Source organism: Brevundimonas sp. (assembly GCF_041648615.1).
Taxonomy (GTDB): domain Bacteria; phylum Pseudomonadota; class Alphaproteobacteria; order Caulobacterales; family Caulobacteraceae; genus Brevundimonas.
The window spans coordinates 1-55,848 of record NZ_JBAZOS010000009.1; the positions used below are offsets into that span (position 1 = coordinate 1).

The 55,848-nt window shown below is 69.3% G+C and carries 54 protein-coding genes (1 of these 54 only partly in view); 22 read left to right on the plus strand and 32 right to left on the minus strand.

All coding sequences use genetic code 11. The features are described 5' to 3' along the window. Positions 1-663 precede the first annotated feature (663 nt). Complete coding sequence (locus tag WC555_RS05545) at positions 664-915, minus strand: DpnI domain-containing protein (protein ID WP_373251925.1); 252 nt, start codon at positions 913-915, stop codon at positions 664-666. A gap of 152 nt (positions 916-1,067) precedes the next feature. Here WC555_RS05545 and WC555_RS05550 point away from each other — a divergent pair, with 152 nt between their 5' ends. Together WC555_RS05550 and WC555_RS05555 are read left to right on the plus strand one after the other, a co-directional pair. Next, a complete protein-coding gene (locus tag WC555_RS05550; RefSeq protein ID WP_373251927.1) occupies positions 1,068-1,847 on the plus strand; it encodes a hypothetical protein in 780 nt (259 codons plus the stop codon). Then, positions 1,844-3,310: a hypothetical protein gene (locus WC555_RS05555; RefSeq protein WP_373251928.1), complete on the plus strand. Its 1,467-nt coding sequence runs from the start codon at positions 1,844-1,846 to the stop codon at positions 3,308-3,310. Before WC555_RS05550 ends, WC555_RS05555 begins: the two co-directional genes overlap by 4 nt. A 113-nt stretch (positions 3,311-3,423) precedes the next feature. Here WC555_RS05555 and uvrB read toward each other — a convergent pair whose 3' ends face one another. Continuing rightward, complete coding sequence (gene uvrB / locus WC555_RS05560) at positions 3,424-5,649, minus strand: excinuclease ABC subunit UvrB (protein ID WP_373252042.1); 2,226 nt, start codon at positions 5,647-5,649, stop codon at positions 3,424-3,426. 309 nt (positions 5,650-5,958) lie between these two features. Between uvrB and WC555_RS05565 the strand changes: the two genes are divergently transcribed. After that, positions 5,959-6,747: an isocitrate lyase/phosphoenolpyruvate mutase family protein gene (locus WC555_RS05565; protein ID WP_373251930.1), complete on the plus strand. Its 789-nt coding sequence runs from the start codon at positions 5,959-5,961 to the stop codon at positions 6,745-6,747. Beyond that, positions 6,744-7,265 carry a methylated-DNA--[protein]-cysteine S-methyltransferase gene (locus tag WC555_RS05570; protein ID WP_373251932.1) on the plus strand — a complete coding sequence of 174 codons (522 nt, stop codon included), beginning with the start codon at positions 6,744-6,746 and terminating at the stop codon, positions 7,263-7,265. The genes WC555_RS05565 and WC555_RS05570 overlap by 4 nt, the downstream gene beginning before the upstream one ends. Positions 7,266-7,287: 22 nt before the next feature. Here the strand turns inward: WC555_RS05570 and WC555_RS05575 are convergent, their stop codons facing one another. Then, a complete protein-coding gene (locus WC555_RS05575) occupies positions 7,288-8,163 on the minus strand; it encodes a hypothetical protein (protein ID WP_373251935.1) in 876 nt (291 codons plus the stop codon). 110 nt (positions 8,164-8,273) lie between these two features. Between WC555_RS05575 and WC555_RS05580 the strand changes: the two genes are divergently transcribed. Next, positions 8,274-9,098, plus strand: a complete 825-nt coding sequence (locus WC555_RS05580; protein WP_373251937.1) for a sulfite exporter TauE/SafE family protein — start codon at positions 8,274-8,276, stop codon at positions 9,096-9,098. Between the two features lie 115 nt (positions 9,099-9,213). On the opposite strand, the gene WC555_RS05585 is transcribed toward WC555_RS05580, so the two are convergent. After that, the gene (locus tag WC555_RS05585; RefSeq protein WP_373251939.1) at positions 9,214-9,729 is read right to left on the minus strand and encodes a TIGR02281 family clan AA aspartic protease; all 516 of its coding nucleotides are present in this window, start codon (positions 9,727-9,729) and stop codon (positions 9,214-9,216) included. Positions 9,730-9,836: 107 nt separating this feature from the next. Then, entirely contained in the window at positions 9,837-10,067 is a 231-nt protein-coding gene (locus WC555_RS05590) for a DUF1289 domain-containing protein (RefSeq protein ID WP_373251942.1), read from the minus strand. Positions 10,068-10,221: 154 nt separating this feature from the next. Between WC555_RS05590 and WC555_RS05595 the strand changes: the two genes are divergently transcribed. The 4 genes from WC555_RS05595 to WC555_RS05610 all read left to right on the plus strand — a co-directional run bounded on the left by WC555_RS05595 (position 10,222) and on the right by WC555_RS05610 (position 13,074). After that, positions 10,222-10,377 carry a hypothetical protein gene (locus WC555_RS05595; RefSeq protein WP_200943669.1) on the plus strand — a complete coding sequence of 52 codons (156 nt, stop codon included), beginning with the start codon at positions 10,222-10,224 and terminating at the stop codon, positions 10,375-10,377. Between the two features lie 129 nt (positions 10,378-10,506). Further along, positions 10,507-10,821 (plus strand): hypothetical protein, encoded by a 315-nt coding sequence (locus tag WC555_RS05600; protein WP_373251943.1) that lies wholly within the window; start codon positions 10,507-10,509, stop codon positions 10,819-10,821. Positions 10,822-10,858: 37 nt separating this feature from the next. Continuing rightward, on the plus strand, positions 10,859-11,656 hold the full coding sequence (locus WC555_RS05605; protein ID WP_373251945.1) for a crotonase/enoyl-CoA hydratase family protein: 798 nt from the start codon (positions 10,859-10,861) through the stop codon (positions 11,654-11,656). 110 nt (positions 11,657-11,766) lie between these two features. Next, a complete protein-coding gene (locus WC555_RS05610; RefSeq protein ID WP_373251946.1) occupies positions 11,767-13,074 on the plus strand; it encodes a cation:proton antiporter in 1,308 nt (435 codons plus the stop codon). A 10-nt stretch (positions 13,075-13,084) separates the two neighbouring features. Here WC555_RS05610 and WC555_RS05615 read toward each other — a convergent pair whose 3' ends face one another. From WC555_RS05615 to WC555_RS05625, 3 genes are read right to left on the minus strand one after another with little or no spacing between them, the layout of a single operon-like run. After that, complete coding sequence (locus WC555_RS05615; protein ID WP_373251947.1) at positions 13,085-14,104, minus strand: HlyD family secretion protein; 1,020 nt, start codon at positions 14,102-14,104, stop codon at positions 13,085-13,087. Between the two features lie 20 nt (positions 14,105-14,124). Further along, on the minus strand, positions 14,125-14,880 hold the full coding sequence (locus WC555_RS05620) for an ABC transporter ATP-binding protein (protein ID WP_373251949.1): 756 nt from the start codon (positions 14,878-14,880) through the stop codon (positions 14,125-14,127). Further along, a complete protein-coding gene (locus tag WC555_RS05625) occupies positions 14,877-16,049 on the minus strand; it encodes an ABC transporter permease (protein WP_373251951.1) in 1,173 nt (390 codons plus the stop codon). Before WC555_RS05625 ends, WC555_RS05620 begins: the two co-directional genes overlap by 4 nt. Before the next feature lie 192 nt (positions 16,050-16,241). Here WC555_RS05625 and WC555_RS05630 point away from each other — a divergent pair, with 192 nt between their 5' ends. Together WC555_RS05630 and WC555_RS05635 are read left to right on the plus strand one after the other, a co-directional pair. Next, complete coding sequence (locus WC555_RS05630; protein ID WP_373251953.1) at positions 16,242-18,311, plus strand: S46 family peptidase; 2,070 nt, start codon at positions 16,242-16,244, stop codon at positions 18,309-18,311. 166 nt (positions 18,312-18,477) lie between these two features. After that, complete coding sequence (locus tag WC555_RS05635) at positions 18,478-20,553, plus strand: S46 family peptidase (RefSeq protein WP_373251955.1); 2,076 nt, start codon at positions 18,478-18,480, stop codon at positions 20,551-20,553. Positions 20,554-20,628: 75 nt separating this feature from the next. Here WC555_RS05635 and pgsA read toward each other — a convergent pair whose 3' ends face one another. From pgsA to WC555_RS05660, 5 genes are all read right to left on the minus strand, one after another. Beyond that, positions 20,629-21,264: a CDP-diacylglycerol--glycerol-3-phosphate 3-phosphatidyltransferase gene (gene pgsA, locus WC555_RS05640; protein ID WP_373251956.1), complete on the minus strand. Its 636-nt coding sequence runs from the start codon at positions 21,262-21,264 to the stop codon at positions 20,629-20,631. A 72-nt stretch (positions 21,265-21,336) separates the two neighbouring features. After that, complete coding sequence (locus WC555_RS05645; protein ID WP_373251957.1) at positions 21,337-21,963, minus strand: carbonic anhydrase; 627 nt, start codon at positions 21,961-21,963, stop codon at positions 21,337-21,339. Positions 21,964-22,003: 40 nt separating this feature from the next. Next, on the minus strand, positions 22,004-23,281 hold the full coding sequence (locus WC555_RS05650; RefSeq protein WP_373251958.1) for an NRAMP family divalent metal transporter: 1,278 nt from the start codon (positions 23,279-23,281) through the stop codon (positions 22,004-22,006). Between the two features lie 97 nt (positions 23,282-23,378). Continuing rightward, on the minus strand, positions 23,379-25,268 hold the full coding sequence (uvrC, locus tag WC555_RS05655; RefSeq protein ID WP_373251961.1) for an excinuclease ABC subunit UvrC: 1,890 nt from the start codon (positions 25,266-25,268) through the stop codon (positions 23,379-23,381). 16 nt (positions 25,269-25,284) lie between these two features. Then, on the minus strand, positions 25,285-25,731 hold the full coding sequence (locus WC555_RS05660; RefSeq protein ID WP_373251963.1) for a DMT family transporter: 447 nt from the start codon (positions 25,729-25,731) through the stop codon (positions 25,285-25,287). Between the two features lie 205 nt (positions 25,732-25,936). On the opposite strand from WC555_RS05660, the gene WC555_RS05665 reads away from it, so the two are divergent. From WC555_RS05665 to WC555_RS05690, 6 genes are all read left to right on the plus strand, one after another. Further along, positions 25,937-26,698 carry an SDR family oxidoreductase gene (locus WC555_RS05665; RefSeq protein ID WP_373251964.1) on the plus strand — a complete coding sequence of 254 codons (762 nt, stop codon included), beginning with the start codon at positions 25,937-25,939 and terminating at the stop codon, positions 26,696-26,698. 3 nt (positions 26,699-26,701) lie between these two features. Next, entirely contained in the window at positions 26,702-27,094 is a 393-nt protein-coding gene (gene folB / locus WC555_RS05670) for a dihydroneopterin aldolase (protein WP_373251966.1), read from the plus strand. A 79-nt stretch (positions 27,095-27,173) separates the two neighbouring features. After that, positions 27,174-27,899 (plus strand): hypothetical protein, encoded by a 726-nt coding sequence (locus WC555_RS05675; RefSeq protein ID WP_373251968.1) that lies wholly within the window; start codon positions 27,174-27,176, stop codon positions 27,897-27,899. Positions 27,900-27,913: 14 nt separating this feature from the next. Next, positions 27,914-28,333, plus strand: a complete 420-nt coding sequence (locus WC555_RS05680; protein ID WP_373251969.1) for a hypothetical protein — start codon at positions 27,914-27,916, stop codon at positions 28,331-28,333. A gap of 118 nt (positions 28,334-28,451) precedes the next feature. Then, the gene (locus WC555_RS05685; protein WP_373251971.1) at positions 28,452-28,739 is read left to right on the plus strand and encodes a GNAT family N-acetyltransferase; all 288 of its coding nucleotides are present in this window, start codon (positions 28,452-28,454) and stop codon (positions 28,737-28,739) included. Positions 28,740-28,818: 79 nt separating this feature from the next. Next, entirely contained in the window at positions 28,819-29,445 is a 627-nt protein-coding gene (locus tag WC555_RS05690; protein ID WP_373251972.1) for a DUF4126 domain-containing protein, read from the plus strand. A gap of 16 nt (positions 29,446-29,461) precedes the next feature. Here WC555_RS05690 and dusA read toward each other — a convergent pair whose 3' ends face one another. Both dusA and WC555_RS05700 read right to left on the minus strand, forming a co-directional pair. Then, on the minus strand, positions 29,462-30,466 hold the full coding sequence (gene dusA, locus WC555_RS05695; RefSeq protein ID WP_373251974.1) for a tRNA dihydrouridine(20/20a) synthase DusA: 1,005 nt from the start codon (positions 30,464-30,466) through the stop codon (positions 29,462-29,464). Between the two features lie 40 nt (positions 30,467-30,506). Next, positions 30,507-32,360, minus strand: coding sequence for a monovalent cation:proton antiporter-2 (CPA2) family protein (locus WC555_RS05700; protein WP_373251977.1), 1,854 nt, complete (start codon positions 32,358-32,360; stop codon positions 30,507-30,509). 153 nt (positions 32,361-32,513) lie between these two features. Here WC555_RS05700 and WC555_RS05705 point away from each other — a divergent pair, with 153 nt between their 5' ends. Continuing rightward, positions 32,514-34,346, plus strand: a complete 1,833-nt coding sequence (locus WC555_RS05705; protein WP_373251978.1) for a von Willebrand factor type A domain-containing protein — start codon at positions 32,514-32,516, stop codon at positions 34,344-34,346. A gap of 182 nt (positions 34,347-34,528) precedes the next feature. Then, a complete protein-coding gene (locus WC555_RS05710) occupies positions 34,529-35,719 on the plus strand; it encodes a winged helix-turn-helix domain-containing protein (protein WP_373251980.1) in 1,191 nt (396 codons plus the stop codon). 141 nt (positions 35,720-35,860) lie between these two features. On the opposite strand, the gene WC555_RS05715 is transcribed toward WC555_RS05710, so the two are convergent. Continuing rightward, entirely contained in the window at positions 35,861-37,354 is a 1,494-nt protein-coding gene (locus WC555_RS05715; RefSeq protein WP_373251983.1) for an aldehyde dehydrogenase family protein, read from the minus strand. 98 nt (positions 37,355-37,452) lie between these two features. Then, positions 37,453-37,833 (minus strand): hypothetical protein, encoded by a 381-nt coding sequence (locus WC555_RS05720; protein WP_373251986.1) that lies wholly within the window; start codon positions 37,831-37,833, stop codon positions 37,453-37,455. Between the two features lie 177 nt (positions 37,834-38,010). Here WC555_RS05720 and WC555_RS05725 point away from each other — a divergent pair, with 177 nt between their 5' ends. The 3 genes from WC555_RS05725 to WC555_RS05735 all read left to right on the plus strand — a co-directional run bounded on the left by WC555_RS05725 (position 38,011) and on the right by WC555_RS05735 (position 41,609). Then, positions 38,011-38,421, plus strand: coding sequence for a CBS domain-containing protein (locus tag WC555_RS05725; protein WP_373251988.1), 411 nt, complete (start codon positions 38,011-38,013; stop codon positions 38,419-38,421). Positions 38,422-38,527: 106 nt separating this feature from the next. Then, a complete protein-coding gene (locus WC555_RS05730) occupies positions 38,528-39,106 on the plus strand; it encodes a hypothetical protein (RefSeq protein WP_373251990.1) in 579 nt (192 codons plus the stop codon). 91 nt (positions 39,107-39,197) lie between these two features. Then, positions 39,198-41,609, plus strand: coding sequence for an ATP-binding protein (locus WC555_RS05735; RefSeq protein ID WP_373251992.1), 2,412 nt, complete (start codon positions 39,198-39,200; stop codon positions 41,607-41,609). Positions 41,610-41,615: 6 nt separating this feature from the next. Here WC555_RS05735 and WC555_RS05740 read toward each other — a convergent pair whose 3' ends face one another. From WC555_RS05740 to WC555_RS05810, 15 genes are all read right to left on the minus strand, one after another. Then, positions 41,616-42,128, minus strand: coding sequence for a periplasmic heavy metal sensor (locus WC555_RS05740; RefSeq protein ID WP_373251994.1), 513 nt, complete (start codon positions 42,126-42,128; stop codon positions 41,616-41,618). Further along, entirely contained in the window at positions 42,125-42,553 is a 429-nt protein-coding gene (locus tag WC555_RS05745; protein ID WP_373251996.1) for a hypothetical protein, read from the minus strand. The genes WC555_RS05740 and WC555_RS05745 overlap by 4 nt, the downstream gene beginning before the upstream one ends. A 5-nt stretch (positions 42,554-42,558) precedes the next feature. After that, positions 42,559-43,122: an RNA polymerase sigma factor gene (locus WC555_RS05750; RefSeq protein WP_373251998.1), complete on the minus strand. Its 564-nt coding sequence runs from the start codon at positions 43,120-43,122 to the stop codon at positions 42,559-42,561. Positions 43,123-43,187: 65 nt separating this feature from the next. Continuing rightward, positions 43,188-43,832: an EF-hand domain-containing protein gene (locus WC555_RS05755; RefSeq protein WP_373252000.1), complete on the minus strand. Its 645-nt coding sequence runs from the start codon at positions 43,830-43,832 to the stop codon at positions 43,188-43,190. 68 nt (positions 43,833-43,900) lie between these two features. Then, positions 43,901-46,789 (minus strand): bifunctional [glutamine synthetase] adenylyltransferase/[glutamine synthetase]-adenylyl-L-tyrosine phosphorylase, encoded by a 2,889-nt coding sequence (locus WC555_RS05760; RefSeq protein WP_373252002.1) that lies wholly within the window; start codon positions 46,787-46,789, stop codon positions 43,901-43,903. Beyond that, positions 46,786-48,189, minus strand: coding sequence for a sensor histidine kinase (locus WC555_RS05765; protein WP_373252003.1), 1,404 nt, complete (start codon positions 48,187-48,189; stop codon positions 46,786-46,788). The genes WC555_RS05760 and WC555_RS05765 overlap by 4 nt, the downstream gene beginning before the upstream one ends. Next, positions 48,186-48,590: an endonuclease domain-containing protein gene (locus WC555_RS05770; protein ID WP_373252004.1), complete on the minus strand. Its 405-nt coding sequence runs from the start codon at positions 48,588-48,590 to the stop codon at positions 48,186-48,188. The genes WC555_RS05765 and WC555_RS05770 overlap by 4 nt, the downstream gene beginning before the upstream one ends. Positions 48,591-48,675: 85 nt before the next feature. After that, on the minus strand, positions 48,676-49,347 hold the full coding sequence (locus WC555_RS05775; RefSeq protein ID WP_373252005.1) for a response regulator transcription factor: 672 nt from the start codon (positions 49,345-49,347) through the stop codon (positions 48,676-48,678). Between the two features lie 107 nt (positions 49,348-49,454). Beyond that, on the minus strand, positions 49,455-49,709 hold the full coding sequence (locus WC555_RS05780) for a hypothetical protein (RefSeq protein ID WP_373252006.1): 255 nt from the start codon (positions 49,707-49,709) through the stop codon (positions 49,455-49,457). Between the two features lie 104 nt (positions 49,710-49,813). Next, complete coding sequence (locus tag WC555_RS05785) at positions 49,814-51,394, minus strand: trypsin-like peptidase domain-containing protein (RefSeq protein WP_373252007.1); 1,581 nt, start codon at positions 51,392-51,394, stop codon at positions 49,814-49,816. Positions 51,395-51,501: 107 nt separating this feature from the next. Next, the gene (locus WC555_RS05790; RefSeq protein ID WP_373252010.1) at positions 51,502-51,993 is read right to left on the minus strand and encodes a cytochrome c-type biogenesis protein CcmH; all 492 of its coding nucleotides are present in this window, start codon (positions 51,991-51,993) and stop codon (positions 51,502-51,504) included. Continuing rightward, positions 51,990-53,975 carry a heme lyase CcmF/NrfE family subunit gene (locus WC555_RS05795; RefSeq protein ID WP_373252011.1) on the minus strand — a complete coding sequence of 662 codons (1,986 nt, stop codon included), beginning with the start codon at positions 53,973-53,975 and terminating at the stop codon, positions 51,990-51,992. The genes WC555_RS05790 and WC555_RS05795 overlap by 4 nt, the downstream gene beginning before the upstream one ends. Next, entirely contained in the window at positions 53,972-54,442 is a 471-nt protein-coding gene (gene ccmE, locus WC555_RS05800; protein WP_373252013.1) for a cytochrome c maturation protein CcmE, read from the minus strand. The genes WC555_RS05795 and ccmE overlap by 4 nt, the downstream gene beginning before the upstream one ends. Continuing rightward, a complete protein-coding gene (gene ccmI / locus WC555_RS05805; RefSeq protein ID WP_373252015.1) occupies positions 54,439-55,245 on the minus strand; it encodes a c-type cytochrome biogenesis protein CcmI in 807 nt (268 codons plus the stop codon). The genes ccmE and ccmI overlap by 4 nt, the downstream gene beginning before the upstream one ends. Positions 55,246-55,282: 37 nt before the next feature. Beyond that, on the minus strand, positions 55,283-55,848 hold the end of the coding sequence (locus WC555_RS05810; RefSeq protein ID WP_373252018.1) for a hypothetical protein. The gene runs 790 nt beyond the window's last position; the window shows 566 of its 1,356 coding nt (coding positions 791-1,356); the start codon falls outside the window, past its right edge; its stop codon occupies positions 55,283-55,285.

A 55,848-nucleotide genomic window follows, 5' to 3' on the forward strand; every position in this document is an offset into this window, starting at 1 on the left:
TGGTCGACCGACGCGCCCCGCCGGCGGGATCCGGCGCACAGGCGGGACCCGGCGCCGGCGCGGCCGGGACGCCGCGGGGCGGCGGCAGGGTCTGGGCCAGGGCCAGGCCGGCGGTCATGACGGCGCCGAGCAGGACGAGGGCTCCAACAGAGGTCTTCATCGCAAATCTCCTTCGGGACGGGTTTCGGGAGCGAGGGATGTCAGTCCTCCGTCAGACATTCCGTCCGTCGGGCGCCCGCCCTCGATGGCGGTGGCGATGGACAGGCGGTCGCGGGGTCGGCCGGCACGCACGCAACGGCGATCCAGGGTCAGGACCGTCAGGGTCGCAGGGCCTGTCTGGAGGACCTGAAGGTCGGTCCCGGATCAGGCCTTGACTGGCGGAGCGTTGAAGGCGGTCCCGCCATGGGAGAAGGGGCGGGCGAAGTGGGTCGCCAACCCGTGTGATGTGGTCTGCCTGTGCGGGCGGCTTGTCAATCGCGGGCGGGTGGAGGGGCGTCAGCGTCCCTTCTCCCCTCCGGGGGAGAAGGTGGCCCGGAGGGCCGGATGAGGGGGATGGCGGGCGCGGATCGGGCGCCAGCCGGTCTGGCTCAACCTTACCCCTCATCCGAGCGGCTCCGCCGCCCACCCGTCGGGCGTCGCCCTCCACCCCCAAGGGGAGAAGAGTCAGGTGGAGCGCCCCAGCTTTCCGCGTTTGGCCTTGAGCTCATACTCCTCGCCGCAGGCGTCGCAGCGGAAGTCGGCGACGGGCGAATTGTTCGGCAGCTGCGGCAGGCGGTCGGCGGCGCAATTGGGACAGAAGCCGTGCAGCGCGACCCAGGCCTCGGCAGCCGACCGCGCGGTCCGGGTCGGCCCCTTGAAGACGACGGCCGGTTCGGCGAAGCCGAACTGGCGCCCGGGATTGTCGTCCTGCCCCATGCGGCCACCGTAGCGGGTGGGTAGTAAGAGGGTGAGTCTTGCCTCTGGACGCAGATGGAGGTCGCTTGATCACCGAGCCCGCGTGCCGGAGGATTCGGTTGCAACTCGCTCCTTTGCCAACATAGGGTTCTCCCAAAGCCCCGGAGGCGGCCTTGAATTTCAACCAATTTCTGCAGCGCAATTCGGTCGCTTTCGCTGGAGCGTTACCAGTCGTCCACACGACAGCTTCTTACAACATATCCCAGATTTGGGAAGGAAATACTCTTTCGACTTCGGAGTGCGATGTTTTCACGAAAGAAGAGCTGCTCTACTTCTTCGTAGGACGACCATCGTACAAGATCGCTAATTCTACCGGCTCCGCCAACACATGGCAGCTTCCTTGTTGTTTTATATTCGAGTTTGACGCCATACCTCGCGCAAAACGAGTTTTTCCTTTCGACTCAGGCGCATTTGCGAGAAGCAGAACTCCCGACTATATATCCATGATGCCGCTAGAGAACTTCGATGCTGCGAGTGTTCCTAATGCATCTGAGCGGATTATTGGCGCATACTTTGGCGATGCAACGAGATATTTCAATCTCGTCCCCAAAGGAGAAAATGAGTTCTTGTCAGAATTTTCGGTAGGAGTGCTCGACGCTGAAGCGCACGCTGTCCACAAACTGATCTCTGCGGACAAGGATAACAAGGTAGATGACCGAAGGGCGTGTATCGAGCTTCAGGTTGATCAAGAAATAGATTTACAAGTACGGAAGCCTCTTGCTGTCATTGCACCTTCTCCCTACTTTGATGTTAAAGAATTCCGGAATCATGTCGTCAACAATTGGAACGCAAGAGCAATTCCTTATCCGATTTCTCCGTTGAACACGGATAGCTACTATTCTGATATCTACAACAGGGTGAAGTGTCTTTACGAAGAGCTTGGCTTACTATGACCGCCTACAGACTCTCGGAGTTGATCGATGTTGGATTTGGCAATCCATCGGTTTTGATCCCATGCTTCGTAACGGATGGATCGAACGGTTGCTTTGTACAACAAGTCACTGCAGACGGCACCGTCGAATATATGAAGGAGATTGTTGGACAGCCATACCCGCGCGTGGTTTCGGGCTTTCCTGCTCTCGGCATCAACCTTCGCGGGCAAGCGTTATTCGCCGTTCGCTGGATCGATCTGACGCTGAAGATCGGCACAATCAATGAGATGAAGAGCCTTTCATGGAGTCACACGGACCTTGAACACTGGCCGTTCTTCGCCTTGGATTCGGCTATAGTGTTTGGCGGTGATGAGAACACGGCCCTAGCGCGAGCGGCGGCAACGCTTGGGGACCAAGGGAGTTCGTGGCTTAAGATCGAGAAATCTGCCCGGCGATCCATGAAACGAGATCAGGCTCTCGACACCACGCCAGATGAGCTACTTGCCGCTTTACAGGATTTGGACAAACTAGAGGTCGGACCGTGGGCTCGCCGATGGACACACATGTGGGGCAAGTATCGAGGCCACCCAGTGTTGGCCAAGTACGCCTTTGATTGGATTTCGACGAGCACTTACCATTCACCTAAGCACGCTCTTATACTAGGAATTCTTCTTAAGAGTACGGATTCCAAACTATCAAGGACTGCTCTTGAAATAGGCCGAAATTGGCTCGCGAAGCGATCTTGGAAGCGGGGAACTTGGGCCCGCGTTTGGCTCAAGATTATTCCATTCGAGCCCGATGACTCTTCTCTTATCGAACTGGCTTTTCAGTATCTGGAGGACATGGCTCTCCCTGGAGCCGATGTCGCCTTTCCGGGTGATTGGCCTCGGCTCTGGCGTTGGTTGTGGGACGAGGAACTTGATCAGGATATCCTCTATCAGCTTGCTCTAACCGCCTTGGGAAGAGGCGGTCGGTCACGTCGCTTCTTCAAGAGTGTAACTACGGCCCTGTTGGCATCGGACGCCCCGCGCGTTCGTCAGATTGTATTCGAGTGGATGGTTTCTAGCCCCAATTTTGGGCCAGGTTGGGCAGATACCTGCGAATATTTTCTAACTGATCCAGATCGTCGGGATCAAGCCATGCCGCTGGCCATAGATTACCTCTTTAATTTTGATAATAAAGACACTCGAGGATGGCCAAATTTATGGCTTGCTGTGGTTGAAAAAAATGGCGGAACTGATGAACTGTTATTGATATCTGATCGGTGGATAACTCAGGCCGCTCAAAAATTGGCCCGCTGGCCGGATATACTTCATCGGCGACTCCAACTTGGCGAGATAGACGACCATGTTCGGATGATCGCGCTACAATGGATCGACGACCACAATCATCACCCCTATGCGAACATGATTGCGAACGAACTATCCACCGAACATGCTGCCGCCAGGGGGAAGTCTGACCCTCTACCACTGGTTAAGCTGTGACCTTGGCCTAGCTCCCCACCATTCTCTGGCTTTACATCCACCGGCCTCATTTGCTTGATATGATCATCGCAATGCGGTCCTCCTCCGTCGCCCTCCGGCATAAGTTCGCCCCCTCACCGCCCCTTCCGGAACGCCTCCGCCTTCTCCGCCGCCGCATCGGCCCGCCACCGCTTCGGCGCGGACTTGTCGACCGTCTCCCCCTCGGCGGTCAGCACCTCATTGGCGAACTCCAGGTCCATCAGCTTCATGCGCTTGATCTCGTCGCGCAGGCGGGCGGCTTCCTCGAACTCGAGGTTGGCGGCGGCGTTGCGCATGCGGCCCTCGATGTCCTTGAGGGCGGCCTGGAAGTTGGAGCCGGTGAAGGGTCTGGACTCCTCCTTCATCCCCGGCGCGGTCAGCTTGTCGAGGGCGCGGGACTCATAGGGGCTGGCGAGGATTTCGCGGATGTCGCGCTTGACCGATTCCGGGGTGATGCCGTGTTCGGCGTTGTAGGCCTCCTGCTTCTCGCGGCGGCGGTTGGTCTCGGCGATGGCGCGCTCCATCGAGCCGGTGATGCGGTCGGCGTAGAGGATGACGCGGCCGTCGACGTTGCGGGCGGCGCGGCCGATGGTCTGGATCAGACTGGTCTCGGAGCGCAGGAAGCCCTCCTTGTCGGCGTCGAGGATGGCGACCAGGCCGCACTCGGGGATGTCGAGCCCCTCGCGCAGCAGGTTGATGCCGATCAGGACGTCGAAGGCGCCCATGCGCAGGTCGCGCAGGATCTCGATCCGCTCCATGGTGTCGACGTCGGAGTGCATGTAGCGGACGCGGACGCCCTGTTCGTGCATGTATTCGGTCAGGTCCTCGGCCATCTTCTTGGTCAGGACGGTGACCAGGGAGCGGTAGCCCTGGCGGGCGACGGCCTTGACCTCGTCGATGACGTCGTCGACCTGGTTGCGGGTCTGGCCGCTGACCGGGCGGATCTCGACCGGGGGGTCGATCAGGCCGGTGGGGCGGATGACCTGTTCGGTGAAGACGCCGCCGGTGCGCTCCATCTCCCACGGGCCGGGGGTGGCGGTGACGAAGACGGTCTGGGGCCGCATGGCGTCCCATTCGTCGAACTTGAGCGGGCGGTTGTCGATGCAGCTGGGCAGGCGGAAGCCGTATTCGGCCAGGGTCGATTTGCGGCGGTAGTCGCCGCGGTACATGCCGCTGATCTGGCCGACGGTGACGTGGCTCTCGTCGACGAACAGCAGGGCGTTGTCGGGGATGTATTCGAAGAAGGTGGGCGGCGGCTCGCCCGGGGCGCGGCCGGTCAGCCAGCGGCTGTAGTTCTCGATGCCGGCGCAGGAGCCGGTGGCCTCCATCATCTCCAGATCGAAGCGCACGCGTTGCTCGAGGCGCTGGGCCTCCAGCAGCTTGCCGTTCTCGACCATCCAGTCGAGCGTCTCCTTCAGCTCGGCCTTGATGCCGGTGACGGCCTGGTTGAGCGAGGGGCGCGGGGTGACGTAGTGGCTGGCGGCGTAGACGGTGACCTCTTCCAGGTCGGCGGTCTTCCGGCCGGTCAGGGGGTCGAACTCCTGGATGGACTCGAGCTCGTCGCCGAACAGCTGGATGCGCCAGGCGCGGTCTTCCATGTGGACGGGGAAAATCTCGACGACGTCGCCGCGCTTGCGGAACATGCCGCGCTCGAAGGCGGCGTCGTTGCGCTTGTACTGCAGGGCGATCAGGTCGGCGCGCAGCTTGGACTCGTCGATCTGGTCGCCGACCTTCAGGGTGAAGGTCATGGCGGTATAGGTCTCGACCGAGCCGATGCCGTAGATGCAGCTGACGCTGGCCACCACGATCACGTCGTCCCGTTCCAGGATCGCCCGCGTCGCGGAGTGGCGCATGCGGTCGATCTGCTCGTTTATGGACGAGTCCTTCTCGATGTAAGTATCTGATTTCGGGACGTAGGCTTCCGGCTGGTAGTAGTCGTAGTAGCTGACGAAATACTCGACGGCGTTGTCGGGGAAGAAGCTCTTGAACTCGGAATAGAGCTGGGCCGCCAAGGTCTTGTTGGGGGCGAGGATCAGGGCCGGGCGCTGGGTCTGTTCGATGACCTTGGCCATGGTGAAGGTCTTGCCCGAGCCGGTGACGCCCAGCAGGACCTGGTCGCGCTCGCCGGTCTTGGCCGTGGCGACGAGCTCGGCGATGGCCGAGGGCTGGTCGCCGGCGGGGGTGTATTTCGTCTCCAGCCGGAAGGGGATGTGCTTGCGGCCGGCGGGACGGTCGGGGCGGTGCGGGGTCCAGTCGGCGGGCTTGCCGGGGGCCTCTTCCGGCGTCAGGCGCGGGCCGGTGACGGGGGCGAACATCGGCATGTGCGGCGTCTTCGCCGGCATGCGGGGCGCCTGGCCGGCGTCGTCGCGCAGGAAGGCGGCGGGCGCCTCGGCGAACTGGCCCGGGACGTGGACCGGCTTTGTGATGCGGGGCGCGGAGCCCTTGGGGGGCGAACTGGAACGGTTCATGAACAGCAATCTAGGACGAGGGGGGCCTGTTCGCCAGTCAACGCGCGGCGGCGCGGGAGGCTGCTGACAGCGGGTGTCAGCAGGGCGGGTGAGACGGTCCGAAAACCGCGAGACGCCGCGGGACCCGCGCGGCAGTATCGCGGCCCAGACGGAGACCCTCCCATGACCGCCTTCCACGACCTGCACCGTTCCGGCCTGCTGATCCTGCCCAACGCCTGGGACGGGGGATCGGCGGCGCTGATGCGGGCCAAGGGGGCGAAGGCCATCGCCACCACCAGCGCCGGCGTGGCCTGGGCGCTGGGCTGGCCGGACGGGGACGCCCTGCCCGTGGAGCGGGTGGTGCAGGTCACGCGCGACGTCGTGCGCGCGGCGCAAGGGCTGCCGGTGTCGATCGATTTCGAGGGCGGCTATGCCGACGATCCGGCCGAGGTGGCGGCGCAGGCGGCGAACCTGGTCGAGGCCGGGGCCGCGGGGATCAATATCGAGGACGGCGGCGGCGCGCCCGAGGTCCTAGCGGCCAAGATCGCGGCGATCCGCGCGGCGGTCGGGCCGGAGCTGTTCATCAACGCCCGCTGCGACGTGTGGCTGAGGGGCGTCGGCGAGCCGGGGACGCGGGTGGCCGAGGCGGCGCGGCGCGCGGCCATCTATGCGACGGCGGGGGCGGACGGGCTGTTCACGCCGGGGCTGACGGACGTGGGCGACATCGCGGCCATGGTGGCGGCGACGCCCCTGCCGCTGAACCTGCTGGCCTTCCCGGGCCTTCCGGACGCGAGGACGCTGGAGGGGCTGGGCGTGCGGCGGCTGAGCGCGGGCTCCGGCATCGTCGGGGCGACCTGGGGCCGGGCGGCGGCGCTGACCGAAGGCTTTCTGGCCGACGGCCGGTCGGAGCCGCTGGGCGACGGCGCCCTGGGCTGGGCTGAGGTGAATGCGCTGATGCCGGCGGCGGGATGAGCCCGCCGGATCGCCTGATCCTGTCCCGGGTCGAAAGCCCGATCGGGCCGCTCGCGCTGGCTTGCGACGCGGCCGGCGTGGTGCGCGGCGTGTCGTTCGGGGACGGGCTGATCAAGGCGATGCGGCGGGAGTATCCGGCCGCTTCGCTGTCGGATGGCGAGACGCCGGCCGCCGTGGCGCGGGCGCTGGCGGCCTATTTCGACGGCGACCGGGAGGCCCTGGATCGCGTCGCCTGGTCGCTCGACGGGGCGGCGTGCGGAGACGGCTTTCAGCCGCGCGTGTGGAAGGCGCTGGCGGACGTGCCGGCGGGCGTGACCATCAGCTATGGCGAGATGGCGAAGCGGGCGGGAGAGCCCGGGGCGGCCCAGGCGGCGGGCACGGCCCTGAACCGCAATCCGATCCCGCTGATCCTCGCCTGCCATCGCGTCGTCGGGGCGGACGGGTCTCTGACCGGCTTCGGCGGCGGGCTCGAGCGCAAGGGCTGGCTGCTGCGGCACGAGGGGGCGCTGCTCATCTGAGCGGCGCCCCCGGCCCTGCAGCCTAGCGTCGCGCCTGTTCGACGCGGGTTTCCAGTTCGGCCCAGCGGCGCGTCAGGTCGCGGAGTTCCTGGCGCAGGCTGGCGGCCTCGGTGCGGCTGATCGCGCCGCTGCGCTCGCCGGCGACGATGCGGGCCTCGATCCGGGCGGCGCGCGCGTCGGAGCCGTAGTCGTCGCCAGAGTTGTAACCGTCATCATAGTTGTCGCCGACGCGGCGGTTCAGGTCGGCCCAGCGGCTTTCCAGATCCTGACGCTCGCGCGCGTCGATGCCGTTGCGGTCATAGCTGGTCTCCAGCCGGACGAGGGCGTCGAAGTCCGTCGACAGACGGTTGGCCTGTGAGCGGGTCAGGGTGCGGTTGCGCACGCCGGCGTCGAGACGCGCGTTGAACGAGGTGCGGCTCTCGGCCAGCGGACGCCAGCTGTCGTAGCCGTCTTCATATCCGCTCTGGCCGCCGGCCTGATAGCGGGTGGAGAAGGCGCGATAGCGTTCGGTCAGATCGGCGCGCTCCTGGGTCGTGACCCGGCCGTCGGCGGTGTAGCGGGCCTCGAGCGTGACCAGATCGCCGTATTCGGCGCTCAGGCTGCGGGCCGCCGAAGACGAAATGGCGCCGGAGCGCACGTCGGCGTCCAGTCGGCTTTCGAACTGGGCGCGCTGGGTGTTGAGCGGGCGGCGTCCACGCGACCATTCGCTGTCCAGGGTCGTCGAGACGCCGAGCCGGTCGCCGAACAGGGCGCCGAGAATGGCCCCGATCGGGTCGGACTGGGTCTGGGTCTGACCATAGGGCTGGGTCTGGCCGTAAGGCGTCTGGGCCGAGGCCGCGCCTGCGGCCAGGGCGAGGGCGGCGGCCGAGGCGGCGGCGAGAAGTTTCATCGATGTCATGGGGTGTCTTTCCGGGCGGGGTGCGTCCCTGTGCGGGAAGAACGAAGTTCGACGGTGAAGGTTGCGGAGCCGCCGCTCATCTTCACCGCGATTCAGACTAGACAGAGCGCATGACCGCCCTCCCCCTCCCTGACCTCCTCCTGCTGCTCGCCGCCCTGGTCGCGGCGGGACTGGCGGGCGGGATCGTGGCGGGGCTGTTCGGCGTGGGCGGAGGCACGGTGATCGTGCCGGCGGTGTTCTACGCCTTCGAGGTGCTGGGGGTCGGGGGCGAGGGCAATCTGCACACGGCGATCGGGACGTCGCTGCTGACCATCGTGGCGACCAGCTGGCGCTCGCTGAAGGCGCACCGGTCGCACGGGGCGGTGGACGAGGACGTCCTGCGGACCTGGACGCCATGGGTCGGGGTCGGGGCCCTGATCGGGGCGGCGGTGGCGGGCGTCACCTCGATGGAGGGGCTGGCCATCGTCTACGGCGTCTGCCTGGCCGTGATCGCGGCGCAGCTGGGGCTGATGCCCGAGCGCTTCACCGTCGCGACGGACCTGCCGACGGGCTGGGCGCGACGCGGGCTGGGGAGCCTGATCGGCGGGCTGTCGGCGATGATGGGGATCGGCGGCGGCAGTTTCGGCGGGATGATGATGACCCTGTGCGGACGGCCCATCCATCAGGCCGTGGCCACGGCGTCGGGCTTCGGCGTGGCCATCGGAGCGGCGGCGACGCTGGGCTTCGTGGCGTTCGGCTGGGACGCCGCGGGACGGCCGCCGTTGTCGCTGGGCTACGTCAATGTGCCCGGAGCGATCGTGATGGCGGTGCTGACCACGGCCGTGGCGCCGTGGGGCGCCAAGCTGGCGCACTCGCTGGACAGGCGGGTGCTGCGCAAGGCCTTCGCGGTCTATCTGCTGGCGACGGCGTTGTCGGTGGTGGTGAAGGCTTTGTAGTGATTAGTGACTAGTGACTAGTGACTAGTGATTAGTCATCAGGCCCGGCCAACTGAAAACACTGTCGGGCGCGCCTGCGCAGTCTCACTACTCACTAGTCACTAATCACTAGCCACTACGGCTGCAGCGTCAGGCCGACCGGGGTCGCGGTGAAGGCCGATAGGCGGCCGAGGTAGCTCATGCCCAGCAGGCTGTGCGGCAGGCCGCGCTCGACCACCAGGGCCTGGACGCGTTCGACGCGGGCGCCGGCGACGGCCACGGCCTGAAGCTCAACCGGAGCGGCGCGGACCGGGCCCGAGGCGGTGATCAATGTGCCGGAGAAGTCTTCAGCGGTGAGTTTCAGACCCAGACGGGCGGCGTCGTTGCGGGTCAGGGCGACCACGCTGGCGCCAGTGTCGACCATGACGCGGACGGCGCGGCCCTCGATCAGGGCGTCAGCCCAGTAGTGGCCGTCGAGGCCTTTCAGCACCCGCCCGGGAGCGCCGTGGGCCGGCAGGGAAGCGTAGGCGGCCGGAAAGGTCGCGGCCTCGGCCTGACCGCGAAGGCCAGCCTGGTCCATCCACCAGACGGTGGTCAGGGCCGAGGCGACGGCGGCGGCCGTGATGCCGATGGAGGAAAGGTCGAAACGCATGCGTGACTCGTCCTGAAGCGCGTCGCTTCTGCGACAGCTCCCGTATCGCACGCGCCCGTTTGGATGCCGTGAAGGGGGATGGTTTGCGGGGGCTTAACGCGGCGACGTCACGCCGGGCCCAGCAGGGCCGGATCGATCCGGTTCCGGCGCAGGGGCAGGTCGGCGATGACGGCGGCGCGTTCCGCGTCGGTCAGGCCGCTCCAGCCGCCGATCTCGGACAGGGTGCGGAAACAGCCCAGGCACAGGCTGGAGGCGCCATCGACGACGCACACCTTGATGCAGGGCGTGACGACGGCGCGTGGCGGGGTCTGTGGGCTTTGGGCGACAGTCGATGACATGAATGCGAAATATGGTCCGATGCCGGAGTAAAAACTATTGCGTTTTTCGCCGGCCGCGGTTAGGTTGACGATGACGCGAAACGACTATGACGGTGAGATTCCCGAAAAGCACGACGCGTCTCTTTTCATCGTTCCATCGAAAGGAGACGCCAGGATGAACGACAGAGACCGCAACCTCCAGCACGCCATGATGTCATTCGCCCTCTGGGGCGGGATGCTGGTCAATACGAAGAACAACAACGGGGCGGGCGACCGCGTGATCAGCCACCCGTCGAACTTCGTGCCGATCAAGATCGAGAAGCGCCGCTAGGGCGTCGTCCGATCAACTGAAAAAGCCCCGGCCCGAAAGGTCCGGGGCTTTTTCAATTCTCATGTCGCACACGGGATACAGGCGCCGCGAAGAAATCCGTGTCAGTCTTCGACCGTAAGGGGCGAGCATATGCTGAAGCTTGAGGCGACGCTGGTCGCGACGACAACCGCGCGGCCGTGGCGAGGCGGCTGGTCGCCGGATCGCGGCGTAGACTTCATCGTCGGGGCGCCGCTGCGGGAATCGGTCGCCGCGGCGCCGGCGAACGCGGAGCGTATCGTGGCGGGCGAGCCTGTCAGTTTCCTTGACGCCGACGATATCCTGGCTCCAGGAATGGCGGTCATCCGGCGCTACGTCAGCCTCGCCGCCCAGGCGGCTGACGCCTCTGCAGACCCTCCCCTGACGCGGGCCTGGTCGTCCGTGGCGCGCAAGGTTCCCGGGTCCTGACGTTGCGGCGCGGCGTCGCTTGCGGCACAGCGAAGCCATGACCCTGATCCGCCGAGAACGCCGCGCACATATCGAAATCTGGACGCTGGACCGGCCCGACCGGCTGAACGCCCTGCCCGACCTCGAGGACGGCGCGGCCTTCGCCGCCGCCTGCGAGGCGGTGAACGCCGACCCGGAGGTGCGCTGCGTCGTCCTGACCGGGGCGGGCCGCGCCTTCTCGGCGGGCGGCGACCTGAAGGCGATGAAGGACCGGCGCGACCTGTTCGCCGGATCGGGCGCCGACATCCGCGAAGGCTATCGCCGGGTGGTGCACCGGATCGTGCGCTCCCTGTACGGGCTGGAGGTTCCGCTGGTGGCGGCGGTGAACGGGCCGGCCATGGGCCTGGGCTGCGACATCGCCGGGCTGGCCGACATCCGCATCGCCTCGGAGACGGCCAGCTTCGGCGTGCCCTTCCTGAAGCTGGGCATTTTGCCGGGCGACGGCGGGGCCTGGCTGATGCCGCGCAACATCGGCTATGCGCGGGCCGCCGAGATGCTGTTCACCGCCCGGGTGCTGGATGCGCGGACGGCCATGGAGTGGGGGCTGGTCAGCCGGGTGGTCGCGCCCGAACGGCTGATGGACGAGGCCCTGGAGATCGCGGAGGACATCGCCGCGCGCGCGCCCCAGGCCCTGCGCATGACCAAGGCCCTGCTGCGTCAGGGCCGCGATGCGACCTTCGACCAGATCCTGGAGATGACGGCCTCCATGCAGGCGCTGGCGCACCTGGGCGACGACCATCTGGAAGGCGTGACGGCGGCGCTGGAGAAGCGGCCGGCGGATTTCACCGGCCGGTAGAGCCGGGCTGGCGCGCCAGGCGTCACGGTTCGTGATTTCGACGGATCAGGGAAGCATGGTTCCTGAAGGCAGGGGCGGCGGTCGGGGGACGGCCGCGTGGGAGACGATGGATGACAACGGCGCAACTCAGCGTGGCCTTCTTTCTGCAGATGGCGATCATCATCGCGACCTGCCGCATCGTGGGCTGGGCGGCGAAGAAGTATATGGGTCAGCCCCAGGTCGTCGGCGAGATGATCGCCGGCGTGATCCTGGGTCCGTCGCTGTTCGGCCTGCTGGCGCCCGATCTGCAGGCCGCCCTGTTCCCCGCGGATTCGAAGGATGTGCTGTTCGTCGGGGCCCAGCTGGGCGTCGGCCTGTACATGTTCCTGGTGGGCCTGGGCTTCCAGACGGAGCATTTCCGCAGCAACGCCCGCAGCGCGGCGGCCGTGTCCCTGTCGGGCATGGCGGCGCCCTTCCTGATCGCGATCCTGATCACGCCCTGGCTTGTGGGCCAGAACCTGTTCGGCGAAGGGGTCAACCTGACCCAGGCGTCACTGTTCATGGGGGCGGCGATCTCGATCACCGCCTTCCCCATGCTGGCGCGCATCATCCATGAGCGGGGACTGAGCGGCACGCCGCTGGGGACGCTGTCGCTGTCGGCCGGGGCCATCGACGACGCGGGCGCCTGGATCGTGCTGGCCATCGTGCTGGCCACCTTCGGCGGCGGGCCCGCGGTGGCGGTGACGGCGATCGCCGGCGCGGCGGCCTTCGGCGTCTTCATGCTGACGCTGGGACCGCGCCTGCTCGCTCCCCTGGGCCGGGTGGCGGAGCGCGAACAGCGCGTCAGCCCGGCCCTGCTGGGCATCGTGCTGGTGCTGTTCATGCTGTGCGCCTGGGCCATGGATGCGATCGGCATCCATGCGGTCTTCGGCGGTTTCATCCTCGGCGTCGTCATGCCACGCGGCGTGCTGAGCCGCGAGATCAAGCGCCAGCTGGAGCCGTTCGCGGTCGTCGTCCTGCTGCCGATGTTCTTCACCTTCAGCGGCCTGCACACCCAGCTGAGCATGGTCAACAATCCCGCGCTGCTGATGACGGCGCTGGCCATCCTCGCCGGCTCGGTTCTGGCCAAGGGCGGGGCCTGCTGGGCGGCGGCGCGGCTGACGGGTCAGGACAATGCGACGGCCATGGGCATCGGCGCCCTGATGAACGCGCGGGGCCTGATGGAGCTGATCATCATCAACATCGGGCTGCAGCGCGGCGTCATCGGCCCCGCCCTGTTCTCGATGCTGGTGCTGATGGCGATCATCACCACCCTGATGGCCTCGCCCCTGTTCGAGGCGGTCTATGGACGCAAGGCGAGGCAGCGCGGCGAACTGGAGGCGCTGAACGATATCGACGACGACGCGCCCCGGCCCGCCCCCGCCGACTCCCGGGTCTGACAGGCGGGCGTCAGCCCGCCTTGGCCGGGGCCTGCATGGCGCGACTGGCGGGAACCCCGGCGGCGACGGCGCGGGGGGCGCCGGCCGTCTGGCCCGGCTTCATGAATTTCACCAGCACGCGCTGGCCGATCAGAAGCGGGGCGTCGCCGGCGGTCACGACGACCTCGACGACCCGTTCGTCGGAGCGCTGCGAGGGATCGTCCGAGGCCAGCTTGCGGGCGCCGAAGACGGCGGCGCGGCGCAGGACGGCCCCGACATAGACCTTGGACGGATCGCCCTCGGGCGTGATCTCGACGGCCTGGCCGGGCGTGATGTTGGGGATGTCGCTCTCGACGATCTCGGCGCGGGCGATGCGCGGGGCGTCGGGCTCGAGGTCGAACATGTTGGACACGTTCAGGGTCGAGGCGCCGGCGCCGGGATTGGCGTAGCGGCGCACGATGCGGCCGTTCTGGGGGGCGCGGATGACGGTCAGCTCGACATTGTAGGCGGCCTGGTCGCGACGGGCGCGGGCGGTCTGGACGGCGGCCTGCTGCGAGGCGAGCCGGGCCTGGGCCTGGGCGATGGCGTCGCGCGCCTGGTCCATGCGCTGGGCGGCGACGAAGTTGGTGGCGACCAGCTTCTCGAGGCGGTCGTATTCGCGCTGGGCCGTGCGAATGTCGACCTGGATGAGGCGCAGCTGGCTCTCGGCCTGGGCGACGTCGGCGCTGGCGCTCTGCAGGGCCAGGCGAGGTTCGTCGTCCTCCTGCCGGGCGAGGATCTGGCCGGCGACGACGCGGTCGCCTTCCTGGACCAGGACCGAGCGGACCACGCCGCCGCGGCGGGCCGCGATCTGGATGATGCCGCCCTCGATATCGACCTTGCCGTTGGCGATGGCGGCGTAGGGGCTTTCGACCTTCTTCTGGGCATTGGCCTTTTCCTCCTCGGCCTTCTTCGCCCGGCCGGCGCCCTGCATGACGTTGAAGCCGACGACGAGGGCGATGATCAGCACCAGGCCGATCCAGAGCCATTTGTTCTTGAGGAAGGCGGGCATGTCGATGGTCCTTGGGGTCGTCAGTGCGAGGCCAGGGTGGCGTCGGGATTGGGGATGCGGCGCTGGTCGTCGATGATGACGCCGTCTTCGATCTTGATGACGCGGTCGGCCCATTCCTCGAGGCGCGGGTCGTGGGTCACGCAGATCACGGCGGCGCCGTGTTCGGTGGCGGCGCGGCGCAGCAGGCGGATGACGATCTGGCCGTTCTCGCCGTCGAGGGCCGAGGTCGGTTCGTCGGCGAACAGGATCTGCGGATTCTTGGCCAGACAGCGGGCGATGGCGACGCGCTGTTTCTCGCCGCCCGACAGGGCCGAGGGCCGCTGGTTGAGACGGGCGCCCAGGCCGACCTCCTTGAGGGTCGCGGTCGCCTGCCGTTTGGCGTCGCCCTTGGACAGGCCCTGGAATTTCAGCACCACCTCGACCTGCTGCAGGGCGGTCAGGGCGGGGAAGAGGTTGAAGCCCTGGAAGATGAAGCCGCAGTTGTCGAGGCGGAAGCGGTCGATCTTGCCGGACGACAGCTTCCACAGGTCGTCGATGTCGAGGGTGTCGACCCGGCCTTCTTCGGGCCGCAGCAGGCCGGACAGGGCGGCGATCAGGGTCGACTTGCCGGAGCCGGACGGGCCCATGACCATGGTCAGGTCGCCGTGGCGGGCGTCAAAGTCCACGCCCTTCAGCACCTCGACGAAGTTTCTGCCGGACTTGAAGCGCTTCACCAGCCCCTTGGCCTCGATCGCGAAGTCGCCGTGTTTTCCGTGAGCCCTGGTGTGAGCGGTCATCGCAGCAGGTCCGCGGGCTGGCTGTTCTTGAGGATGCCGAGGGACAGCAGGCCCGACAGCATGGCGATGACGACGAGGCCGCCGCCGACGACGATCAGCAGGATCGGCGGCAGGGCGATGATCACGGCGTTGGCGAGGGCCAGCATCTGCACCAGCAGGGTCAGGCCGATGGCGGCGGCGACGCCGACCAGGCCGACCCAGAAGCTGAGCTCCATGACGATCCGGTTCAGCGAACCCATGCCGACGCCCAGGGCCCGCAACGAGGCGAACTCCTTGATGTTGGCCATGATGGCGCCGCGCAGGGTCTGCCAGGTGATGGCCACGCCGATGATGGTGCCCAGCACCACGCAACCGCCGATGATGATGACCAGGATGCCTTCCTCGAACATGGCCGAGGCGTTGGCGTCGGCCAGCTCCTGACGGGTCCAGGCCTTCCACTGGCCGTCGCCCAGGGCGTTCAGCTCGGCGGCGACGCGCTCGGCCTGGGCCGGGTCGCGCAGCTTGATCATCAGGGGGCCGACGCGGGGGCCGGTGTCCGCCTGGCCCAGCATGCGCAGGGTGTCGCGGGACATGACGATGTTGGCCTGCATCATGTTGGGATAGCCGCGGGTGATGCCGACGACGGTCACGGTCTGGCCGTTGTACAGGGCCTTGTCGCCCAGCTTGACGCCCAGCTTGGCCACGGCCGTCTCATCGATGGCGACGGTGTAGGGTTGGCGCAGGGCGTCGACCAACTCCTGGGAATAGTCGGTGGGAATGGTCACCGCGCCGGGCGTGGTGTCGATGATGCTGGCCTGGACGAACTGCTGGCGCGGCGCGCCCATCTTGGCCCGATCGGCCTGGGACATGGTCGGGTCGACGTTCTTGACCGACTGGAACGAGCCGCCGGCGCCGTCGAGCGGCTGGACCTCGACCACCGCCGGGTTGCGGTAGGCCAGGGGAATGAACCGGCGCGGCACGCCCGACGGACCGCCCATCAGGCTCTTGGCGCCTGGCTGCATGATGATGATGTCAGCGCTGGAGCGCTCGATGGTGGCGGTGAAGCCCTTGCCGATGCCGATGAAGACGCCGGTCATGGCCAGCACCAGCAGACCCGACAGGGCGAGGGCCATCACGGCGGCCATATAGCGCCGCCACTCATACAGCAGCGTGGATAGTGCGAGCGACATTGGTAAGGACAGACCCCCGAAGCGTTATCGCTATGTGACGACGCCGGACGCCGGAACCAAGTTAAATCGGGGTAAGGCGACCGACGTTACGCTTTCGTGAGAAGGCCCCGGGGCGATGGACGGGATCGGTTCATCGGGTCTAGGTAAACGCAACAGTCGGCGATCAACGCCGAACCTGGGAGATTACGCAGAATGCAGCTTCGTTCGCTTCGCGCCGCCGTCTCGGCGACCGCATCGCTCGCCGCAGTCGCCGGCTTCATGGCCGTGATGGCCGCCCCCTCGCCGGCCCGCGCCGATGAAGGCATGTGGACGTTCGACAACTTCCCGATCCAGACGGTGAACGACAAGTACGGCACCCGGATCGACCAGGCCTGGCTGGACCGGGTCCGCAACGCCGCCGTCCGCATCCAGGGCTGCTCGGCCTCCTTCGTCTCGGACGAGGGGTTGATCCTGACCAACTGGCACTGCGTCGTCGGCTGCGCGCAGGAGCTGTCCTCGCCCGAGCAGGACTATGTGAAGAACGGCTTCCTGACCGCGAACCGCGAGGAAGAAAAGCGCTGCCCCGGCCAGACCGCCGAGGTGCTGGTCGACATCGTCGACGTGACCGACCGGGTGCTGGGCGCCGGCGCCGGCCTGGAAGGCGCGGCGTTCAACGCCGCCCGCACGGCCGAGACCAACACGATCCAGACCGAGGCCTGCGCCGGCGACGCGAAATTCAGCTGCCAGGTGATCAGCTTCTACCGTGGCGGCCGCTACGCCATGTACAAGTTCCGCAAATACGATGACGTGCGGCTGGTGTTCGCGCCCGAGAACCAGGCGGCCTTCTTCGGCGGGGACCCGGACAATTTCAACTTCCCGCGCTACGCCCTCGATGCCGGCTTCCTGCGCGCCTATGAGGACGGCCAGCCGGTCTCGAGCCCCAATTTCCTGAAGTGGAATCCGAACCCGCCCAAGGAAGGCGACGTCACCTTCGTGGCCGGCAACCCCGGCTCGACCTCGCGCCTGCTGACCATGAGCCAGCTGGAGCGGCTGCGCGACCAGCAGCTGCCGGTGACGCTGATCCAGAACTCGGAACTGCGCGGCCGCCTGCTGGAATATTCGCTGACCGGCGACGAGGCCAAGCGGCTGTCGTTCGATCCCATCTTCGGCCTGGAGAACAGCTTCAAGGTCTACTACGGCCAGCAGGGCGCCCTGACCGACCCGGCCTTCATGAACACCAAGCGCGAGGCCGAGACCGAGCTTCGCGCCCGCGTCGCGGCGGACCCGTCGCTGGTGCAGCAGATCGGCGATCCGTGGAGCGAGCTTGAGCGCGTGCAGGCGACCGCGCGGGACCTGTTCCTGCCGGTGCGTCAGCTGGAGCAGGCCGCCGGCGGCGGTTCGCAACTCTACGCCATGGCCCGGACCCTCGTGCGGGCGTCCAAGAACACGACCATGACCGACGCCCAGCGGGCCCGGCTTGTGACGGCGATCGGCGCCGAAACGCCGATCGCTACGGACATGGAAGAAATCCGCCTGCGCTACTGGCTGTCCAAGACCCGCGAGTACCTGACGGTCGACAATCCGCAGGTGAAGGCCATGCTGGGCCGCGAAAGCCCCGAGGGTCTGGCCGACCGGCTGATCTCGAACACGCGGATGGGCGACGCCGCCTTCCGCGCCCAGGCCGCGACGATGACCACGGCGCAACTGGCCGAGGCCGATCCGCTGCTGGCCTTCGTCATCGCCAATGACGACGCCGCCAAGGCGATCGGCGACCGCTGGGCCGCCGAGGTCAACGCCCCGACCGCCCGCGCCGCCGAAAAGGTCGCCCAGGCCCGGTTCGCGGTCTACGGGACCAACCTGTACCCCGACGCCACCTTCTCGCTGCGCCTGTCGTACGGCCAGGTCGCGGGCTGGACCTATCGTGGCGTGACCGTGCCGCCGTTCACCTACATGGGCGGCCTGTACGAGCGGGCCACGGGCGCCGAGCCGTTCAACGCGGCGCAGGCCTTCATCGACAACGAAAGCCGGGTCAACAAGGACACAGTCTTCGACTTCACCTCGACCAACGACATCATCGGCGGCAACTCGGGCTCGCCCGTGATCAACGCCGACGGCGAGGTGATCGGCGCGGCCTTCGACGGCAACATCCACTCGCTGGGCGGGTCGTTCGGCTATGACGGCGCGCTGAACCGCACGGTGACGGTGTCGACGGCGGCCATCACCGAGGCGCTGCGCAACATCTATCCGCAGCCCCGCCTGCTGGAAGAACTGGGCGTCGAGTAACTTTCCTTCTCCCCTCCGGGGGAGAAGTGGCCGCCGGAGGCGGTCGGATGAGGGGGCTCTGTCCGCGCGCGATATCGCGGACGGAGTTCTCGTCCGGCAGCCCCCTCATCCGTCATGCTCCGCATGACACCTTCTCCCCCGAGGGGAGAAGGACAGGAGTATTCTGATGCGCCTCACCCCTGCCCTCGCCGCCGCCCTTCTGACCCTCGCCGCCGGCGTCGCCCGCGCGGAAGAGGGCATGTGGACCTTCGACAACTTCCCCATCGCCCGCGCCAATGCGACGCTGGGGACGAACATCGACCAGGCCTTCCTCGACAAGGTGCGACTGAGTTCGGTCAAGTTCGGCGGGTGTTCGGCGGGGATCGTCTCGGGCGAGGGCCTGGTGATGACCAACAACCACTGCGTCGCCACCTGCGTGGCCAATCTGTCGACCCAGGCGGTCAACTACGCCGAGACGGGCTTCACCCCGCGCAGCCGGGAGGAAGAGCTGAAATGCCCCGGCGGCACGGCCGAGATCCTGACCGACATCAGCGATGTCACGGAGCGGATGCACGCGGCCGGCGCGGGGCTGGAAGGCCAGGCCTTCACCCGGGCGCGCGACGCCGAGGCCGGACGGATCGAGCAGGAGGCCTGCGGCGACGCGACCGACAAACGCTGTCAGGTCGTGAGCCTGTACCGCGGCGGGCAGTTCAAGCTCTACACCTACAAGAAGTATTCGGACGTGCGGCTGGCCTGGGCGCCGGAGGACCGGGCGGCGACGTTCGGCGGGGACCTCGACAATTTCAGCTTCCCCCGCTTCGCCATCGATGCGGCCTTCATCCGCCTGTACGAGAACGGCGCCCCCGCGGCGACGCCGACGCATTTCAAATGGAACGCCGACAAGCCGGTCGAGGGCACGCCGGTGTTCGTCTCGGGCAGCCCGGGCGCGACGCAGCGCCTGCTGACCCAGGAGCAGCTGTTCACCATCCGCGACGTGGTCCTGCCGATGGATCAGCTGCTGGCCTCCGAGCTGCGCGGGCGGCTGATCCGGTTCTCCGAGGAGAGCGAGGAGAACGCCTTCATCGCCATGGACCCGATCGTCGGTCTGGAGAACACCTACAAGCGCGGTCTGGGGCGGATGCGGGCGCTGGTCGATCCGGCTTTCATGGCGACGCGGGCGGCCAATGAGGCGGACTTCCGCGCGCGTTATGCGGCGCGGCCGGACGCCACGGGGGCGGATCCCTGGGCCGAGCTGGCCGCCGTCCAGCCGATCATGCGCGAGACCTATGCCGCAATGGCCCTGCTGGAAGGCGGGACCGGCGCCGGCACGACGCCGGTGGCCGGCGGATCGCAGCTGTTCCTGTGGGCGCGGACCATCGTGCGCGGGGCGCAGGAGCGCGAGAAGCCTTCGGCCGAACGCCTGCCCGAGTTCGCCGACAGCCGGCTGTCAGGCGTGCAATCCGGCCTGTTCGCCGAGCGCCCGGTCTATCCGGCGCTGGATCAGGTGCGCATGGAGTGGTGGCTGTCCAAGACGCGGGAGTGGCTGACGGTCGACAATCCCGCGGTGCGCGGCCTGCTGGGCCAGGAGTCGCCGGAAGCCCTGTCCGCCCGTCTGGTCGGCGGCACCAAACTGGCCGATCCGGCCGTGCGGCGGGCGCTGTGGGAGGGCGGCCTGGCCGCCGTCGAGGCCTCGGACGATCCGATGATCCGTTATCTGCTGTCGATCCAGGACGAGACCCGCGCCGCGCGCTCGGACTGGGAGGCCCGCGTTCAGGCCCCGACCGACCGGGCCTCGGAACGGCTGGCCGCCGCGCGGTTCGCCGCCTATGGCGACGCCGTCTATCCGGACGCCACGGGGACGCTGCGGCTGACCTACGGCAGGATCGAGGGCACGGACGTTCCGGGCCAGCGGTTCGGCGCCTTCACCACCTTCGACGGCCTGTGGGACCGGGCGACGGGCGCGGCGCCGTTCGACGTGGCGCCGAAGCTGCTGGCCGCGAAAGATCGCATAGACGGCGACACGGTGCTGAACATGGCGGTGTCGTCGGACACCATCGGCGGCTCGTCGGGCTCGCCCGTGGTGACGGCGGCGGGCGAGATCGTGGGGGCCAATTTCGACTCCACCGTCCTGACCCAGCGCAACGCCTATGGCTATGACCGCAACGTCAACCGGTCGGTGATCGTGACCACCGGCGCGGTGACGACGGCGCTGCGGGATGTCTACGGGATGGAGCGGCTGGTGGCGGAGCTGGGGGTCGAATAGGGATTAGGGATTAGGGATTAGGGTCGATCAGATCTGCGCACTCGTCCCCAGCCCCTAACGCCTACCCCCTAATCCCTACAGCTGGCTCATCTTCTGCTGGGCCTTGGCGAAATACTGCCAGCCGGTCCAGAGGGTGACGATGGCGGCCAGCCAGATCAGGACGTAGGCGAAGGTCTGGAAATGCGGCTGCCATTCCAGCGGCAGGCCGAAGCCGTCCCACAGCAGCACCATCTGCAGCGCGCCGAGCGCCACCATCTGCAGGGTGGTCTTCCACTTGGCCAGCAGGGTGACCGGCAGCTTGACCTTGCCGGCGACGGTCTCGCGCAGGGCCGAGACGGCGAACTCGCGGAACAGGATCAGGCCGCAGGGAATGGCGATCTGCGGCAGGGCGCCCCAGGCCAGGACGCCGAGAATGGCGCCGGTGACCAGGATCTTGTCGGCGATGGGGTCGAGGATGGCCCCCCAGCGCGTCGTGGCGTGCCAGCGGCGGGCCAGATAGCCGTCGACCCAGTCGGTCGAGGCGGCGACCACGAAGATGACGAAGGCGGTGCGGCCGAAGCGGAACTGATCGTCGGGGCTGAGGTATTCGGACATGAACGGAATGCCCTGCGGCGCCGCCCCGGCCAGGATCAGGAACATGATGACCCCCGCGATCAGGCGCAGGCCGGTCAGGATGTTCGGAATGGGATTGGCGTGGGGATTGGGTGTCATAAGGGCGCTCCGATACCTCAACGCGATCTGCCACGCTTCGCTGCATGAAGCGAGATGGTTGGCTGTGCGAACCTAGTCCAGGGCCTCGAACCGGCCCGGTCCGCGCAGGGAGCGCAGCACGCCGTCGGCGATGCCGAAATGGACGCCGCTGAGCGCCAGCGTCCCCGCCGCCTCGCGTTCGGCGATCCACGGGAAGGTGCGCAGATTGTCCAGCGACAGGCGGACCACCGCCTCTTCGGCGAGTTGCTCGGCCTCCTCCGGCGCGCAGCCCTCGCAGATGCGGCGCACGACCGGAGCCCCCTGCGCCACCCAGGGGGCGACGAAGTCCTGGCAGTCGGCGGGGGCGCCGCGGATCATGGCGTTGACCCCGCCGCAGTGGGCGTGGCCCATGACCATGATGCGCGAAACGTTCAGCACCTTGACCCCGAACTCGAGCGCCGCCGAGACGCCGTGCAGATGGCCGTCGGGCTCATAGGGCGGGACCAGGTTGGCGACGTTGCGGACGACGAACAGCTGGCCGGGCGCGGTGTCGAAGATCAGGGCGGGGTCGGCGCGGCTGTCGGAACAGGCCACGACCAGGGTGTGCGGCTTCTGGCCGTCGGCGGCGAGCCCCTCATACTCGGCCCGGGCCTCGGGCCAGTGATCTTCGCGGAAGCGGCGGTAGCCGGAGAGCAGGGCGTCGCGGGATTCGTCGGTCATGAGGTCGGTATAGGCAATCTGCGCTCATTGGGGGAGAGGGTCACCCCCAGCTCATGGCGAACATCGTCACCGCCGCGGCGCCCATGCAGGCGGTGGCGAACCATCCGATGAGGCGCAGTGGGAGCGGGGCGACAAAGGCGCCCATCTCGTCGCGACGCGAGGCGACGATCATCATCGCCGCCATCAGCGGCACCGCGATCACGCCGTTGACCACGGCGCTCCAGAACAGGGCCTTGATCGGGTCCAGCGGCGAATAATCGATCGCCACCCCCACCAGCACCGCCAGGCCGATCACCGTGTAGAAGCCGATCGCGTCGCGAGGCTTGTGCTCGAGCCCGACCGGCCAGCCGCGCGATTCACAGACGGCATAGGCGGCCGATCCCGCCAGCACCGGCACCGCCAGCAGGCCGGTGCCGATGACGCCCAGGCTGAACAGCGCATAGGCGAGGTCGCCGGCGATCGGACGCAGCGCCTGGGCGGCCTCGGCGGAGGTCTGGATGTCGGTCACGCCGGCGGCGTGCAGGGTCACGGCCGTGGTCAGGATGATGAAGAAGGCGGCCAGATTGGCGAAGCCCATGCCGAAATAGGTGTCCCAGCGGATGCGGCTGAGCTGGGCCGGCCCCTGCTCGGGATGGTCGATCAGCGGGTCGGTGGTCGGATCGGCCTCGTCGTCCTCGACTTCCTCGGACGCCTGCCAGAACAGCAGGTAGGGACTGATCGTGGTGCCGAACAGCGCCACGATCATCGTCACCGCCGCCCCGGTGAGCGCGAGTTGCGGCATGACCGTGCGCCGCGCGACTTCGGCCCAGTCGATATGCACCGTCAGCGCGACCGCAAAATACGCCAACAGCGCCAGCGTCAGCCATTTGAGGAAGCGGACATAGCGGTGATAGGGCACCAGGATCTGAAGCGTCAGGGATACGCCCGCGAAGATCAGGGTGAAGGCGTGACGCCCCCAGCCCAGCACCAGCTCCGCCGCCGCGCCCATGGCGGCGAGGTCCGCGCCGATGTTGATCGTATTGGCGATGAACAACAGCCCGACCAGGCCGGTCACCACGGGCTGGGGAAACACCCGCCGCAGATTGGCGGCGAGCCCGTGTCCGGTGACGCGGCCGATCCGGGCGCTGATCAGCTGGATCGAGGACACCAGCGGATACAGGAACACCATGGCCCAGAGCATGTTGAGGCCAAATTGCGCGCCAGCCTGGGAATAGGTGGCGATGCCGCTCGGATCGTCGTCAGCCGCCCCCGTTATCACCCCCGGACCCAGCCGCTTGAGCATCGCCGCGCGGCGCAGCCTGCCGGATGTGGGTTTCATCATATGATCCAGTCCGACCGGCGCTCAGGGGCGCTTCCCGATACAGCCGCGCGCACCGTACCCGATAACTGGGGGCGCTGCATAAACACAGGCTGACTCAGCGCTGCGCCGCCGGATGGAAGAACGCGTGAATGCGTTCGGCCATGGGCTGGTTGATGCCTTCGACCTTCACCAGATCGACCACCGAGGCGCGGCCGACGCCCTTGGCCGAGCCGAAGGCGTGCAGCAGGGCCTTCTTGCGGCCCGGGCCGACGCCCTCGATCTCGTCGAGCGGGTTCTTCTTGATGTCCATCGAGCGGCGGGTGCGGTGGGCGCCGTTGGCGAATCGGTGCGCCTCGTCGCGCAGACGCTGGATGTAGTAGAGGGCCGGCGATTTCAGCGGCAGCATGAAGGGGGGCCGGCCCGGCATGAAGAACCGCTCCATGCCCGCGTCGCGGTCCGGCCCCTTGGCCACGCCGACGGCGGTGATGTCGTCCAGACCCAGATCAGCCAGCACGGCCAGCACTTCGGCCAGCTGGCCGGCGCCGCCGTCGATCAGCAGCAGGTCGGGGCGGACCACCTCCTCGCCCGCGTCCTCGTCCTTGACCAGACGCGAGAAGCGGCGGCGCATGACCTCGCGCATCATGCCGTAGTCGTCGCCGGGGGTCAGGTCCTCGCCGCGGATGTTGAACTTGCGGTACTGCGACTTCTGGAAGCCCTCGGGTCCGGCCACGACCATGCCGCCGACGGCGTTGGTCCCCTGGATGTGGGCGTTGTCGTAGATCTCGATCCGCTCGGGCCGGCTGTCCAGACCGAAGGCCTCGCAGACCTCGTCGAGGATTTTGCCCTGGGCCGAACCCTCGGCCATCTTGCGGCCCAGGGCCTCGCGGGCGTTGGTCAGGGCGTGATCGACGAGGCTGAGCTTGTCGCCGCGCAGGGGGCGGGCGATCTCGACCTTTCGTTCCGCCTTCATCGAGAAGGCCTCTTCCAGCAGCTCCAGCTCATGCGGCCGGACGTTGGACAGGATCAGGCGCGGGATCGGCTTGTCCTCATAGAACTGGCCGAGGAAGGCGGCGAGGATTTCCGGGTCCGTGTCGGTCTTGTCGACGCGCGGGAAATAGGCCCGGCCGCCCCAGTTCTGGCCGCCGCGATAGAAGAAGACCTGGACGCAGGCCTGACCGCCCTCGGAGAACAGGGCGAAGACGTCGGCCTCGGCGACACCGTCGGCGCTGACCGAATTCTCCATCGAGATGGCCGACAGGGCGCGGATGCGGTCGCGGACGCGGGCGGCCTGTTCATAGTCCATCGCCTCGGCGGCGGCGCTCATTTCGTCGGACAGGCGGGCGATGACGGCGCGCGACTTGCCCTTCAGGAAGGCCGAGGCCTCGTCGACCAGGCCGGCGTAGTCCTCGAGCGAGATCAGGCCGGTGCAGGGGGCCGAACAGCGCTTGATCTGATGCAGCATGCAGGGCCGGGTGCGGGTCTCGTAGACGCTGTCGGAACAGGAGCGCAGCAGGAAGGCCTTCTGCAGGGTGTTGAGCGTCCGGTTGACCGCCCAGGTCGAGGCGAAGGGGCCGAAATAGTCGCCGGGCGTGGTGTGGGCCCCGCGATGCTTGCGGACCTGGGGCGCGCGGTGGTCCTTGCGGATCATCAGCTCGGCGAACGATTTGTCGTCGCGCAGCACCACGTTAAAGCGCGGCTTCAGCTGTTTGATGAAGCTGGATTCGAGCAGCAGGGCCTCGGTCTCGGAGGCGGTGATGACCAGCTCCATCGAGCGGGTCAGGGAGACCATCAGGCCGATGCGCTGGGTGTGGAACCGGCCCTGGGCGTACTGGAGGATGCGCTTCCTGATCGAGCGCGCCTTGCCGACATAGAGGCAGGTCCCGTCCTCGCCGTACATGCGGTAGACGCCCGGCTTGTCGGGCGCCCGCCGCGCCTCGTCGCGGATCAGGTCGGCCGCGACCAGGGCGGTCGGCGGCGAATCGGCTGGCAGGGTCTCCTCGGTCATCGGGACCGATATAGGCCTAGAAGCGGCGGACCATAAGGACGCCGGCCAGAACCAGGGCGACGCCGGCGGCGCGGCCGAGGCTGATCGGCGCTTTCGGCACGCCGAAGGCGCCGAAATGGTCGAGCAGCAGGCCGACCAGCAGCTGTCCGGCGACCATCAGGGTGATGGTCAGGGCGACGCCCAGACGCGGCACGCCCCAGGCAGCGGCGACGACGAAGATCGCGCCGTACAGGCCGCCGACCCAGGCGTACCAGGGCAGGGCGCGGGCGGCCGCGACATCGGGTTTCGCCTGCAGGATCATGGCGACGATCCCGAGCGCCGCCGTTCCGACGGCGAAGGAGATGAGGGCGGCGTTCACCGGCGAGCCGGCGGCGCCCATCAGCCTGGCGTTGGTCGGGGCCTGAAGGGCGGTCGCGCCGCCGGCGAGAACGACGGCGATCATGGAGAAGAGGGCGGGGTTCATGCCGCGCCTGTACCATCCCGTCGCACACGCCGCATCGGGGAAGATTTGAGGCCCGCGCAACGATCAGGCCGCCGCCGTCCTTGAACAGCGGGGCGGGGCGCTTTATTGCGGGCGGCGTTCAAGGAGCTTTCCATGCTGGCCCTCTACATCATCCTCGGTTTCGTCGCGGTTCTGGCCGCCATCAACTTCATCGAGTTCGGCCGGGTTGACTGACCGGCCGGCCCGTTCCGGCGCCGCGCTCGTCACGGGCGGCGGCAAGCGGATCGGGCGCGCGATCGCCCTTGAGCTGGCGCGAGCCGGCTTTGACGTCGTCATCCACTATCGCGCGTCGGAAACGGCGGCCGAAGCGGTCGCCGACGAGGTACGCGCGCTGGGCCGCAAGGCCGCGACGGTAAAGGCGGATCTGGCCGTCGAGGCGCAGGTGAAGTCGCTGGTCGCCGCCTCGGTCGAGGCCATCGGCGGACCGCTGGCCGTGCTGGTCAACAACGCCTCGGTATTCGAGGACGACCGGGTCGGCTCGCTGGGCCGCGAGACCTGGGACGCCCATATCGAGACCAATCTGCGGGCGCCGATCGTGCTGGCCGAGGCCTTCGCCGGGCAGGCGCCGGACGGGTCCGCGATCGTCAACCTGCTGGACCAGCGGGTGCTGAAGCCCGATCCGAGATTCATCTCCTACGCCCTGTCGCGGAACGGCCTGTGGTGGGCGACGCGGACCCTGGCCCAGGCGCTGGCGCCGCGCATCCGCGTCAACGGCGTCGGTCCGGGACCGACCCTGCCGTCCGTGCACCAGAGCCCGGCCGATTTCGAGGCCGAGGCCCGGGCCACCTTGCTGCAACGGGCCGGCAGTCCCGACGCCGTGGCCGCCGCCGTGCGCTGGCTGGTGGACGCGGAGCTGGTGACGGGCCAGATGATCGCCGTCGACGGGGGCCAGCATCTGGCCTGGCGCACCCCGGACATCGTGGAGTAGGCCGTGAGCGTAACCCCCCTGCCCTTTACCGGCGCCGACGCCCCCCGACTGGAGGGTCTGACGGTGTTCGTGCGCGGACTGACGCTCGAGGCCGGGATCGGCATCCACGGCCATGAGCTGGGCCGGCTGCAGCGGCTGGTCATCGATGTGACGCTGGCGCTGGCGCCGGCGCCGGTCGAGCGGCTGGGCGACACGGTCAACTATGAGACCGTCGCCGCCGCCGCGCGGGCGATCGTCGCCGAGGGCCATGTCGGGCTGGTCGAGACCTTCGCCCAGCGGCTGGCCACGGCCTGTCTGGGCGATCCGCGCGTGCGGCGCTGCGCCGTGCGGATCGAGAAGCCGGGCGCGCTGGACGGCGCGGCGGCGGCGGGGTGCGAGGTCGTGCTCTCGCGCTGAACCCCTGTGGGCGCCCCGAGGCGGTTGCGCGGCGCGCGAGGGGCCGTCATACCTTGGGCCAGACGACAAGGACCCCTTGATGGCCGAACCCGGCGATCCCTCCAATGCTGACGATCACGACGACCTGATCGGCTTCGCCTCGCCGGCGTCGCTGCAGGGCCGCACGCGCGAGCCGGCGGAAACCCCGGAGCCCGCCGCCGCCGAATCCGACCCGGCGGCGCCAGCGCCCGAGCCAGAGCCAGCGCCCGAGCCCGAGCCTGAAGTCGCGCCCGAGCCCGATCTGTTTACGACACGGACCGTATGGACCTCGGCGCCCGCGGACCCCGAGCCGGTCGCGGCGGCGCCTGAACCGATCCCCGTCGTCGCCCCGCCTGAACCCGCCCCGGAACCCGTCAAGGCGGCGTCCGTCTTCGAGCGATCCCCGGACGCGCCGGCGCGCCGGCGTCGGCGCGATCCCGGCGCCGACCTGCCCAACGGCGGGATGGGGCTGTACGCCGTCTACGCCCTGATCCTGTTCGCCGTGCCGACCCTGGGCGTGTCGGCGGCGATCGGCCTGCTGGCCGTGACCGGCCGTTCCGGACCCGATGACGCGTTGTCGCGCTCGCACTTCGTCTATCAGCAACGCACCCTGTGGACCGGCGCCGTCGCGGCGATGGCGGGGTTGATATTGCTGGCCGCGCCGTTCGCCCTGGGCGTGCCGATCCTGTTCCTTCTGGCCTTGTGGCTGGTGCTTCGCGGCGCTTCAGGCGTCTGGGCCCTGAAATCCGGCCGGCCGATCGCTGATCCGCGCGGCTGGTGGATCTGACGGAGAGACGACCGATGGCCGATGCGACGTCCCCCGCGGGCAAGGCGATAGAACCGCGACCGGGCCATGAGTCCGAGGGCAAGCCGGCGGCCCTGATCGCCTGGGGCCTGTACATCCTGTCCCTGCCCAGCGCCAACCTGCTGGTCATCGTCGGCCTGATCGTCGCCTATGCGGCCCGGGGGACCGCGACCGGTCTGGCGCGGAGCCATCTCGACGCGCAGATCGGCCTGTTCTGGTCGGTGTTCTGGTGGACCATCCTGCTGTGGATCCTGATCGCCATCTGCGTTCTCAGCGTGGTGGCGGCGCCGCTGACAGGCATCGTGGTGGTCCCCGCGGCGATCGTCGTCGGACTGGGCCTGCTGTTGCTGACGGTGTGGTTCACGGTGAAGAGCATCATCGGCATGGCCAATCTGCTGGGCGACAAGGCTCCCTGACGCCGGAGCGCGGTCGCGTCGGCGAGCCAGGCGCGCATTTCGCCGGTCGGCCGGGAACGGCGGCCGGGCGACGGGGTTGGCCCTGTGTCCCCTGCAGACACGTGAGAGGCCCATCCCCATGACCGAGTTCCGCGACGTTGTAGACGAACACAGGTTCGAGCAGGGGTTCACGGACGCCGAGGGGCAGCTGCGGATCGTCTTCGCCGACTATGCGGTGCAAGGGCGGACGCGGGCGATCCTGCATGTGGAGGCCGATCCCGCCCTGCGCGGTTCCGGCGCCGCCGGACAGTTCATGCAGGCCCTGGCCGAGCATGCGCGGGCCGAGGACCTCAAGCTTCAGCCACGCTGCAGCTACGCCGTCGCCTGGCTGAAACGGCATCGCGAATTCGACGACGTCGTCGTCTGAATCCTCCCCCTGCGGAAAAGCCGATGGAGCGGGCCGGCGTTCCCGCGCATTGTCATGTTCGACGATACGGAGCCGCCGCATGCCCGACCTCGACCTGTCTTCCGTCAGCGCCGCCGCGGGGCCGTTGCAGACCTGGGTGCTGCCCGCCCTGCTGGGCCTGGGTCTGGCCTCGGCCACGGGCCTGCGGACCTTCCTGCCGCTGCTGATGCTGGCCCTGGCCGCGCGGTTCGAGATGTTCGGCGTGCGGCTGATCGACCAGATGGACTGGCTGGTCTCGTGGCCGGCCATCGCCGCCCTGACCACCGCCGCGGTCGCCGAGTTCGCCGGCGACAAGGTCCCGGCCATCGATCACGCGTTGAACGCGGTCGGCTATGTCACCCGACCGGTGGCGGGCGCCGTGGCGGCGGGCAGCGTCTTCTGGGGAGTCGATCCGGCGGCGGCGGCCATCGCCGGGATCATCGTCGGCGCCCCGGCGGCCCTGGCCTTCAACGCGGCCCAGACCGGGGTGCGCGTCGGATCGACGGCCACGACGGCGGGACTGGGCAATCCGGTGGTGTCGCTGGTCGAGGACTTCCTCGCCTTCATGACGGTGCTGATCGCCTTCGTGGCGCCGATCCTGATACCGGTCGTCATGGTCATCTTCGCGGTGCTGGTGTTCAGGCTGGCGCGGCGCATCCGCGACCGGAACGATCCGAGGCCGGCCTAGAAGGACCCCGGATACGTCAGGCGGCCTCGCCGCGCCGCGCTTCGGCCTCGCGGACGGCGTCCACGGCCTCGTCCACGACCTCCAGCCCGGCCCCCGGACGGATGGCCTCGACGGTCAGGATGCGGCGGAAGGCGCGGGCCCCGGCGCGGCCGTGCATCAGGCCCAGCATGTGGCGGGTCATGGCCGCCAGATGGACGCCCTCGGCGAGACGGGCGGCCATATAGGGACGATAGCGGTCGATGGCGGCGAAGGCGTCGACGTCCGGCGTGGACGCGCCGTAGAGGCGGCGGTCAGCCTGACCGAGGATGGCGGGCTCGTGATAGGCGGCGCGGCCCAGCATGACGCCGTCCAGCTGAACCCCGTCACTGGCGTCCAGATGCGCCTCGGCCTCGTCCAGCGAGGCGATCCCGCCGTTGATCGAGACCGACAGATGCGGCCGCTCACGCTTCAGCCGGCGCACCAGCGCATAGTCGAGCGGCGGCACGTCGCGGTTCTCCTTGGGCGACAGGCCCTTCAGCCAGGCCATGCGGGCGTGGACGATGAAGGTGTCGATCCCCACGGCGGCGCAGGCGTCGACGGTTTCGAACAGCGAGACCTGAGGATCCTGATCGTCCACGCCGATGCGGCATTTGACCGTGGCGGGCACGGAGACGGCGCCCTTGATGGCGGCCATGCAATCGGCGACCAGCTGGGGCTCGCGCATCAGGCAGGCGCCGAAGCGGCCGGACTGGACCCGGTCGGAGGGGCAGCCGACGTTGAGATTGATCTCGTCATAGCCGAAGGCCGCGCCGATGCGGGCCGCCTCGGCCAGCTGGTCGGGATCCGAGCCGCCCAGCTGCAGCGCCACCGGATGCTCGACCGCGTCGAAGCCCAGCAGGCGCTGGTGGTCGCCGTGCAGGATCGCCGGGGCGGTGACCATCTCGGTGTACAGCAGGGCGTTGGTCGTCAGGGCGCGATGGAACGCCCGGCAGTGCCGGTCGGTCCAGTCCATCATGGGCGCGATCGAGAGGCGGCGGTTCATCGGGCGCGGGCTCTACACCAAAGCGGCCGCGGAGGCGACCTCACGCGCCCGTCTTGTGCCGCTCGTCCTCTTCCAGCGCCTCGGCGGCTTCTTCGTTGAGGGCCTGGCCCTCGCGGCGGGGCTTGATGTAGGGCTCGGGCTGGGGCGTGACGGCGTTGCCCCGCATCAGGGCGCGGCCGGCCTGGAGGCCGCCCGACAGCTGCAGCGTCAGCCGTTCCTCGTCGCGGCGGCGGACGTCCGCGATGGTCTCGCGCGCCTGATCGCCGGTGAAGCCGAGATCGATCAGCACCTGGTAGCCGAAGGTCAGGGCGCTCTCGAAGGTCTCGCGGATCTGGTATTCGACGCCGGCGTTGACCAGGCGGATCGAGTGGCCCCGGTCGTAGGCGCGGACGAACAGCTTGGTCAGGGGGAAGGCTTCCTTGACCACCTCGACGATGCGGTCGGCGACCTCGGGCTTGTCGACGCAGACGAGGATGGTTTCCGCCGTGGCCGCGCCCGAGGCGCGCAGGACGTCGAGGCGTGACCCGTCGCCATAGTAGACCTTGAAGCCGAAATTGCCGGCGGCCTGGATCATCTCGACGTCCAGATCGATGATGGAGACGTCGACGTCGCGGGCCAGCAGCGGCTGGGACACGACCTGGGCGAAACGGCCGAAGCCGATGATCAACACGCGCTCGCGCAGGTCACGGGCATGGTCGACGCCGTCGGCGTCATCCGCCGACAGGGACTCGTCGGGGCGCAGCCGGTCGGCCAGCATGACCCGCAGCGGCGTCAGGGCCATGGACAGGATGACGATGGCCGAGAGGATGGCGGCCGTGCGGGCGTCGAACAGGCCCATGGCGAAGGCGGTGGAATAGAGGACGAAGGCGAACTCGCCCCCCTCGCCCATCAGGGCGGCGCGCAGCAGGCCCTCGCCGTGCTTCTGCCGCAGGCGGGCGACGGCGTAGACGGCGACCATCTTGGCGGTCATGAAGGCCGCCAGCCCGCCCAGCACCCAGGCCCAGTCGACCGCCACCACGCGCAGGTCCAGCGACATGCCGACGCTGAGGAAGAACAGGCCCAGCAGCAGGCCGCGGAACGGCTCCACGTCCGCTTCGAGCTGGTGCCGGAAGGTCGATTCCGACAGCAGGACCCCGGCGAGGAAGGCCCCCATGGCCATCGACAGCCCGCCCAGGTTCATGGCGTACGCCGCGCCCAGGACGACGAACAGGGCGCCCATGGTCATGACCTCGCGGCCGCCGTACCGGGCCAGCAGACGGAAGAAGGGGTTCACCACCCACCGCCCGGCGACATAGACGAGGGCCACGGCGGCGATGGCCAGGCCGATGGTCATCCAGATGGGGGCGCCGGTCTCGACCGCCGATCCGTAGGTCCCGGCCAGCACGGCGACGAGGGCCAGCAGCGGCACGATGGCGAGGTCTTCGAACAGCAGGATCGAAACGACCCTCTGGCCGGCGGGGTCGGCGTTTTCGTTGCGCTCCTCCAGCAGCTGCATGACGATGGCGGTGGACGACAGGGCGAAGCCGAAACCGGCGATGACGGCCGCGTGCCAGGCCAGTCCGGCGGCCATGGCGAGGCCGGTCAGCAGGAGGGCGCAGGCCAGCACCTGCACCGCGCCGAGACCGAAGATCTCCTTGCGCAGGCTCCACAGCCGCGCGGGGCGCATCTCCAGGCCGATGATGAACAGGAACATGACGACGCCGAACTCGGCCACGTGCAGGACCGACTCGGGGTCGTCGACCACGCCCAGCACGGACGGACCGATCAGCAGGCCGGCGGCGAGATAGCCGAGCACGGCGCCCAGGCCGAAACGGCGGAACAGGGTGGCGGCCACGACCATGGCGGCCAGCAGGGCCACCGCATGGCCCAGACCCATGCTGGTCGTCTCGTGCATGCCGGTCCCCTGTGAGCGTGGCTGTCCATTGTGGGGAGTGATGCGCGGTTGCGCCACCCCGCGACTGTCGAACGCCGGCCGCTGAAAACGCCACAGTTTCGCCCGAGACGGGTTTGCCTCATGCTGGACTGACAACCCAAGGGAGATGCGCCGATGACCGTCCTTCCGCTGAAGCAGGCCCTGGCCGGGGCGATGAGCCTGGCCCTCGCGTCGCCGGTCGCGCCCGGAGCCCTGGCCCAGTCCGGCGCCCGGCCGATCGATCCCGACAAACCGTCGGACGGGGTCGTCTCCGCCGCGGCCTGCGCGCCGTTCGGCTTTGTCGTGCGCGAGCCGCGCATGCTGGACAATGTGGTCGTGACGGGCAGCCGCATCACCGCCGGAGCGCCGGCGACCGGCGCGCCTCCGCCCCCGACGATGATCGCGCCGCCGCCTCCCCCTCCCCCTCCCCCGCCGCCCCGGCCGCCCGTCTCCGGCGAGACGGCGCAGTACCTGACCCGGGCGCCGGCGCTGTCGAACTCGACGGTCCCCGGCGGGCCCGTTCGCCCGCCTGTCGACACCGAACGCTATCCCGACGCCACGCCCAATCCGGTCAAACGGGTCGCCGATGAACCGGTCTCGACCTTCTCGATCGACGTCGACACGGCCAGCTATTCCAATGTGCGGCGCTTCATCGACGAGGGCCGCGCCCCGCCCGCCGACGCCGTGCGGGTCGAGGAGCTGATCAATTATTTCGACTATGGCTATGACCGCCCGACCTCGGCGACCCAGCCGTTCGCCGTCACCACGGCGGTGGCGGCCTCGCCGTGGTCGCACGGCCGCCAGATCGTGCATGTCGGCCTGCAGGGCTATGAGCTGCCCGAGGGGGAGCGGCGGCCGCTGAACCTGACCTTCATGGTCGACGTCTCCGGCTCGATGCAGTCGGCGGACAAGCTCGCGCTGGCCAAGAAGTCGATGAACCTGATCATCGACCGGCTGCGGCCGCAGGACCGGGTGGCGGTGACCTTCTACGCCTCGGACGTCGGCACCGCCGTCGGGCCGACGCCGGGCGACCAGAAGCTGAAGCTGCGCTGCGCCGTAGAGACCCTGAACGCCGGCGGCTCGACCGCCGGGGCCCAGGGCATGGTCAACGCCTACCAGCAGGCCGAGGCGGCGTTTGGCCGGGACAAGGTCAACCGCATCCTGATGTTCACGGACGGCGACTTCAACGTCGGCGTGACCGACAACCAACGGCTGGAGGACTATGTCGCCGCCAGGCGCGGGACGGGAATCTATCTGTCGGTCTACGGCTTCGGGCGCGGCAACTACCAGGACGCGCGGATGCAGACGGTCGCCCAGGCCGGGAACGGGACGGCGGCCTATGTCGACGACCTGAACGAGGCGCGGCGGCTGTTCGGTCCGGCCTTCGACCGGGGCGCCTTCCCGATCGCCGACGACGTCAAGATCCAGGTCGAGTTCAACCCGGCGCGGGTCAGCGAATACCGGCTGATCGGCTATGAGACCCGGCTGCTGAACGAGGAGGATTTCGCCAACGACCGTATCGACGCGGGCGAGGTCGGGTCCGGCGCCTCGGTGACGGCCCTGTACGAGATCACCCCGGTGGGCGGGCCCAGCCAGATTCCCGAGCGGCGCTATGACCAGAACCGGGTCGGCGTCGGCGGCGGCGATCCCGACGGCGAGGTCGGCTTCGTCCAGGTGCGCTACAAGCTGCCCGGCGAGCGGGACTCGCGGCTGATTCAGCATGTGCTGTCCAACGCCGGCGGCGGTCAGGCGAGCGCCCAGCCGCCGGAGAGCACGCGCTGGGCCATGGCCGTGGCGGCCTTCGGCCAGCGACTGCGCGGCGATCCGTGGATGGCCCCGGGCTATGGCTGGACCGACATTCTGGAACAGGCGCAGGGCGCGCGGGGGGATGACCCCTACGGCGAACGGGCGGCGTTCGTGCAGATGGTCCGGGCGGCGCAAGGCCTGCCGGCGCGGGCGCGGCCGTGACGCCCGCTTCCTTCTCCCGTTGGGAGAAGGTGGCGCGCAGCGCCGGATGAGGGTCGGCTGGTTGGAGCGGCGAAGCCGCCCCCAACAGACGACCCTCACCCTTTCGCGCAAGGACGGCGGCCTTCGGCCGTCGTGCGCTCAAGCCCTCTCCCAATGGGAGAGGGAAGGCGACATGATGCCCCGTGACCGAAACCCTCTCCCCCCAGACCGCCCGCCGCATCGCCCTGGCCGCGCAAGGCTTCGGCAGGACCCGCCCGGCCGCGCCGGGCCGGGGCCATGTGCGCGACGTCGCGCGCCGCCTCGGCGTGATCCAGATCGACAGCGTCAATGTGGTCACGCGGACCCATTATCTGCCGGGCTTCTCGCGAATGGGCGACTATCCGCGCGCGGCGCTGGAAGCCGAGGCCTGGGGGCCGCGGCGCAATCTGTTCGAATACTGGGGCCATGAGGCGTCGCTGCTGCCGCTGGAACTGCAGCCGCTGTTGCGCTGGCGGATGGAGCGGGCCCGGGGCGGGGCCATGTGGACCGGCCTGTCGCGGTTCGGGCGCGAGAAGCGCGACTATATCGACGGGGTGCTGGCCGAGATCGAGCGGCGCGGGCCGGTGACGGGCGCGGACTTCGCCGAAGGTCCGCGCGGGGCGCCGGGCTGGTGGTCATGGTCGGACGGCAAGCGGGCGCTGGAATGGCTGTTCTGGTCCGGGCTGATCACGACGAAGACGCGCAACGGGTTCGAGCGGGTCTATGACCTGACCGAACGCGCCCTGCCGGCGCGGATCATCGACCTGCCGACGCCGGACGACGCCGACGCCCAGCGCGAACTGGTCCGCATTTCCGCTCGGGCCATGGGCGCAGCCACGGCGGCGGACCTGCGGGACTATTTCCGGCTGCCGCTGGCGGATGCGCGGGAGCGGATCGCGGAGCTGGTCGAGGCGGGCGATCTGACGCCGGTCGCGGTGAAGGGCTGGCGGCAGCCGGCCTATCTGGCGGCAGGCGCGAAGACCCCGCGCAAGGTCGCCGGGTCCGCCCTGCTGTCGCCGTTCGACAATCTGATCTGGGCCCGCGACCGCACCGAACGGCTGTTCGGGGTGAAGGTGCGGCTGGAGATCTACACCCCGGCCCACAAGCGAACCCACGGCTATTACGTCCTGCCCTTCCTCGAGGACGAGGCGATCACGGCGCGGGTCGATCTGAAGTCGGACCGGCAGGCCGGGGTGCTGCGGGTGCAGGCGGCGTGGCGCGAGCCGGATGCGACGGCGGAAACGCCGGAACGGCTGGCGGCGGAGTTGCGGCGGATGGCGGGGTGGCTGGGGCTGGAGCGCGTCGAGGTGGCCGGCAAGGGCGATCTGGCGGAGGCGTTGGAGGCGGCGCTTTAGCTCTCCCTCCCCTTCATGGGGAGGGTCGATGGCGAAGCCATCGGGGTGGGGTTCGAAAGGGCCGGAGCGCGGACTGACGTACCCCACCCTGTCGTCGCTACGCGCCGACATCCCTCCCCATGAAGGGGAGGGAGAAGCGGGCTACACGTCGAACTTCACGCCCTGGGCCAGCGGCAGGCTGGTGGAGAAATTCACCGTCTGCGTCTGGCGGCGCATATAGGCCTTCCAGGCGTCAGAGCCGGATTCGCGGCCGCCGCCGGTGTCCTTCTCGCCGCCGAAGGCCCCGCCGATCTCGGCGCCGCTCGGGCCGATGTTGACGTTGGCGATGCCGCAGTCCGAGCCCCAGGCCGACAGGAAGGCCTCGGCCTCGCGCACGCTGTCGGTGAAGACGCAGGACGACAGGCCCTGGGGCACGGCGTTCTGCATCGCGACGGCCGCGTCGAAATCGGACCAGGTCAGGACGTAGAGGATCGGGGCGAAGGTTTCGTGCCGGACCACCGCAGTCTGGGCCGGCATGCGGACGATGGCCGGGCGGACATAGACGCCGTCCCGGTCGACCCGGTCGCCGCCGACGATCACCTCGCCGCCCTGTTCGACGGCCTGGGCCAGGGCCGTCTCGAAGCCGTGGGCCGCCGCGTCGTCGATCAGCGGGCCGACGAGTACGCCGTCCTCGCGCGGGTCGCCGACGGGCAGGGTCTGATAGGCCGCCTTGAGGCGCGCGATCAGGCCGTCGGCGATGCTCTCATGGACCAGCAGCCGGCGCAGGGTGGTGCAGCGCTGGCCGCAGGTGCCGACGGCCGAGAAGGCGATGGCGCGCACCGCCATGTCGAGGTCGGCGCTGGGCGTCACGATCATGGCGTTGTTGCCGCCGAGCTCCAGCAGCGACCGGCCGAGGCGGGCGGCGACCGTCTGCGCCACGGCCTTGCCCATCCGGGTCGAGCCGGTGGCGGAGACCAGGGCGATGCGCGGATCGGCGGTCAGGGTCTCGCCGGCCTCGCGCCCGCCGATGACCAGCTGGGACAGGCCTTGCGGCGCGTCGCCGAAGCGGGCCAGGGCGCGGTCGAGGATCGCCTGGGTGGCCAGCGCCGTCAGCGGCGTCTTCTCCGACGGCTTCCAGATCACCGGGTCGCCGCAGACGATGGCGAGACAGGCGTTCCAGGCCCAGACGGCGACCGGGAAGTTGAAAGCCGAAATCACCAGCACCGGGCCGAGCGGCTGCCACGTCTCGCGCATGTGGTGACCGGGCCGTTCGGAGGCGAGCGTCAGGCCGTACAGCTGGCGCGACAGGCCGACGGCGAAGTCGCAGATGTCGATCATCTCCTGCACCTCGCCGAGGCCCTCGGAGACGACCTTGCCGGCTTCAAGGGTGACGAGGCGGGCGAGATCGCCCTTCGAGGCGCGCAGTTCCTCGCCCAGCAGGCGGACCAGCTCGCCGCGACGGGGCGCCGGGACGCGCTTCCAGGCGTGGAAGGCCGCGACCGAGCGCGTGGTGACGCCGTCGATGTCCGTGGTTTCCCGCAGGGGCCCGGCGCTCGAGCCGTCGACCGGAGAACGGGTGGCTAACGTCCCGCCCCACACGGCGTCATCCACGCCCAGCCGCTGCAGGATGGCCTTCGCTTCGTTCGCCGCCGTCATCGTCGCTCTCCGGTTCGAGCGAGCGGCTTAACGGCAGAGCCCGACAAACGAAAGGCCGCCCCGTCGCCGGGGCGGCCCTCTGTTCGGCTCGCGGGGTTTTACCAGCGATCGCGGCGGTCCATCCGGAGCATGGCCTGGATGCGGTCGAGGCGATAGCTCAGGGCGGCGTACTCGCGCTGGCTCAGTCGGCCGTCGCGGGCGTACCGCCATTCCAGGCTGCGGTACTGCTGCATCTCCCAGCTCAGCCGCTGGGCCTCGCCCCGGCTGACGCGGCCGTTGTAAGCGACGCGGTTGATCTGCTGCGCCAGACGCTGGGCGCGATACTGCAGGTCATCGCCGTAGCCACGGTCGTAACCATGGCCCTGGCTGTAGCCCGGCGAGCCCACGCCGATGGAGAAGGTGACGTTCTGGGCCAGCGCCGGCGTGGCCGTCATGACCGCCGTCGCCGCCAGCGTGGAAAGCAGGGCCTTCCGGATCATGGCGGTTTTCATTGTCGTAGTCCTCATCGTTGCGATCCGCAGCGGACCGTGGACGCAGAAGACCACGCCGTGGCTGACCCGACCCTGAGGGTTTCGTTGTCCGCCAGTCATCCGGCTGAACCGGAACCGGCGGCGGGGGCGCGGGTTCTGTGGGCGACCCATCCAAGGAGAGGCCCGATGAAAATTCGCGACATCATGAGCAAGGACGTGCAGGTCGCCCGTCCCGGCGACAGCATCCAGGAAGTCGCCTCGCGTATGGCGGCCGGCGATTTCGGATTCATGCCCGTGGCCGACGGCGAGACGCTGATCGGCACGATCACCGACCGGGATCTGACGGTCCGGGCCCTGGCCCAGGGCGCCGCGCCGGGCGCCCCGGTGGTCGAATACATCACCCGCGATCCGCACACCGCCAATGCGGACGACGACCTGAAGACCGTGCTGGACGCCATGGGATCCCGACAGATCCGCCGCCTGCCGGTGCTGGACAAGGACAGCCGTCTGGTCGGCGTGGTCTCGCTGGGCGACCTGTCGACCCGCGTGAAAGAAAAATACGCCGGCGAGGCGCTGGAAGACATTTCCCGCACCTGAGTCCCGGTCAGGGTGAGGCCGGCGTTTACGTCTGCTTCACCCTTTCGCGGAACCGGCTGTTCACTCGCGCGGGCGCACTCTCGACCTTCAGGATCGGGAGACATGGATGGCGCGCGCGCAGTTCCAGAAGGGCCAGAAGGTCTGGGTCGAATGCGTCGGCGCATGGGCCCAGATCGAAAAGGTCCAGCCTGTCTGGGCCAAGGGCTTCGAGGAGCCCGTCCGCGTCACCTACGATGTCGGCCTCGGCCGGGAATTTCTGGGCCATGAACTGCTGCTGCCCACCGAGGATCCCGCCGTCAACACGGGCGAGGCCTGGCGGCTGATGCGGGCCCGCAACAAGTGGCAGAGCGCGGACGACTGCCCCCATCATCCCTTCCCCGGCACCTATCCGGTGGTCGTGACCGACAAGGCCGACTGGGGCGGGTGGCGCGTGCCCGGGGCGGAATACGACCGCGACCCTGACCAGATCGAATTCCAGGCGCGGCTGATCGCGGCCTCGCCGAAGCTGCTGGCCCTGGCCGAACGCCTCGTGGCCTCGGTGGACGAGGCGCCGGACGATGCGCCGCCGGAGCTTCAGGACCTGGCGCGGGCGGCGCGCACCGTACTGAAGACGGTCACGGACGTTCTGGCTTCGCCGACCGAGACCGTGGGCGGCCCAAACCAACGGGAAACGCAAGCCGCCTGAAACCGTTGATCGTTCCGAAGCAAGGCTCGACAGGAATCCGCGACGCAGCCTAGATTCCTCTGATCGACGTCGATTTCTGGGGGAGAGCGCCTTGCGGGGCAACGAGCGCCGCATAACCAGCGAGGGACGGCGCGCCGCGGACCGGCGCAAGGGCCCGCCGGCGTGGTTGCGCATCGCCTTGCTCACCGTCACCCTGGCCGTCGCGGCCTATGTGCTGCTGTTCGCGCGGGAAATGGTCCGGCCGGGACAGGAGGCGGACGCCCTGCGCCTGAGCGCCGTGGACCGCGAGGCCCGGCTGCTGGCCCTCGACCTCCAGACCCGCATCGCTCCCGTCCAATCCGCCGTGCGCGCCGCCGCCGTCGGATCCGGATCCCTGTCGGACATCCTGCAACGGGCCCGCGCGGGCGCGCCGGACAGCGCCTTCGCCGTTGTGGACGGGACTGGACGTCCCCTCGCGTTCACGAGAGGAGACGCCCGGCTGTTCGCCTCCGCGGCCGGCCAGCCGCAGCTGAGCGCCGACCGCCGCGCCGTGCTGGTCTCCAGCCCGCTTGAAGGCGGACGCCGGCTGGTCGGCCGCGCGCCCCTGCCGTCGCTGGCCGCGCAGGACGGCGTCAACCGCACGGTTCTGGCCGGCCCGGACACGCTGCTGATCGGCGCGGGCGCGGACGCCGCCGCGCTGGGCTTGTCCGCCGCGCCCGTGGCCGCCAACGGCCAGGGCGTCACCCTGCGCAGCGACGGACACGCCATCCGCCGCACGGGCGTCCCGGTCGGGGATACCGGGCTGATCGCCGTGGCCTCGACGCCGGTCACCGTCGGCGCGGGCGCCTTGATGGACGACGTCTGGGTGCTGACCGCGCCGGTCGGGATCGGCGCTTTCGTCGTTCTGCTGGTGCTTCTGCTGCAACGCCGTCAGCAAGGCATCAGCCGTGAATGGGCGGCCTCCGAACAGCGCTTCCGCGGCGCGGTCGAGGCGGCCCGGTGCGGCGTCTGGGAATGGGACACTGACAGCGAGACGGTCACCATCTCGGACTATATGGCCCAGCTGATGGGACTGGAGCAGCGCGGCGCGGTTACGGCCGAAGAGATGCTGGCCCGGATTCACCCGCGCTATCACGAGGCGGTGCTGCACGCCCTGCGCCAGGCCCAGACCTTCGGCGCCTTCGACGTCAGCTTCCCCGTGGCGGACGCCCAGGGCAAGGCGCGCTGGATCGACGCGCGCGGTCAGGCGCGGGGCGACCGGGGCGACGAGGGTTTCACCAGCGTGCTGGGCGTGGCGCTCGACACGACAGAGGCCCGCCGCGCCAAGGCCCAGGCCCAGGCCGCCGAAAGCCGGCTGCGCGACGGGATCGAGAGCGTGTCCGACGCCTTCGTCCTGTTCGACAAACACGGCCGGCTGATCCTGTCCAACCAGGCGTTCCAGGACGCCTTCGGCTTCGAGGAGGGCGTCGTTCGCCGCGGCGCCTTGAAGCAGGACCTGAACCGGATCGCCGCCCTGGCCATCACCTCGGACCAGCCGGCGACGGGCGGACGGGCGGGCGCCCGCGAGATCGAGCTGAACGACGGGCGCTGGCTGCAACTGGTCGAGCGTTTCACCTCGGACGGCGGCTCGGTCGTCACGGCCGCGGACATCACCGCCATCAAGCGCAAGGAGGCCGAGCGGCAGCGCGCCACCGAACGGCTGCACGTCACCATCACCGAGCTGGAAGACCGCGAGGAGCGGCTGTCGCTGCTGGCGCGGAAATACGAGGTGGCCATGACCCGGGCCGAGGCCGCCAACCAGGCCAAGTCGGAGTTCCTGGCCAATATGAGCCACGAGCTGCGCACCCCTTTGAACGCCATCAACGGCTTCTCGGAAATCATGGCGGGCGAGATGTTCGGACCGCTGGGCGACGCCCGGTACAAGGGCTACGCCGCCGACATCCTGAGGTCCGGCCAGCACCTGCTGAGCCTGATCAACGACATCCTCGACATGGCCAAGATCGAGGCCGGCAAGCTGACGCTGCACTATGAGACCGTGTCGCTGAAGGACGTGGTCGACGACGCGACCCGTCTGATGCGCGGCAGGATCCAGGAGGCGGGGCTGAACCTGCTGGTCGACGCGCCCGACCTGCCCGAGATCGACGCCGACTACCGCGGCCTGAAACAGGTGGTCCTGAACCTGATCTCGAACGCGGTGAAGTTCACGCCGGAGGGCGGCGACATCGTCGTGGCCCTGTCGCGCGAGGACGACGACCGGGTTCGGCTGGCCGTGACCGACACCGGCATCGGCATCGCGGCCAAGGATCTGGACCGGCTGGCGCGGCCGTTCGAACAGGTCGAGGGCCAGCATTCCAAAACCACCCAGGGCACCGGCCTGGGCCTTGCCCTGACCAAGTCGCTGATCGAACTGCACGGCGGCGTCCTGACCATCGCCAGCGAACCCGGGCAGGGAACCACGGTGGGCTTCGTCCTGCCGATCCGGCGCGCTGACGGCGGCCGGACGGAGCAGGCCCGCGCGGCCTGAGTCCGGTCAGCCGGCCGGAGTCGGGGCCATGCCGTCAGCCGGACGCCGGCCGTCCTCCCGCACCACGACCCGACCCCGGCGGGTGAGGATTTCCGACAGGGCCTTGCGATCCGCCGGCTCCAGGGTGTCGAGGACGGCGACGGCGTTGGCCTCAAGCCGGCCGCGGCCGCGAAGCTCGGCGTTGCGCGACTCCGACAGCAGGGTCGTGACCCGGGCGCTGTCGAAACTGTCGGACCGGGCGATCCGGACGGCCTCGCGCCGCTTCTGGCGGGCTTCCTCGAAATCGGGGCGGGCGGTCAGGGCCGATTCCCGCAGGGTGTCGCGCACGCGATCGCGGACGGCCGGATCCAGCTGGCCGATCAACGCCATGGGCGAGTTCGCGCGGGGCGGGCGGTGCTGCGCCTCGACCCGCTTTTCAACCTGGGCGCGGGTGACCAGCAGGCTGGCGCCGGCGGCGACGGCGAACAGGTTCAGGGCGACCGAGGCGGCCAGGACGATCTTCAGCGTTCGGGACGTCATCCCAGCACCTCGGTGTCGTCCACGCCCATCAACGAGGCCTGATACAGGATCGCTTCAGCCTGGGCGTCGGCTGTCAGGTGAGTGGTCATCATGACGCCCGCGGCCACACCCGCGCAGGCGGCGACGGCCCAGCCGGCGCCGAAAGCCAGGGTCAGACGGTCCAGCCAGCGGCGGCCTTCGCGGCGGGCTTTCAGACCCGCCCCGGCGGCCGAGGCGATGACGCGGTCGCGCAGCGCCATCGAGGGATGGGCGACGCGCGACAGGTGCAGCAGGTCGTCCACCGCATTCGCCTCGACGAGGGCCCCGCGCACGGCTTCGGGATGGGCCGCGGCAAAGGCCTGGGCCGCCGCGCGCTCGTCTTCAGGCCAGCGCCGGGCGTCGGCGCCCCAGGCGGCGATCAGGGCGAGGAACCGTTCGGATGTCATCGCTCTCAACCTCCTTCAGTCCCCGGCCGGATATCGGCCAGGGTCAGTCTCAAAGCCCGCCGTCCACGCGACAACAGACTTTCCAGCGCATCGACGCTGACCTCCATCAGGGCCGCGGCCTCGATATTGGTCAGCTCCTGATAATGGCACAGAACGACCGCCTCGCGCTGTCGCTCGGGCAGATGCGCCAGCGCGGCGTTCACCCGCGACCCCACGTCCGCCGCCATCAGGCCCCGGTCCGGCGACGGCCCTTCGTCGGGCCGGTCCGGCGGAGACGCCGTCGGCGCCTCGCGCCGCCGGCGCAGCCGGTCGTAGCAGAGGTTCAGGCCGACCCGGTGCAGCCAGGTGTCGAACTTGGCCTGACCGGGCGTCCAGCGGGGCGCCTGTTTCCAGGCCCGCAGCATGGCGTCCTGGGCGACATCCTCGGCCTCGGCCGCATCGCCCAGCATGCGTTGGGCGAGCGCCAGCATCCGCGGCAGCTTGCGCGCCACCATGGCCTGAATGGCCGCGGGGTCGCCCTGACCCACGCGGCGCACCAGGTCCTCGTCTGGGTCGGCGATCAACGCCAATCCGGCCCTCTCCCGTCGTTCGCGAAAGGGTCAGTCGGTCCATGACCGTCGCCCCTGACATCACCCTACTCCGAAGCGGGCGCCGGAGGCGACGCCTGCCGCTGGCCCTGACGGGCGGCGCGACGTTCTGTCATCCGCTCGTGGCGCCGTTCGCGCCCGGCCTGCATTCCCGCGTGGCGTTCGGCGACGGTGATGAAGCCGTCCCGGTCCGCGTCCAGACGCGTGAACGCCTGTTCGGCCTTGCCCTGGGCCTCGGCGATCGAGACCGGGCCGCGCTGGCCTGCGCCTTGACCATGGTGGGCCATCCGGCCGGCGCCCCGATGCATGCGGGCCGCACCGGCGCCGCGGTCCGGACGGGCTTCGGCGCGCGCGGCGTGCGCGGCGTCGAACTCGGCGCGGCTGATGGCGCCGTCGCTGTTCGCGTCCAGACCCTGGAAGCGGGCGTCGGCGCGTCCGGCCATGCGCGCCTGGGCGACGGCGCGCATTTCCTCCGGCGTGACCGAACCGTCGCGATTGGCGTCGGCGGCGGTCAGGCGTTGCACGCGTTGACCGACGAACTCGGCCTGGCTGATGCGGCTGTCGCCGTCAGCGTCGGCGCGCATGGCCCGGGGCCCGGGGGCCTGGGTCGCGCCCTGCTGGGCCACGGCGACGCCCCCTGCGGCGGCGAGGGTCAGGGCGGCGAGCGCGCCGGCCATAACGGTCTTTTTCATCACATGATCTCCATGGCCGCCTGGTGCGGCCGCTGTGTCCCTGTCTGGAGAGTGAAACGGCCGGCGCGTCAGTCTCCGTCGCGGAGCGCCGGCAGGGCGCTTTCGAAGGCGGCGCGCGCGGCGATCCGGGCCTCGGCCAGGCGGGCTTTCAGGGCGTCGAAATCGGCCACGCCGGCCGCCTCGGCCAGACGGCGCCGGAAACCCTGGGGCTCGTGATCCGGATCCGGCCTGTCGTCGAAGGCGGCGCTCAGGATCTGGTTCAGCGCCTGCTGCAGCCGCCAGGCCGAGGCGAGGGCCGGCTGATCCGACAGGGCTTCCAGCGTCGACACCGTCAGCGGGCCGCCCTCCGCCGCCCTGGCCACCTGCCGGGCCTGGGCGACGAACTCGGCGTCGACCTGGCCGCCGGGTGAGAGCTTCAGGTCCCAGGCGCCCTGCCCCGGCCGCTCGCGGGCCATAAGGTCGCGCATGCGCCGGGCGTCCGCGGCGACGTCCGCACCCGGGCGAGGACGACGCAGGATGGCCTCGATGGCCGCCTCCACCCGCGCGCCGAATGCGGGGTCGTCGGTCCAGACCACCCGCGCCCGGGTCAGGGCCATGAACTCCCAGGTGTCGGCCTCGGAGGCGTAGTAATCCTTGATCGCCTCCAGCCGCAGGGACACCGGCCCCTTGGCCGCGCCGGGGCGCAGCCGCATATCGACCTCGTAGAGCCCGCCCTCGGCCGTATGCGCCGACAGGGCCGCGATCAGCCGTTGGGTGAAGCGGGAATAGAAGACGCCGGCAGCCCAGCCCTTGCCGTCCGATACGGCCTCGTCAGGCGCGTCGTACACCGTCATCAGGTCAAGGTCCGAGCTGGCGGTCATCTCGCGCGACCCGGCCTTGCCGAGGGCGATCACGGCCGCCGCGCCGCCCGGCAGGGCCCCGCCCTGACGCACCGCCTCGGCCATGGCGGCGGGCGCCAGGGCGGCGATGACGGCGTCGGCGAGCGCGGTGTACGCCCGCCCCGCGATCCCGGGATCGGCGCGGCCGCTCAGGGTCTGGATGCCGATGCGGAACATCTGGTCCCGATGCATCCGCCGCGCCGCGTCGAGGGCGGATTCAAAATCGGGCGCCGCGGCGACCTCGGCCATCAGCTGGTCCGCCACGCCGGACTCCTCGTCGATGACCTGGTCGAAGCGGGCGTCCAGCATGCTGTCCAGCGCCGCGGGGTAGCGGCCGAGGGTGCGGGCGAGGCGGGGCGCGAAGGCCATCATCCCCACCACCTGTTCGAACAGCCTGGGCTGGGCCAGGAACAGGGCCTGGACCTGCACGCCGGCGTTGAGCCCGGCGAAGAAGACCGCGAACCGACGGAAGGCGGCGTTGGGCGCGCCGGTGTCGGCGAGCAAGGTCAGCAGGCGGGGGGCCAGGCGGGTGAACAGCTCCCGCCCACGCGCCGAGCGGGTCGCGGGGATGCGGCCGTGGTGCCAGCTGCGGATCGTATCGGCGATGCCGGCCGGTTCGTCGAACCCCATCCGCGCCAGCGTGACCAGGGTCTCGGGGTCGTTCTCGACGCCCGTGAAAACCAGCGAGCCCCAGGGGGACGACAGCGACTCCCCGCCCTCGAACAGCTCGCCGTAGCGGCGATTGACGCCGACCAGAACGGCCTCGACCCCGGCGTCGAAGGCGGCGAGATCGCCCTGTCCGGCCAGGGCCGCGACCGCGGCCCGGCGGACGGGATCGACCGGCAGGATGTGCGTCTGTTCGTCGTCGAGCATCTGCACGCGATGCTCGAGGCCGCGCAGGGTCCGGTAGCTGGCGACCAGCTCGGCGCAGGCCTCGGCGCTGACATGGCCGGCGTCGCGCAGGAGGGCGAGCGCCTCCACCGTGCGGGGATGGCGCAGGACGGGGTCGCGCCCGCCGAGAATCAGCTGCTGGGTCTGGGCGAAGAATTCGATCTCGCGGATGCCGCCCCGGCCCAGTTTCAGATTGGCGCCGGCGGCGTCCAGACCTTCGCCGGTCTTGTGCACGTGGATCTGCCGCTTGATCGACTGGATGTCGAGGATGGCGGGGAAGTCGAGGCTGCGCCGCCAGATGAAGGGCGTCAGGGCCTTCAGGAAGTCGCGCCCCGCGCCGATATCGCCCAGCATGGCCCGGGCCTTGATGAAGGCGGCCCGCTCCCAGTTCTGGCCGACGCCTTCATAGTAGGACAGGGCGAAGGGCGTGGCGACGACGGGCGGGGTCGAGGACGGATCGGGCCGCAGCCTCAGATCGACGCGGAAGACATAGCCGTCGCCGGTCCGCTCCTGCATCAGGGACGACAGGGCCTGGGCGATGCGGTCGAGGAATTTCTGCGGCTCGACGCCCTCGGTCAGGGCGTCCTGCAGCGCCTCGGGCTCCCAGAACAGGCTGATGTCGATGTCGGAGGAGTAGTTGAGCTCGAAGGCGCCGTGCTTGCCCATGGCGAGGCCGAACAGGCCGGGGATCGGGCCGCGCGGATCATCCGCGGCCGAGATCAGCTTGCCGCGCTCGCGCTGATCGTGAGCCACGGCGCGCAGGGCGGCCCGGGTCGAGACGTCGGCGAACCGGCTGAGGGCCGAGGTGACCGCGTCCAGATCCCAGACCCCGCCGAGATCGCACAGGGCGGTCAGCAGATGGAGCTCGCCCTTCAGCCGCCGCAGGGGCGCGCGGATGTCGTCGGCGCCGCCGGTCAGGGCTTCGGCCGCCGCCAGGATGTCCGACAGGCGTGGATCGGGCCCGTCCTCGAGGACCGCGCGCAGGCGCTCGGGCCAGCGTCGCGCGAGGCCGAACAGATAGGGCGAGGCGGCGAACACAGGGGCCAGCGCGGGCCATGCGGCTTCGAGGGTCGAGGTCCAGCCGCCCTCCCCCGCCGGTTCGATGAGCCGTTCGTAAGCCCGGGCGGCGGCGGCGGCGTCGACGACCGGGCCGCAGGCGCCCAGGCGCGGGCCGGGGGCGACGGTCATTCCGCCGCCGGCAGGACCAGCGCCACCCGCAGGCCCGGTCCGAAGCCGCCATAGGCGCCGGGCCCCTCGTCCAGAATGATGCGCCCTCCGTGCGCCTCCATCACCGCGCCGACGAGGGACAGGCCCAGACCCGAACCGGCCTCGGTGCGGCTGTTGTCCAGACGCACGAACCGTTCGATGACCCGTTCGCGGTCCTCTTCGGGCACGCCGGGGCCGGTGTCGGTGACGGAAAATTCGATCTCGCCCGACGACCGCCGGCGGGCCCGCAGCATGACGGCGCCGCCGGTCGGGGTGTATTTGATAGCGTTGTCGATGATGTTGGCCAGGGCCTGGGCCAGGAAGGGCTGGTTGCCCTCGATCATCAGGCCGCGCTCGATCTCGGCCGAGAACTCCAGCCCCTTGTCCTCGCTGGCGGGCTCGTAGAGTTCGGCCATGTCGGCGGCCAGGTCGGCGGCGTCGAACACCTTCGGGTCGGGCGTGCGGCCCGCCGCCGCCTGCAGCCGGGCGATGGCCAGGACGGTGTTGAAGGTCTTCAGCAGGCTGTCGGCCTCGTCCAGCGCCAGCTGCACGGCGTCGACGCCGTCGATCTTGCCGGCCTCGGCGTCCATCAGGGCCACCTCCAGCTTGGCCCGCATCCGCGTCAGGGGCGAGCGCAGGTCATGGGCGATGGCGTCGCCGGCGTGGCGGATCGAGGCCATCGATCCTTCCAGCCGGTCCAGCATGGTGTTCAGCCCGGCGCCCAGTTCATCCAGCTCGTCGCCCGAGTTCCGGACCGGGACCCGCGCCTTGAGGTCGCCCTCCTGCACGGCGGTGACGACCTTGCCGAGGCGTCCCATGGAGCGTTCGAGGTTGCGGCTGACCAGAATGCCGCCCGCGAGGCCGAGCAGGAGCACGATACCCATGGCGGCCCAAAGAGCCTGGGTCAGGCGGGCCAGATAGGCCTCGGTGTCGATAAGCGAGGCCCCGACAAACAGCATCTCACCGCCCGCCAGCCGCACCTGCACGCCGCGAACCGGGGGCCGGACCACAGTCCCGTCGGGCAGGGTGTCCGTGAACGGGAAGGTGATCCACTGGCGCTCCCCCTCGAAGGTTTCGAAGGGGGATATGCTGAGGCTGCCGGTAATCCGGTCGCCGTCCTTGTCCATCAACAGATATTCGTAGCGGCCGGTCAGCGTGCGGTCGATCACCGCCATATTCAGGGCGTCCAGCCCACGCGCGTCGTAGATGCCGGTCAGCACCTGCATCTCGCCGCGCACGTCCCGCTCGGCCTTGGTGCGCGCCTCCTCCGCCGAGGCGTAATAGACCCAGGCCAGGATCGCGCTGGCCGCCGCCGCGAACAGGGCGAGGAACAGCAGCGTCAGCCGGAAGGGCGTGCGGCGAAGGAGGGAGGGGAGTTTCATAGATCGTCTTCTCCCTCCCCCTTGTGGGGAGGGTGGTCGTCGCGAAGCGGCGACCGGGTGGGGGCGGCTCGGCAGAGCGCCCGCACGCTCTCGATCACGCCGTCGATATCATCCCGAACCGTTTCGTTGGGCACTCGCAACGTCTGGAAACCTTCACCAGCCAGAACCGCGTCTCGCACGCGATCCTTCCGCCCTCGGTCCTCATTGTAATGGGACGATCCATCTACCTCGACAACCAGGCGCCGATCGAAACAGACAAAATCGAGGATGTAGCCCCGTACTGGCGCCTGGCGGCGAAAGTGAAACCCTTCCTTCCGGAGCGGCCGCAGGAACACCCACAACCTCGCTTCAGCGGGCGTAAGAGCCTTTCGCATGGCGCGGGCGCGAGCAACGATGGCCATGGCGCCGAGCCCTCCCCACCCGGCTGCCGCTTCGCGGCAGCCACCCTCCCCACAAGGGGGAGGGAGATTGAAACTCATCCACCCGTCAGGGCTCCAGCCGGTAGCCCGCTCCGCGTACGGTCTGCAGCATGGCGTGATCGAAACCCTTGTCGATCTTGGCGCGCAGCCGGCTGATGTGGACGTCGATGACATTGGTCTGGGGGTCGAAATGATATTCCCAGACCTTCTCCAGCAGCATGGTGCGGGTCACCGACTGGCCGGCGTGGCGCATCAGGAACTCCAGCAGCTGGAATTCGCGCGGCTGCAGGTCGATCTCGCGGCCCGAGCGGTGCACGGACCGGGAAATGAGGTTCATCTCCAGATCGCCGACCTTCAGCATGGTGGCGACCGAGCCGGTCTCGCGACGGCGCGACAGGGCCTCGACGCGGGCGATCAGCTCGGAGAAGGCGTAGGGCTTGACCAGATAGTCGTCGGCGCCGGCCTTGAGGCCGGTGACGCGGTCCTCGACCTCGCCGAGGGCGGAGAGGAACAGCACCGGAGTCTGGTCGCCGTCCTTGCGCAGGGTCTCGACCATGCCGATGCCGTCGAGGCGGGGCATCATGCGGTCGACGACATAGACGTCATAGCCGCCCTTCTGGGCCTCCAGCAGGCCGAAGGCGCCGTCGACGGCGTGGGTGGGCTCATGGCCCGCCTCTGTCAGGCCACGGACCATCGCGGTCGCGGCCTCGGCGTCGTCCTCGACCACCAGAATACGCATGGAATCAGCCCCTCAGATGCGGAATCGCCGCCGATGTTAGCGCATCGGCGGCGACTTGGTCACCTCAGCGGGGCCATGTCGATCAGCAGCGTCGCTGCCGGCGCGCCCTACGCGTAAACGGGACCAGTTCCGTCAGTTTTCCAATAACCGTACGTCAAGCTTCCAGCGGAAGACGAAATCGTTACTTCGCAGTATTTTGCAATTTTTCCAGTGTCAGGATGATGATTGTAGTAACACCATTCGGTTGTTGTCGTCTCGTCTCCGACTTGCTGCTGATGCTCTTGAGCAACCGCAGGCGCCGCAAGGATCGCTGATGTGAAGCCGAGCAACAGGCCAAGCCGTTTCATACGGATTTTCAGCATGCTCTTCCTCCAGACAATTATCCCGTCAGAGGCCTCCGCGCCTCCACCTGCAACGCTGACGTAACACCCCAGAGTTGTCGACGGGTTCACGGAGAGTTGAAGCTCTAGTTCTCCGCAAAGCGAAGGACCACGGTGCCGCGTTGACCGGCCGCGCTAAGGAACAGAAGAAGGCTCGGACGGCCGGCGCGTTTGGCGTCCGCAACGGCGGCCGACAGATCGGCCGGGGATTGAACCTTCCGGGTCCCCGCGCCCACGATGACAATTCCCGGCTGCAGAATCTGGGTGCGGGCTGCGGGCGTTCCGCGCTCGACCCCGGAGATCAGGACCCCTGTCGTCTCGGCCGGGACGCCATAGCGCGATCGCAATGTGTCGGTCAGCGGCACGACCGTCATTCCTTCCACCACGTCGCCCCGCACGGCGGGCGGCGTGTCCGGCGTCACCGCGCCGCCTCCGCCGGCCTGCTGGGCGTCGAGCTCCGCTTCCGAAGGTCGCGTGCCGGTTCGGACGTTGATCGAACGCCGCCGACCATCGCGTATGACGTTCAGCTCAATGCTCTCGCCCGGACGAGAACCGCTCACCGCGCGCGTGGCCTCGGTTCCGTTGGAAACGGGCTTGCCATCGACACCCACCAGAAGATCGCCCTCCCGAACGCCGGCTCGATCGGCCGGTGCGCCAGGGGTGATCGACGCTACATAGGCGCCCTTGAAATCGCGAGGTTGCCCCAGCCCCTCCCAATCGTCGGGCCCGAACGTCTGCAGTGTAAGACCAACATATCCACGCGCGATCGAACCCTTCTCGATCAATTCCCTGGTTACGGAATTCGCGACGGATGCAGGAATGGCGAAGCCGATGCCGACAGACCCGCCCGTGGGGCTGGGCGAATAGATCGCCGAGTTCACGCCGATGACCCGGCCGTAGATATCAAACGTCGGCCCCCCCGAGTTACCGGTGTTTATGGCCGCATCGATCTGGAGGTAGTCGACGAAGCCCCGGTCGGTCCGGTCCAGCGCACCACCTTGGCGAGCCGTCGCGGAAACGATCCCCGCCGTCGCCGTGCCGCCGAGCCCGAACGGGTTGCCGACGGCGATAACCCAGTCTCCAACGCGGGGCTGGGCGGACTCCTCGAAATTGACGAAGGGGAAGTCGTTGCCTTCGACCTTGATCACCGCCAGGTCTGTCGCCTCGTCGCGGCCAACCAGACGCCCGTCCAGTTCGCGGCCGTCGGCCAGCTTTACCTTGATCTCGGTGGCGTCGGCGACGACGTGGTTGTTGGTGACGATGAAGCCGTTGGCGGCGATGAAGAAGCCCGAGCCGGCGCCCATGGCGGTCGCGGCGCCCTCGTCGTCCGCGCCGTCTTCGTTATCCTGACCGCCGCCGGGGTTCGGAATCGCGAAGGGGAGGCCCGGAATCTGGATCATGTTGGGACGCGCGATCCGCGTCTTGACCTCGATCTGCACCACGGCGGGGGCGACCTGCTGGAAGATGTCGGCGAAGCTGAGCGGCGCGCCCTGCGGCGGCGCGAAGGCCAGGCCCGAGCCGCCGGCGCTGGGCGCCAGACGGCCGCTGACGCCCGCGACGGGGCTCGCCTCGGCGGTCGGCCAGTCGATCACCCCGCCCGCGGTGGCGGCGGCGGCGAAGGCGAGGCCGGCGACGGCCCCCAGCATGAATTCCTTGCGCTTCATCATGGAGTTCTTTGCGATCCTTTTCGGGCGTGAACCGCCCGTTCGACACGGAATATAGGACGGTGAGCCTTTTCACCAAAGCATGGCGCGATGATAGGCCCCGGCAAACGTCAGTCGTCGGACGCCTTTGCGTCAGGATCGCGGCGATCCTCTTGCGAGGCGAGAATATCCGCCAGCCGGGCTTCCTCGTCGGGAGACAGGGCGGGAGTTCCCTCACCTCGGCGGCGGGCCATCGCCAGCAGGGCGGCGGCGACCGCCAGCAGGGCGGCGAGAGGGCCGAACCACAGCAGCCAGGTGCCGGCGCGCACCGGCGGCTTGAACAGGACGAAGTCGCCGTAGCGGCGGACCAGATCCTCGCGCACCTGGGCGTCTGTGCGGCCGGCGGCGATCTCCTCGCGCACCAGCCGGCGCATGTCGGCGGCGATGCCGGCGGGACTGTCGGCGATGGCCTCGTGCTGGCAGACGACGCAGCGGATGTCGGCGAACAGGGCCTTGGCGCGGGCCTCCTGCGCCGCGTCGGGCAGGGGGCGGTCGGGCGCGGGCGGCGGCTCGGCGGCCATCAGGCCGACGGCGGCCAGGGCGATGAGCAGGGCGCGTTTCATGTCGCCGCCTTGCGCTTGCCGAGACCGAGCCTCAGGCGCCGGTCGAGCAGGGACAGGACCCCGCCGAACGCCATGATGAAGGGGCCGAGGAAGATCAACCGCGCCCACGGGTTCCACCAGACGCGCACGCTCCAGGCCGGGGCGCCGGCGGCGGTCTGGCCCCGCTCGCCCAGAACGACATAGACGTCGTCCAGACCCCGGAAATCCAGCCCCACCTCGGTCGTGGTCTGCCCGCCCGCTGGGAAGAAGCGGCGCTCGGCCGTGACGACGCGGGCCGCGCCGCCGTCGCGCAGGGAGACGGTCAGATCGCCTCGCTCTGACAGATAGTTCGGGCCCTCGACGATACGGACGCCGTCCAGCCGCACGCTGTAGCGCCCGGCGGTCACGGTCTCGCCGACGGCGACGGTGCGGGCGGCCTCGACGCGGTAGCCGGTCTCGACCACCGCCCCGAGGACGAACACCCCCAGCCCGGCGTGCGCCAGGACCGTGCCCCATGAGCCGAGCGGCAGGCTCCGCGCGCGGCGCAGGCTCTCGGCCGGTCCCGTGCGGAAGAGCCGGATCCGCTCGGCCACCTCGGCCAGGGAGCCGAGCACAAGCCAGCCGCCCAGCCCGATCCCGGCCGCGGACAGGGCCTTGCGGGGTTCGAACGCCATCCAGCCCGCCAGGGCGACCAGAATGGCGAGGCCCGCGGCGACGGCCAGTCGCTGGCCGACCCCCTTCAGATCGCCGCGCTTCCACGCCAGCAACGGTCCGGCGGGCAGGATCAGGAAGGCGACGGCCATCAGGGGAACGAAGGTCAGGGCGAAATAGGGCGGGCCGACCGAGATGGTCGCGCCGCTCGCCGCCTCGAGGATCAGCGGATAGAGGGTGCCCAGCAGCACGGTGGCGCAGGCGGCGGTGAGGAACAGGTTGTTCAGCACCAGCGCGCCTTCGCGGCTGACCGGGGCGAACTGGCCGCCGCCCCGAAGCTGGGGGCTGCGCCAGGCGAACAGGGCGAAGGCGGCGCCCGCGGTGACCCCCAGAACGGCCAGCAGCATCATGCCGCGTTCGGGATCGACGGCGAAGGCGTGGACGCTGGTCAGCACGCCGGAGCGAACGAGGAAGGCGCCCAGCATGGAGAAGGTGAAGGCCAGCAGGGCGAGGAAGGTGGTCCAGCCGGCCAGGGCGCCGCGACGCTCGGTGACCACCGCGCTGTGCAGCAGGGCGGCGCCGGCCAGCCACGGCATGAAGCTGGCGTTCTCGACGGGATCCCAGAACCACCAGCCGCCCCAGCCCAGTTCGTAATAGGCCCAGAAGGCGCCCATGGTGATGCCGACGGTCAGGAGGGACCAACTGGCCAGGGCCCACGGCCGGACCCAGCGGCCCCAGGCGGGCCAGAAGCTGGCGTTGGCGCGGCCCTCGATCAGGGCGGCCACCGCCAGCGAGAAACAGACGGAAAACCCGACATAGCCGGCGTAGAGCATGGGCGGATGGAAGGCGAGCGCGGGGTCCTGCAGCAGGGGGTTCAGCGACGCCCCCTGGAAGGGGGCGGGGTTCAGCCGCTCGAACGGGTTCGAGGTGAAGACGGCGAAGGCGAGGAACAACACGCCCAGCATGCCCTGTGTCCCGACAGCCGAGATCTTGAGCCCGAATGACAGGTTGCGGGCCCGCGCCAGCACCGCGCCGAAAACGGTCAGGACCAGACACCACAGGACCAGCGACCCTTCGTGGCTGCCCCAGGCGGCGGCCACCTTGTAGAGCATCGGCTTGTCGGTGTGGCTGTTGGCCGCGACATTGGCGACCGAGAAGTCCGAAACGGCGAAGGCGAGGATCAGCACGCCGAAGGCGACGGCGACGGCCAGGGCGGCGGCGATGGCCGCGCCCTCGGCCGCGCCCGCCAGCACGGGACTGCGGCGCATCCGGCCGGCCACCGCCATGGCCGTCTGCAGCGCCGACAGGACAAGGGCGAGGACGAGGGCGAAGGCGCCCAGTTCGACGATCATGAGCGCGGGGCCTCGCCTTCAGGCCGCCATTCGCCCTTGGCTTTCAGCCGGTCGGCGACTTCGCGGGGCATGTAGTTTTCATCGTGCTTGGCCAGCACCTGGGTGGCGCGGAACGAGCGGTCGGGCAGGAAGGCGCCCTGCGCCACCACGCCCTGCCCTTCGCGGAACAGGTCCGGCAGATCGCCCTGATAGACCACGCGGGTGGTCGCGACATTGTCGGTGACGGCGAAGGCGACCTCGCCATCCGCGCCGCGCGCCACGCTGCCGGCCTCGACCAGACCGCCCAGACGAACGACCCGGCCCGCGGGCGCCTTGTCCGCCGTGGCTTCGGAGGGCGAGAAGAAGAAGGTGACGCTGTCGCGCATCGCGTAGAGCGACAGGCCCACCGCCAGGGCCAGGACGGGCGTCACGGCCGCCACGACCCAGAGACGGCGCCGGGCCTTGGGCGATTTGGGAAGCCAGCTCATCCAGCGACGTCCATGGCTTGAATCCGCGTCTCGAGGTCAATCCGCCGAGGATCGGCGGGATCCAGCGCCGCGATCAGCGGGGTCCACATGGCCCGAACGCCCGCGCGGTCGCCGCGGGCCATGGCCGCCTCGCCGAGGAAATAGCGCGCGCCCAGTTGACCGGGATCGCGACGAAAGGCCTGAACGAAAGCCGCCTCGGCGTCCGCGCCCACCCTGCCTTCGTCGGCCCGGACCAGGCTTTCGCCCAGCCGCGCCCAGCTCTGGGCGTCGTCCGGCTGGAGGGCCAGGGCCCGTCGGAAGGCCGAAGCCGCGCCGGCCGGATCGCCCGCCTCGAAACGCGCCGCCCCCAGCATGGTCAGGGCCTGATGGTCGTCGGGCCGCTCGCGCACGACCCGGGCGGCGACCGCCGCAATCTGCGGCGCTTCAAGCGTGTCCAGGTCCGCGGCCCACTCGTCCACGCGCCGCTCCCAGGCCTGATCCGGCAGACCGGGGGCGCCCGAGATCGCATACAGGCCGAGGGCCGCGACAGCCGTGGCGCCGACCCCGGCGAGCACCCACAACCGGTCCCGCCTTCCCGCCCGAACGGGAACGGCGTCACGCTCCGCCGACAGGATGCGCCGTCCGGCCTCGGCGCGGGCGGCGGTCCAGCCGGCCTCGTCCAGCAGGCCGCGGGCCTTCAGCCGGTCCAGCTCGGCCAGTTCGGCCGCCGCGGTCAGGACGGCGACGCCTTCGCCCGCATCCGCGCCGCGCCGCGCGCCGGCCAGCACCAGCAGGCCGGCGAGCGCCGTGATCAGGGCGGTCATGATCCAGAAAATAGTCATCGCCGCGCGATGTAGCCGATCAGGCGGCCCGCGACGAGGCCCCGCGCCCCTCCGGGGGGGCTGCGGCGACCGCGGCCCGACGCCGCACCGTGCGGGCGGCGTCCGTCGCGGCGATCAGGTCGAGGCACTGGGCCGTAAAGGCCATCACCTTCATGGCCCGGGCCTCGTCGGGCGCCTCGCCGTCATTGATCATGCGCAGGACCTGATCGGCATAGTCCGTCAGCCGCGCCGTCAAGGCCTCGACCAGGGTCTTGCGATCGGCCTCGCAGCCGAAGGTCGAGGCCGGACCGCGGACCGAACCGACGAGCCGCAGCAGGCTGCGCGCCGCCAGGACGGTCTCGCCGTCGATGGGCGCGTCGAGTTGCGGCGCATTGCGGGTCATTCGGCCCGTGGTCTGGACCCGTTCCCACGGCAGGGCCTGGTCCACGGCCTTGTCGGCCGCGCGCAACAGCGCGGACAGCCGACCGGCGATCATCACCCGGCCGTCCCGCACCGACTTGCCCCAGGCGCTTTGCGGATTGAGCGTCAGGGTCACGTCCAGCTCGCCCAGCACATTCGCGCACCAGGTCAGGTCGGCGATGACGT

Excerpts from the sequence above, each read along its gene's own strand:
- WC555_RS05580 (WP_373251937.1), top strand. The coding sequence starts at position 8,274 with ATGACCGCCCTCCCCCTCCCTGACCTCCTCCTGCTGCTCGCCGCCCTG.
- WC555_RS05585 (WP_373251939.1), bottom strand. The coding sequence starts at position 9,729 with ATGCGTTTCGACCTTTCCTCCATCGGCATCACGGCCGCCGCCGTCGCC.
- WC555_RS05635 (WP_373251955.1), top strand. The coding sequence starts at position 18,478 with ATGCGCCTCACCCCTGCCCTCGCCGCCGCCCTTCTGACCCTCGCCGCC.
- WC555_RS05625 (WP_373251951.1), bottom strand. The coding sequence starts at position 16,049 with ATGTCGCTCGCACTATCCACGCTGCTGTATGAGTGGCGGCGCTATATG.
- WC555_RS05675 (WP_373251968.1), top strand. The coding sequence starts at position 27,174 with ATGGCCGAACCCGGCGATCCCTCCAATGCTGACGATCACGACGACCTG.
- WC555_RS05725 (WP_373251988.1), top strand. The coding sequence starts at position 38,011 with ATGAAAATTCGCGACATCATGAGCAAGGACGTGCAGGTCGCCCGTCCC.
- WC555_RS05680 (WP_373251969.1), top strand. The coding sequence starts at position 27,914 with ATGGCCGATGCGACGTCCCCCGCGGGCAAGGCGATAGAACCGCGACCG.
- ccmI (WP_373252015.1), bottom strand. The coding sequence starts at position 55,245 with ATGACCGCCCTGATCACGGCGCTCGCCGGCCTGCTGGTGCTGGCCGGC.
- WC555_RS05715 (WP_373251983.1), bottom strand. The coding sequence starts at position 37,354 with ATGACGGCGGCGAACGAAGCGAAGGCCATCCTGCAGCGGCTGGGCGTG.
- pgsA (WP_373251956.1), bottom strand. The coding sequence starts at position 21,264 with ATGACACCCAATCCCCACGCCAATCCCATTCCGAACATCCTGACCGGC.
- WC555_RS05590 (WP_373251942.1), bottom strand. The coding sequence starts at position 10,067 with ATGTCATCGACTGTCGCCCAAAGCCCACAGACCCCGCCACGCGCCGTC.
- WC555_RS05705 (WP_373251978.1), top strand. The coding sequence starts at position 32,514 with ATGACCGTCCTTCCGCTGAAGCAGGCCCTGGCCGGGGCGATGAGCCTG.
- WC555_RS05785 (WP_373252007.1), bottom strand. The coding sequence starts at position 51,394 with ATGATGAAGCGCAAGGAATTCATGCTGGGGGCCGTCGCCGGCCTCGCC.
- WC555_RS05720 (WP_373251986.1), bottom strand. The coding sequence starts at position 37,833 with ATGATCCGGAAGGCCCTGCTTTCCACGCTGGCGGCGACGGCGGTCATG.
- WC555_RS05780 (WP_373252006.1), bottom strand. The coding sequence starts at position 49,709 with ATGCTGAAAATCCGTATGAAACGGCTTGGCCTGTTGCTCGGCTTCACA.
- WC555_RS05575 (WP_373251935.1), bottom strand. The coding sequence starts at position 8,163 with ATGACATCGATGAAACTTCTCGCCGCCGCCTCGGCCGCCGCCCTCGCC.
- WC555_RS05790 (WP_373252010.1), bottom strand. The coding sequence starts at position 51,993 with ATGAAACGCGCCCTGCTCATCGCCCTGGCCGCCGTCGGCCTGATGGCC.
- WC555_RS05775 (WP_373252005.1), bottom strand. The coding sequence starts at position 49,347 with ATGCGTATTCTGGTGGTCGAGGACGACGCCGAGGCCGCGACCGCGATG.
- WC555_RS05545 (WP_373251925.1), bottom strand. The coding sequence starts at position 915 with ATGGGGCAGGACGACAATCCCGGGCGCCAGTTCGGCTTCGCCGAACCG.
- uvrC (WP_373251961.1), bottom strand. The coding sequence starts at position 25,268 with ATGACCGAGGAGACCCTGCCAGCCGATTCGCCGCCGACCGCCCTGGTC.
- ccmE (WP_373252013.1), bottom strand. The coding sequence starts at position 54,442 with ATGAGCTGGCTTCCCAAATCGCCCAAGGCCCGGCGCCGTCTCTGGGTC.
- WC555_RS05740 (WP_373251994.1), bottom strand. The coding sequence starts at position 42,128 with ATGACGTCCCGAACGCTGAAGATCGTCCTGGCCGCCTCGGTCGCCCTG.
- WC555_RS05765 (WP_373252003.1), bottom strand. The coding sequence starts at position 48,189 with ATGAAACTCCCCTCCCTCCTTCGCCGCACGCCCTTCCGGCTGACGCTG.
- WC555_RS05605 (WP_373251945.1), top strand. The coding sequence starts at position 10,859 with ATGACCCTGATCCGCCGAGAACGCCGCGCACATATCGAAATCTGGACG.
- WC555_RS05770 (WP_373252004.1), bottom strand. The coding sequence starts at position 48,590 with ATGGCCATCGTTGCTCGCGCCCGCGCCATGCGAAAGGCTCTTACGCCC.
- WC555_RS05645 (WP_373251957.1), bottom strand. The coding sequence starts at position 21,963 with ATGACCGACGAATCCCGCGACGCCCTGCTCTCCGGCTACCGCCGCTTC.
- WC555_RS05620 (WP_373251949.1), bottom strand. The coding sequence starts at position 14,880 with ATGACCGCTCACACCAGGGCTCACGGAAAACACGGCGACTTCGCGATC.
- WC555_RS05610 (WP_373251946.1), top strand. The coding sequence starts at position 11,767 with ATGACAACGGCGCAACTCAGCGTGGCCTTCTTTCTGCAGATGGCGATC.
- WC555_RS05630 (WP_373251953.1), top strand. The coding sequence starts at position 16,242 with ATGCAGCTTCGTTCGCTTCGCGCCGCCGTCTCGGCGACCGCATCGCTC.
- WC555_RS05760 (WP_373252002.1), bottom strand. The coding sequence starts at position 46,789 with ATGACCGTCGCCCCCGGCCCGCGCCTGGGCGCCTGCGGCCCGGTCGTC.
- WC555_RS05565 (WP_373251930.1), top strand. The coding sequence starts at position 5,959 with ATGACCGCCTTCCACGACCTGCACCGTTCCGGCCTGCTGATCCTGCCC.
- WC555_RS05600 (WP_373251943.1), top strand. The coding sequence starts at position 10,507 with ATGCTGAAGCTTGAGGCGACGCTGGTCGCGACGACAACCGCGCGGCCG.
- WC555_RS05570 (WP_373251932.1), top strand. The coding sequence starts at position 6,744 with ATGAGCCCGCCGGATCGCCTGATCCTGTCCCGGGTCGAAAGCCCGATC.
- WC555_RS05595 (WP_200943669.1), top strand. The coding sequence starts at position 10,222 with ATGAACGACAGAGACCGCAACCTCCAGCACGCCATGATGTCATTCGCC.
- WC555_RS05730 (WP_373251990.1), top strand. The coding sequence starts at position 38,528 with ATGGCGCGCGCGCAGTTCCAGAAGGGCCAGAAGGTCTGGGTCGAATGC.
- WC555_RS05755 (WP_373252000.1), bottom strand. The coding sequence starts at position 43,832 with ATGAAAAAGACCGTTATGGCCGGCGCGCTCGCCGCCCTGACCCTCGCC.
- dusA (WP_373251974.1), bottom strand. The coding sequence starts at position 30,466 with ATGAACCGCCGCCTCTCGATCGCGCCCATGATGGACTGGACCGACCGG.
- WC555_RS05690 (WP_373251972.1), top strand. The coding sequence starts at position 28,819 with ATGCCCGACCTCGACCTGTCTTCCGTCAGCGCCGCCGCGGGGCCGTTG.
- WC555_RS05745 (WP_373251996.1), bottom strand. The coding sequence starts at position 42,553 with ATGACATCCGAACGGTTCCTCGCCCTGATCGCCGCCTGGGGCGCCGAC.
- WC555_RS05685 (WP_373251971.1), top strand. The coding sequence starts at position 28,452 with ATGACCGAGTTCCGCGACGTTGTAGACGAACACAGGTTCGAGCAGGGG.
- WC555_RS05615 (WP_373251947.1), bottom strand. The coding sequence starts at position 14,104 with ATGCCCGCCTTCCTCAAGAACAAATGGCTCTGGATCGGCCTGGTGCTG.
- uvrB (WP_373252042.1), bottom strand. The coding sequence starts at position 5,649 with ATGCCGATGTTCGCCCCCGTCACCGGCCCGCGCCTGACGCCGGAAGAG.
- WC555_RS05795 (WP_373252011.1), bottom strand. The coding sequence starts at position 53,975 with ATGATCGTCGAACTGGGCGCCTTCGCCCTCGTCCTCGCCCTTGTCCTG.
- WC555_RS05650 (WP_373251958.1), bottom strand. The coding sequence starts at position 23,281 with ATGAAACCCACATCCGGCAGGCTGCGCCGCGCGGCGATGCTCAAGCGG.
- WC555_RS05555 (WP_373251928.1), top strand. The coding sequence starts at position 1,844 with ATGACCGCCTACAGACTCTCGGAGTTGATCGATGTTGGATTTGGCAAT.
- WC555_RS05660 (WP_373251963.1), bottom strand. The coding sequence starts at position 25,731 with ATGAACCCCGCCCTCTTCTCCATGATCGCCGTCGTTCTCGCCGGCGGC.
- WC555_RS05700 (WP_373251977.1), bottom strand. The coding sequence starts at position 32,360 with ATGCACGAGACGACCAGCATGGGTCTGGGCCATGCGGTGGCCCTGCTG.